At 62.2% G+C, this 52,449-nt stretch carries 66 protein-coding genes and 2 tRNA genes (1 of these 68 only partly in view); 21 read left to right on the top strand and 47 right to left on the bottom strand.

From position 1 onward, the window contains the following. Positions 1–361: the start of a methyltransferase domain-containing protein gene (locus CK224_RS19355; RefSeq protein WP_095782866.1), read on the bottom strand. It extends 557 nt beyond the left edge of the window; the window shows 361 of its 918 coding nt (coding positions 1–361); it begins with the start codon at positions 359–361; its stop codon lies beyond the left edge, outside the window. A gap of 108 nt (positions 362–469) precedes the next feature. Here CK224_RS19355 and CK224_RS19350 point away from each other — a divergent pair, with 108 nt between their 5' ends. Together CK224_RS19350 and CK224_RS19345 are read left to right on the top strand one after the other, a co-directional pair. Continuing rightward, positions 470–1,480, top strand: coding sequence for a ligase-associated DNA damage response exonuclease (locus tag CK224_RS19350; protein WP_095783111.1), 1,011 nt, complete (start codon positions 470–472; stop codon positions 1,478–1,480). Between the two features lie 238 nt (positions 1,481–1,718). Then, the gene (locus CK224_RS19345; protein WP_095782865.1) at positions 1,719–3,320 is read left to right on the top strand and encodes a cisplatin damage response ATP-dependent DNA ligase; all 1,602 of its coding nucleotides are present in this window, start codon (positions 1,719–1,721) and stop codon (positions 3,318–3,320) included. Between the two features lie 104 nt (positions 3,321–3,424). Here CK224_RS19345 and CK224_RS19340 read toward each other — a convergent pair whose 3' ends face one another. Then, entirely contained in the window at positions 3,425–4,627 is a 1,203-nt protein-coding gene (locus CK224_RS19340; RefSeq protein WP_095777610.1) for a hypothetical protein, read from the bottom strand. Between the two features lie 347 nt (positions 4,628–4,974). Here CK224_RS19340 and CK224_RS19335 point away from each other — a divergent pair. Continuing rightward, a tRNA-Thr gene (locus CK224_RS19335) sits at positions 4,975–5,050 on the top strand. Positions 5,051–5,236: 186 nt separating this feature from the next. Here CK224_RS19335 and CK224_RS19330 read toward each other — a convergent pair. Both CK224_RS19330 and CK224_RS19325 read right to left on the bottom strand, forming a co-directional pair. After that, positions 5,237–5,689 carry a hypothetical protein gene (locus CK224_RS19330; RefSeq protein ID WP_095782864.1) on the bottom strand — a complete coding sequence of 151 codons (453 nt, stop codon included), beginning with the start codon at positions 5,687–5,689 and terminating at the stop codon, positions 5,237–5,239. A gap of 1 nt (position 5,690) precedes the next feature. Then, positions 5,691–6,380, bottom strand: coding sequence for a hypothetical protein (locus tag CK224_RS19325; RefSeq protein WP_095782863.1), 690 nt, complete (start codon positions 6,378–6,380; stop codon positions 5,691–5,693). A gap of 121 nt (positions 6,381–6,501) precedes the next feature. Between CK224_RS19325 and CK224_RS19320 the strand changes: the two genes are divergently transcribed. The 7 genes from CK224_RS19320 to CK224_RS31340 all read left to right on the top strand — a co-directional run bounded on the left by CK224_RS19320 (position 6,502) and on the right by CK224_RS31340 (position 10,059). Next, positions 6,502–6,741 carry a helix-turn-helix transcriptional regulator gene (locus CK224_RS19320; protein WP_095782862.1) on the top strand — a complete coding sequence of 80 codons (240 nt, stop codon included), beginning with the start codon at positions 6,502–6,504 and terminating at the stop codon, positions 6,739–6,741. Positions 6,742–7,177: 436 nt separating this feature from the next. After that, a complete protein-coding gene (locus CK224_RS19315) occupies positions 7,178–8,314 on the top strand; it encodes a hypothetical protein (RefSeq protein ID WP_141245830.1) in 1,137 nt (378 codons plus the stop codon). Between the two features lie 129 nt (positions 8,315–8,443). Then, positions 8,444–8,519: transfer RNA gene (locus CK224_RS19310), tRNA-Ile, on the top strand. A gap of 120 nt (positions 8,520–8,639) precedes the next feature. Beyond that, complete coding sequence (locus CK224_RS19305; protein WP_141245829.1) at positions 8,640–8,990, top strand: hypothetical protein; 351 nt, start codon at positions 8,640–8,642, stop codon at positions 8,988–8,990. 20 nt (positions 8,991–9,010) lie between these two features. Continuing rightward, entirely contained in the window at positions 9,011–9,685 is a 675-nt protein-coding gene (locus tag CK224_RS19300) for a hypothetical protein (RefSeq protein WP_095782859.1), read from the top strand. Further along, the gene (locus CK224_RS19295; protein WP_095782858.1) at positions 9,682–9,918 is read left to right on the top strand and encodes a hypothetical protein; all 237 of its coding nucleotides are present in this window, start codon (positions 9,682–9,684) and stop codon (positions 9,916–9,918) included. Before CK224_RS19300 ends, CK224_RS19295 begins: the two co-directional genes overlap by 4 nt. After that, positions 9,919–10,059, top strand: a complete 141-nt coding sequence (locus tag CK224_RS31340) for a hypothetical protein (RefSeq protein WP_176477962.1) — start codon at positions 9,919–9,921, stop codon at positions 10,057–10,059. Here the strand turns inward: CK224_RS31340 and CK224_RS19290 are convergent. The 3 genes from CK224_RS19290 to CK224_RS31335 form a co-directional block, all read right to left on the bottom strand. Beyond that, the gene (locus tag CK224_RS19290; protein WP_095783110.1) at positions 10,041–10,289 is read right to left on the bottom strand and encodes a hypothetical protein; all 249 of its coding nucleotides are present in this window, start codon (positions 10,287–10,289) and stop codon (positions 10,041–10,043) included. The genes CK224_RS31340 and CK224_RS19290 overlap by 19 nt on opposite strands. Positions 10,290–10,579: 290 nt before the next feature. Further along, complete coding sequence (locus CK224_RS19285; protein WP_095782857.1) at positions 10,580–10,762, bottom strand: hypothetical protein; 183 nt, start codon at positions 10,760–10,762, stop codon at positions 10,580–10,582. 183 nt (positions 10,763–10,945) lie between these two features. Continuing rightward, on the bottom strand, positions 10,946–11,122 hold the full coding sequence (locus tag CK224_RS31335) for a hypothetical protein (RefSeq protein WP_176477961.1): 177 nt from the start codon (positions 11,120–11,122) through the stop codon (positions 10,946–10,948). A 179-nt stretch (positions 11,123–11,301) separates the two neighbouring features. Here CK224_RS31335 and CK224_RS30830 point away from each other — a divergent pair, with 179 nt between their 5' ends. Beyond that, positions 11,302–11,547 carry a hypothetical protein gene (locus tag CK224_RS30830; RefSeq protein ID WP_141245828.1) on the top strand — a complete coding sequence of 82 codons (246 nt, stop codon included), beginning with the start codon at positions 11,302–11,304 and terminating at the stop codon, positions 11,545–11,547. Here CK224_RS30830 and CK224_RS19280 read toward each other — a convergent pair. The 26 genes from CK224_RS19280 to CK224_RS31320 form a co-directional block, all read right to left on the bottom strand. Continuing rightward, on the bottom strand, positions 11,482–13,677 hold the full coding sequence (locus CK224_RS19280) for a hypothetical protein (protein ID WP_095782856.1): 2,196 nt from the start codon (positions 13,675–13,677) through the stop codon (positions 11,482–11,484). The two genes, CK224_RS30830 and CK224_RS19280, sit on opposite strands and share 66 nt — an antisense overlap. Next, positions 13,677–15,929, bottom strand: coding sequence for a phage tail tip lysozyme (locus CK224_RS31660; protein WP_095782855.1), 2,253 nt, complete (start codon positions 15,927–15,929; stop codon positions 13,677–13,679). The genes CK224_RS19280 and CK224_RS31660 overlap by 1 nt, the downstream gene beginning before the upstream one ends. Beyond that, positions 15,926–16,918: a tail fiber domain-containing protein gene (locus CK224_RS19270; RefSeq protein WP_095782854.1), complete on the bottom strand. Its 993-nt coding sequence runs from the start codon at positions 16,916–16,918 to the stop codon at positions 15,926–15,928. Before CK224_RS19270 ends, CK224_RS31660 begins: the two co-directional genes overlap by 4 nt. 3 nt (positions 16,919–16,921) lie before the next feature. Beyond that, entirely contained in the window at positions 16,922–17,383 is a 462-nt protein-coding gene (locus CK224_RS19265; RefSeq protein ID WP_095782853.1) for a GNAT family N-acetyltransferase, read from the bottom strand. After that, a complete protein-coding gene (locus CK224_RS19260; RefSeq protein WP_176477960.1) occupies positions 17,380–19,278 on the bottom strand; it encodes a hypothetical protein in 1,899 nt (632 codons plus the stop codon). Before CK224_RS19260 ends, CK224_RS19265 begins: the two co-directional genes overlap by 4 nt. After that, positions 19,227–19,931: a hypothetical protein gene (locus tag CK224_RS19255; protein ID WP_095782851.1), complete on the bottom strand. Its 705-nt coding sequence runs from the start codon at positions 19,929–19,931 to the stop codon at positions 19,227–19,229. Before CK224_RS19255 ends, CK224_RS19260 begins: the two co-directional genes overlap by 52 nt. Continuing rightward, complete coding sequence (locus tag CK224_RS19250) at positions 19,931–20,590, bottom strand: hypothetical protein (protein ID WP_095782850.1); 660 nt, start codon at positions 20,588–20,590, stop codon at positions 19,931–19,933. The genes CK224_RS19255 and CK224_RS19250 overlap by 1 nt, the downstream gene beginning before the upstream one ends. 41 nt (positions 20,591–20,631) lie before the next feature. Next, positions 20,632–20,844: a hypothetical protein gene (locus CK224_RS19245; RefSeq protein ID WP_095782849.1), complete on the bottom strand. Its 213-nt coding sequence runs from the start codon at positions 20,842–20,844 to the stop codon at positions 20,632–20,634. A gap of 64 nt (positions 20,845–20,908) precedes the next feature. Then, positions 20,909–21,400: a hypothetical protein gene (locus CK224_RS19240; RefSeq protein WP_095782848.1), complete on the bottom strand. Its 492-nt coding sequence runs from the start codon at positions 21,398–21,400 to the stop codon at positions 20,909–20,911. Positions 21,401–21,412: 12 nt separating this feature from the next. Continuing rightward, entirely contained in the window at positions 21,413–22,396 is a 984-nt protein-coding gene (locus CK224_RS19235) for a phage major capsid protein (protein WP_095782847.1), read from the bottom strand. A gap of 5 nt (positions 22,397–22,401) precedes the next feature. Beyond that, positions 22,402–23,541 (bottom strand): hypothetical protein, encoded by a 1,140-nt coding sequence (locus tag CK224_RS19230; RefSeq protein ID WP_095782846.1) that lies wholly within the window; start codon positions 23,539–23,541, stop codon positions 22,402–22,404. Further along, positions 23,538–23,828: a hypothetical protein gene (locus CK224_RS19225; RefSeq protein WP_095782845.1), complete on the bottom strand. Its 291-nt coding sequence runs from the start codon at positions 23,826–23,828 to the stop codon at positions 23,538–23,540. Before CK224_RS19225 ends, CK224_RS19230 begins: the two co-directional genes overlap by 4 nt. 107 nt (positions 23,829–23,935) lie before the next feature. Further along, entirely contained in the window at positions 23,936–24,076 is a 141-nt protein-coding gene (locus CK224_RS31325; protein ID WP_176477959.1) for a hypothetical protein, read from the bottom strand. Positions 24,077–24,258: 182 nt separating this feature from the next. Beyond that, positions 24,259–24,621, bottom strand: coding sequence for a hypothetical protein (locus tag CK224_RS19215; RefSeq protein ID WP_095782843.1), 363 nt, complete (start codon positions 24,619–24,621; stop codon positions 24,259–24,261). Continuing rightward, entirely contained in the window at positions 24,621–25,799 is a 1,179-nt protein-coding gene (locus CK224_RS19210) for a hypothetical protein (protein WP_095782842.1), read from the bottom strand. Before CK224_RS19210 ends, CK224_RS19215 begins: the two co-directional genes overlap by 1 nt. 1 nt (position 25,800) lies before the next feature. Next, positions 25,801–26,532: a hypothetical protein gene (locus tag CK224_RS19205; RefSeq protein ID WP_095782841.1), complete on the bottom strand. Its 732-nt coding sequence runs from the start codon at positions 26,530–26,532 to the stop codon at positions 25,801–25,803. Further along, complete coding sequence (locus CK224_RS19200; RefSeq protein WP_095782840.1) at positions 26,532–26,813, bottom strand: hypothetical protein; 282 nt, start codon at positions 26,811–26,813, stop codon at positions 26,532–26,534. The genes CK224_RS19205 and CK224_RS19200 overlap by 1 nt, the downstream gene beginning before the upstream one ends. After that, positions 26,797–29,175, bottom strand: a complete 2,379-nt coding sequence (locus CK224_RS19195; protein WP_176477958.1) for a hypothetical protein — start codon at positions 29,173–29,175, stop codon at positions 26,797–26,799. Before CK224_RS19195 ends, CK224_RS19200 begins: the two co-directional genes overlap by 17 nt. Before the next feature lie 97 nt (positions 29,176–29,272). Further along, positions 29,273–29,719, bottom strand: coding sequence for a hypothetical protein (locus CK224_RS19190; RefSeq protein ID WP_095782839.1), 447 nt, complete (start codon positions 29,717–29,719; stop codon positions 29,273–29,275). Further along, positions 29,709–30,236 carry a hypothetical protein gene (locus tag CK224_RS19185; RefSeq protein WP_095782838.1) on the bottom strand — a complete coding sequence of 176 codons (528 nt, stop codon included), beginning with the start codon at positions 30,234–30,236 and terminating at the stop codon, positions 29,709–29,711. The genes CK224_RS19190 and CK224_RS19185 overlap by 11 nt, the downstream gene beginning before the upstream one ends. A gap of 107 nt (positions 30,237–30,343) precedes the next feature. Then, the gene (locus tag CK224_RS19180; RefSeq protein ID WP_095782837.1) at positions 30,344–30,673 is read right to left on the bottom strand and encodes a hypothetical protein; all 330 of its coding nucleotides are present in this window, start codon (positions 30,671–30,673) and stop codon (positions 30,344–30,346) included. Next, entirely contained in the window at positions 30,673–30,864 is a 192-nt protein-coding gene (locus tag CK224_RS19175; protein ID WP_095782836.1) for a hypothetical protein, read from the bottom strand. The genes CK224_RS19180 and CK224_RS19175 overlap by 1 nt, the downstream gene beginning before the upstream one ends. Next, a complete protein-coding gene (locus CK224_RS19170; protein ID WP_245426009.1) occupies positions 30,849–31,094 on the bottom strand; it encodes an ABC transporter permease in 246 nt (81 codons plus the stop codon). The genes CK224_RS19175 and CK224_RS19170 overlap by 16 nt, the downstream gene beginning before the upstream one ends. Before the next feature lie 4 nt (positions 31,095–31,098). After that, positions 31,099–31,311, bottom strand: coding sequence for a hypothetical protein (locus CK224_RS19165; RefSeq protein WP_095782835.1), 213 nt, complete (start codon positions 31,309–31,311; stop codon positions 31,099–31,101). Between the two features lie 2 nt (positions 31,312–31,313). After that, entirely contained in the window at positions 31,314–31,985 is a 672-nt protein-coding gene (locus CK224_RS19160; RefSeq protein WP_095782834.1) for a glycosyl hydrolase 108 family protein, read from the bottom strand. Between the two features lie 91 nt (positions 31,986–32,076). Beyond that, positions 32,077–33,195, bottom strand: a complete 1,119-nt coding sequence (locus CK224_RS31320; RefSeq protein WP_095782833.1) for a hypothetical protein — start codon at positions 33,193–33,195, stop codon at positions 32,077–32,079. Positions 33,196–33,360: 165 nt separating this feature from the next. Between CK224_RS31320 and CK224_RS19150 the strand changes: the two genes are divergently transcribed. Further along, a complete protein-coding gene (locus CK224_RS19150) occupies positions 33,361–33,702 on the top strand; it encodes a hypothetical protein (protein ID WP_141245827.1) in 342 nt (113 codons plus the stop codon). On the opposite strand, the gene CK224_RS19145 is transcribed toward CK224_RS19150, so the two are convergent. The 14 genes from CK224_RS19145 to CK224_RS19080 form a co-directional block, all read right to left on the bottom strand. Further along, positions 33,699–35,126, bottom strand: a complete 1,428-nt coding sequence (locus CK224_RS19145) for a hypothetical protein (RefSeq protein WP_095782831.1) — start codon at positions 35,124–35,126, stop codon at positions 33,699–33,701. The genes CK224_RS19150 and CK224_RS19145 overlap by 4 nt on opposite strands. Next, a complete protein-coding gene (locus CK224_RS19140) occupies positions 35,101–35,565 on the bottom strand; it encodes a terminase small subunit protein (protein WP_095783108.1) in 465 nt (154 codons plus the stop codon). The genes CK224_RS19145 and CK224_RS19140 overlap by 26 nt, the downstream gene beginning before the upstream one ends. Beyond that, a complete protein-coding gene (locus CK224_RS19135; RefSeq protein ID WP_095782830.1) occupies positions 35,558–35,944 on the bottom strand; it encodes a hypothetical protein in 387 nt (128 codons plus the stop codon). The genes CK224_RS19140 and CK224_RS19135 overlap by 8 nt, the downstream gene beginning before the upstream one ends. Continuing rightward, positions 35,944–36,405, bottom strand: coding sequence for a hypothetical protein (locus tag CK224_RS19130; RefSeq protein ID WP_095782829.1), 462 nt, complete (start codon positions 36,403–36,405; stop codon positions 35,944–35,946). Before CK224_RS19130 ends, CK224_RS19135 begins: the two co-directional genes overlap by 1 nt. Continuing rightward, entirely contained in the window at positions 36,402–36,974 is a 573-nt protein-coding gene (locus CK224_RS19125) for a hypothetical protein (RefSeq protein WP_095782828.1), read from the bottom strand. Before CK224_RS19125 ends, CK224_RS19130 begins: the two co-directional genes overlap by 4 nt. Next, positions 36,971–37,891, bottom strand: a complete 921-nt coding sequence (locus CK224_RS19120; RefSeq protein ID WP_095782827.1) for a hypothetical protein — start codon at positions 37,889–37,891, stop codon at positions 36,971–36,973. The genes CK224_RS19125 and CK224_RS19120 overlap by 4 nt, the downstream gene beginning before the upstream one ends. After that, positions 37,888–39,465, bottom strand: a complete 1,578-nt coding sequence (locus CK224_RS19115; RefSeq protein ID WP_095782826.1) for a DEAD/DEAH box helicase family protein — start codon at positions 39,463–39,465, stop codon at positions 37,888–37,890. Before CK224_RS19115 ends, CK224_RS19120 begins: the two co-directional genes overlap by 4 nt. Before the next feature lies 1 nt (position 39,466). Continuing rightward, entirely contained in the window at positions 39,467–39,820 is a 354-nt protein-coding gene (locus CK224_RS19110; RefSeq protein WP_095782825.1) for a hypothetical protein, read from the bottom strand. Beyond that, positions 39,817–40,593 (bottom strand): hypothetical protein, encoded by a 777-nt coding sequence (locus CK224_RS19105; protein WP_141245826.1) that lies wholly within the window; start codon positions 40,591–40,593, stop codon positions 39,817–39,819. The genes CK224_RS19110 and CK224_RS19105 overlap by 4 nt, the downstream gene beginning before the upstream one ends. 101 nt (positions 40,594–40,694) lie before the next feature. Then, positions 40,695–40,889 (bottom strand): hypothetical protein, encoded by a 195-nt coding sequence (locus tag CK224_RS19100; protein ID WP_095782823.1) that lies wholly within the window; start codon positions 40,887–40,889, stop codon positions 40,695–40,697. After that, positions 40,879–41,088 carry an AlpA family transcriptional regulator gene (locus tag CK224_RS31945; RefSeq protein WP_095782822.1) on the bottom strand — a complete coding sequence of 70 codons (210 nt, stop codon included), beginning with the start codon at positions 41,086–41,088 and terminating at the stop codon, positions 40,879–40,881. Before CK224_RS31945 ends, CK224_RS19100 begins: the two co-directional genes overlap by 11 nt. A 144-nt stretch (positions 41,089–41,232) precedes the next feature. After that, positions 41,233–42,045 (bottom strand): hypothetical protein, encoded by an 813-nt coding sequence (locus tag CK224_RS19090; protein WP_141245825.1) that lies wholly within the window; start codon positions 42,043–42,045, stop codon positions 41,233–41,235. A 54-nt stretch (positions 42,046–42,099) separates the two neighbouring features. After that, positions 42,100–42,993, bottom strand: coding sequence for a hypothetical protein (locus CK224_RS19085; RefSeq protein WP_095782820.1), 894 nt, complete (start codon positions 42,991–42,993; stop codon positions 42,100–42,102). A 20-nt stretch (positions 42,994–43,013) separates the two neighbouring features. Continuing rightward, on the bottom strand, positions 43,014–44,192 hold the full coding sequence (locus CK224_RS19080) for a site-specific integrase (protein WP_095782819.1): 1,179 nt from the start codon (positions 44,190–44,192) through the stop codon (positions 43,014–43,016). A 581-nt stretch (positions 44,193–44,773) separates the two neighbouring features. On the opposite strand from CK224_RS19080, the gene CK224_RS19075 reads away from it, so the two are divergent. The 9 genes from CK224_RS19075 to CK224_RS19035 all read left to right on the top strand — a co-directional run bounded on the left by CK224_RS19075 (position 44,774) and on the right by CK224_RS19035 (position 52,213). Continuing rightward, positions 44,774–46,582, top strand: coding sequence for an adenylate/guanylate cyclase domain-containing protein (locus CK224_RS19075; protein ID WP_245426006.1), 1,809 nt, complete (start codon positions 44,774–44,776; stop codon positions 46,580–46,582). A gap of 128 nt (positions 46,583–46,710) precedes the next feature. Next, positions 46,711–46,899 carry a DUF2158 domain-containing protein gene (locus tag CK224_RS19070; RefSeq protein ID WP_067003764.1) on the top strand — a complete coding sequence of 63 codons (189 nt, stop codon included), beginning with the start codon at positions 46,711–46,713 and terminating at the stop codon, positions 46,897–46,899. Positions 46,900–47,054: 155 nt separating this feature from the next. Then, entirely contained in the window at positions 47,055–47,480 is a 426-nt protein-coding gene (locus CK224_RS19065; protein WP_095782818.1) for an acid-shock protein, read from the top strand. A 45-nt stretch (positions 47,481–47,525) separates the two neighbouring features. Further along, on the top strand, positions 47,526–48,059 hold the full coding sequence (locus tag CK224_RS19060; protein WP_067324453.1) for an RNA polymerase sigma factor: 534 nt from the start codon (positions 47,526–47,528) through the stop codon (positions 48,057–48,059). Between the two features lie 59 nt (positions 48,060–48,118). Next, positions 48,119–48,568, top strand: a complete 450-nt coding sequence (locus CK224_RS19055; RefSeq protein WP_095777536.1) for a hypothetical protein — start codon at positions 48,119–48,121, stop codon at positions 48,566–48,568. Further along, on the top strand, positions 48,565–49,011 hold the full coding sequence (locus CK224_RS19050) for a periplasmic heavy metal sensor (RefSeq protein ID WP_095782817.1): 447 nt from the start codon (positions 48,565–48,567) through the stop codon (positions 49,009–49,011). The genes CK224_RS19055 and CK224_RS19050 overlap by 4 nt, the downstream gene beginning before the upstream one ends. Positions 49,012–49,120: 109 nt before the next feature. Further along, positions 49,121–49,405, top strand: a complete 285-nt coding sequence (locus CK224_RS19045) for a hypothetical protein (RefSeq protein WP_095782816.1) — start codon at positions 49,121–49,123, stop codon at positions 49,403–49,405. A 101-nt stretch (positions 49,406–49,506) separates the two neighbouring features. Next, positions 49,507–50,958: a DUF1800 family protein gene (locus CK224_RS19040; RefSeq protein WP_095782815.1), complete on the top strand. Its 1,452-nt coding sequence runs from the start codon at positions 49,507–49,509 to the stop codon at positions 50,956–50,958. A 16-nt stretch (positions 50,959–50,974) separates the two neighbouring features. After that, a complete protein-coding gene (locus tag CK224_RS19035; RefSeq protein WP_095782814.1) occupies positions 50,975–52,213 on the top strand; it encodes a DUF1501 domain-containing protein in 1,239 nt (412 codons plus the stop codon). The last annotated feature ends 236 nt before the right edge of the window (positions 52,214–52,449 follow it).

The raw sequence follows: 52,449 nt of genomic DNA, 5'->3' as shown, positions 1-52,449 counted from the left end.
CCAGCGATTGCTCGAAACTGTCGGCATAGTGATCGAACAGGGTCTCGACGAAAGCGCTGGGCGGAGCCGCTGCCACCGGCGCATGGCCGATCAGTTGCAGCTTGAGCGCGGAACCCAGCCGGTCCGCGGGATCGAGCTTCATGGCCATCGCCCATGCGTGGGCGGCCTGGTCGGGAAAACGTGCGGCTTCCTGCATCTCGCCGAGCCGGAACCAGCCCGCCGTCCATTGCGGCGCCAGCTCCAGCGCGCCAAGCAAAAGCTCCGCCGCCTGCGCAGGCTCGCCGGAGGCCAGCAGCATCTCGGCAAAGTCGGCGCGACGGTCGGCGTTCAAATCGCCGGAGGAGGCCTTAAGTGGTTTCATGGTTCCGTTGATCCCGCCGGTGTGCGAACCGGCGGCCGGCTGTAGGACGAGTCAGCAGTCTGTTGCAACAGGCTTCCCGCGTCGAATTTAGCCACTATGTTCAAGGCCATGCGCGCCAGCGACCTGCTCAAGCCACGACCCGAAGGGCTCTACTGCCCGCCAGGCGATTTCTTCATCGATCCGGTGCGGCCGGTCGGCCGCGCGCTGATCACGCACGGCCATTCCGATCATGCGCGCTCAGGCCACGGCTCGGTGCTTGCCACCCAGCAAACGCTCGACATCATGGGCCTGCGCTATGGCGAGGATTTCGCCGAAACCACGCAGGCAGCCGTTATCGGCGAGACGATCGATATCAACGGCGTCTCCGTCACTTTCCATCCGGCCGGACATGTGCTGGGTTCGGCGCAGATCGTCGTCGAGCATCAGGGCCTGCGCATCGTCGCCTCCGGCGACTACAAGCGCCAGAAGGACGCTACCTGCCTGCCGTTCGAGCCGGTGCCTTGCGATGTCTTCATCACCGAGGCGACCTTCGGGCTGCCGGTGTTCCGGCACCCGCCGGACCATGAGGAGATCGCGCGCCTCCTCAAATCGGCGACGCAATTTCCCGAGCGTTCGCACCTGATCGGCGCCTATGCGCTGGGCAAGGCGCAGCGCGTCATGCGGCTGCTGCGCGAGGCCGGTTACGACAGGCCGATCTATATCCACGGCGCGCTCGCCAAGCTCAGCGAATATTACCAGCGCCAGGGCATCGATCTGGGGCAACTCGAACCAGCGACGGTGGAAAGCGGCGGCAAGGCCGATTTCGAAGGCGCCATCGTCGTCGGGCCGCCGGCCGCCTTCGCCGACCGCTGGGCGCGGCGCTTCCCCGACCCGATCGCCTGCTTCGCTTCAGGTTGGATGCGCATCCGTCAGCGCGCCAAGCAGGGCGGCGTCGAGCTGCCGCTGATCATTTCCGACCATGCCGACTGGGACGAGCTCATCGCCACGATCAAGGAAACCGGCGCCGAGGAGGTCTGGGTGACGCATGGCCGCGAGGAAGCGCTGGTGCGCTGGTGCGAGCTGGAGGGCATCGCCGCGCGGCCGCTGCATCTTGTTGGGTATGAAGACGAGGGCGATTGATGGAACAGTGTTCGCCAATCGCTGCCGCCGAGTTCTACGGCGCCCCCCTCTGTCCTGCCGGACATCTCCCCCTCAAAGGGGGAGATTGGCAGTTTCAGCGCCGACGCATCTCCCGCGACGCGAGACATTGGCGAAAGCCGGCGCGGCATCTGATCTCCCCCCTTGAGGGGGAGATGGCCGGCAGGACAGAGGGGGGCGCCTCGCGCCTGCTCTCGCGATTGGCATGGCGCTACCAACGATGAACCGCTTCGCCGAGCTCCTCGACCGGCTGGTGCTGACGCCTTCGCGCAACGGCAAGCTGACGCTGCTCACCGACTATTTCCGCAGCGTCGAGGATCCCGACCGCGGGCTGGCGCTGGCGGCGATCACCGGCGATCTGTCGATCGCGGCGGTGAAGCCGGCGATGCTGCGCGCGCTGGTGGTCGAGCGGATGGACCCCGTGCTGTTCGGCTATTCCTACGATTATGTCGGCGATCTCGCCGAGACGGTGTCGCTGGTCTGGCCGCAGCCGGCCGGCCACATACCGAACCACGCGCCGACGCTCGCCGAAGTGGTCGGCAAGCTCCAGGCGGCGAGCCGCTCCGACGGGCCGCAGGTGCTCGCCAGGCTTCTCGACAGCGCCAGCATCTCTGCGCGCTTCGCCATCATCAAGCTGGTTACCGGCGGGTTGCGCATCGGCGTGTCGGCGCGGCTTGCCAAGCAGGCGTTGGCCGATCTCGGCCAAGTCGATGTCGTCGAGATCGAGGAGCTCTGGCACGGGCTGACGCCACCCTACACGGCGCTCTTTGCGTGGCTGGAAGGCCGGGCGGAAAAACCGAGAAGCGCCGCGCTCGCATTGTTCCGGCCGGTGATGCTGTCCAACGCGGTCGACGACGGCGATTTGGAAAAGCTCGAACCGGCCGATTATGCGGCGGAGTGGAAGTGGGACGGCATCCGCGTCCAGGCGGTGTGCGAGGGCGGCATCCGCCGGCTGTATTCGCGCACCGGCGACGATGTTTCCGGCGCCTTCCCGGACCTCGCCGCGACGATGGATTTCGAGGCGGCGCTCGACGGCGAATTGTTGGTCGGCGACCCGCGCGAGGCGACCGGAACCTTCTCCGACCTGCAGCAGCGGCTGAACCGCAAGAGCGTCTCGCCAAAAATCCAGCAGCAATATCCGGCCTTCATGCGCTGCTACGACGCGCTGCAAATCAACGGCGAGGATTTGCGCAGCCTCCCCTTCGCCGAGCGCCGCACCCGGCTCGGAGCCTTCGTCCAGACGCTCGATCCCAGCCGCTTCGACCTTTCGCCGCTGGTCGAATTTTCGGATTGGGAGACGCTGGAGCGGCTGCGCCAGGCGCCGCCGCATCCGATCATCGAAGGGGTGATGCTGAAGCGCTGGGATTCGCCCTATCTTGCCGGCCGGCCGAAAGGCCCCTGGTTCAAGTGGAAGCGCGATCCGCACACGATCGACGCGGTGCTGATGTATGCGCAGCGCGGCCACGGCAAGCGCTCGAGCTTCTATTCCGACTACACCTTCGGGGTCTGGTCCGGCCCGGAGGGATCGGAAGAGCTGGTGCCGGTCGGCAAGGCCTATTTCGGCTTCACCGACGAGGAGCTGCGGCAAATCGACAAATATGTGCGCGACCATACGATCGAGCGGTTCGGGCCGGTGCGCTCGGTGCGCGCCGATCGCAAGAATGGGCTGGTGCTGGAAGTGGCCTTCGAAGGCCTCAACCGCTCGACGCGCCATAAATCGGGCGTCGCGATGCGGTTCCCCCGCATCTCACGGCTGCGCTGGGACAAGCCGGCCGCCGAGGCCGACCGGATCGAGACGCTGCAGGCGCTGCTCGACAGCTAGAAATCTGCCGACGCTTCACCCCACCCGGCGCTTCGCGCCGACCTTCCCATCGAGGGGAGGTCCGTCGCATCCCCGGAGATAGCCCCTCGCTGCCGATGCCGAGGTCACTCCGCGATCGATACGCGGATCTCGTAGATGTCGACGGACTTGCCCTGCTTGTCGAAGTCGGAGTTGACGGCGATGGTGCCGGCCGCACCCGGGTGCTTGTTCGGGAACTGCACGTCGAACAGGTATTCGTTGCGCTCATGGCCGACGGCATAGCGCTTGCGGCCGCAATCGCCGAGCTCGCCGAAATTGCAGTCGACCGAGATCTGCGTCTCCTTGCCTTCTTCCGAGCGGGCGATGATGTCAAACATGGCATGCTTGCCGGCGAGCTTTTCCAGCACGCCCTGGCCGACATCGAAGGCAATGGCCGAGCCGGATGCGCCCGAGCGGACGCGCAGGAACTGCCCGGTGTCGTCCTTCATCACATCTGCGGCGGCGTCGGACGGTGTGCTGACATGGGTCGGATCGCTGGGCGAGAAGACGTTGATCCAGTTCTTCGACTGATCCGCCTCGCCGGGCTTTTGCGGCGAGCCGGTGTCGGCTGGCTGCGAGGAGTCTTCGTCTTCCAGCGTCGGGGTCGGCTCTGGCGGACCGGTGTTGAGTTCAGCCGCCGTCTTGAAGACGCCGGTCTGCTTGGCGAAATAGAGGCCGATGCCGGCAGCCGCCAGCAGAGTCGCCGCGACAAAGATGGCGGTGAGCGGCAGGCGCCGGCCACGGATACGCCGTTCATCGCGATCCGGCGCCACTTCGGCGCCGTTGCCGATGGACGCTCCGGGGGAGTCATCAAGCGTCGGCGCGTTCGGAAGCGCCTCGTCCGGCATGATGTCGGGCACGCGGGGCAGCACGCGCGAGCGCGGCGCATCCGATGTGTCGGGCTGCACCGGACCGTCGACGGTGATCGACGGCGACGGTGCCGCCTGGTCGGGGCCCCGCGGGGCATCCACCGGCGGCGCGGGAGACTGGCTCGGCGTGTCGACCGCCGGCCCCGGCGCGGCGTTGCCGACGAATGGACCGCTGTCCAGCGGAAGCGTCACGTCAGGAACGGCCTGGACAGCCGGCAGGAATTCGGATTCGATCTCGGTGATCTTGGCCTGCACCGCCTTGCGGCGGTTGATGGCGGCTTCCACCGTCACATTCGGGTTGGCCTGCAGCACGCGATCGAGCGCGGCAAAGGCCGAGCGATAGACCTTCTCGCGAAACGCCCGGTCCTCGGGATTGCCTTTCTCGAAGGCGTTGCGGATCGCTTTCTCGATGGCGTCCAAGCGAGCTCCCTCTGCGCGTTCGCTCACAGTTATCGATCGTTAGCCGCAGGCGACCAGTCAATCAACGGGCGGGCGGCTGCCTTGCCGACGCATCCAATGCCCATTTCGGCGTTTTTTGTTGAAGAATCAACATTTTTTGTCGCCGCCGCCGGATCGGCCTGCAACGGAATCGGACGCCTGCCGGCGCCGGCCCGCAAGCCGTGCTGGCGCGGCGCTTAAGACTGTCGCGCAGCGGCAAGCGACGGAATTGCCGCGCATGAGCGCAGGATTTCGCCGCCAGCCATCTTGAATTAGCTGGCGGTTGAGTCTATCAACCGGCGCATCTTGGAAGCCCAGCGGCTTCCCGGGCCGCTTTAGCTCAGTTGGTAGAGCACATCATTCGTAATGATGGGGTCGCGTGTTCGAGTCACGCAAGCGGCACCAGTTTTCCGATGTTTTTCGCAATATTTTCAAGCTCTTAGGCGAAAGCCGACCTTAACCTGTCCATTCTCCTGTCCACCTTTTAGCAAGCTGTGGAAACAGCGGGGTTAAGGCTCCGTCAGCCATCGTCACCGTCGGCTCCGACGATACAGGGAAAGCGTTTCCGCTCCCATTCGTCCGGCGCCGCGTTCATCGCTGCGCCGCTCTGCGGTTTGCTTGGCGCCCTGCCTGCTGGCGTCTGGCGAGGTCTATGCGATCGACCAGTGCCGCCTCATCACGGGCCATCGCCAGCGCCGTCTGCGGCGAGCCCCCGCCATGCCGCTGCAACCAGTCCTGTTTCCAGCGAAGATGACGGACGCACTCTGCCGGAATGAATATCTGTTTCAGGCACTCGACCCGCCAGACGTTGGAGGCTCGTTCCGTCGCGGCCGAGCATGCCAGCGCTTCCTTGCTTTCCCTGCCATGCGCATCGCAGGCCAGGATGCGCCGATAGTCGGCCGTCATGTAGAAATGATAGGCCAAGGCGATCTGCATTTGACCGGTGCGCCAGTTCGACGCCGGCTTGATCCAAGCGATAAGTTCCGCCAGCTCGTCCTTGATGCCCTGCTCGGGCCGAAGGCGGAATTGAATAACCTCGCCCATGTCACGCCTCCTCGCAAAGCGATGTCATGCAGGCGACGAAGGTGTCCCCATCCACTTCCAATTCCAGGCCCAAGCGCTTGTAAACGCGGATTAGGCAGGCGGCCTTGGCGCGGACCTCCTCTATGGTTTCGCACCGGAGAGCCATAACGGCCCGGAAGGTGTCTCTGGCTTCAAAAAAGGCTTTGTCGCACTTGTCGTAGGCGTCGTGGTATCCGCTGGCGTCGATGACCGCTTCCTGCTCTCGGAGAGATGCCAGTCCCTTGCCGCCCTGCTCTTCAAGGTCGCGCTTCCACCGGTCATAGGCCGGCTTGTTCATGCCGCCCTGCGCGAAGCTCGCTTCAATCCCTGCATGTTTACGAGCTATCTCAGCCTCAAGGCTCGCGGAGGTGTGGAAGGCCTTCGGCGCGTGCGACCAGATCGAGGAGGCGCCCCCCGGCGCGGTCCACGTCGGAAAGAAGCTGTTCCCGAGCGCTTCGGCGATCGACGTTTCGCGCGCCTGGCAAACCTCGTAGTGATCCTCTGCCGTCCGGCAGGCCGCCAGAACGTCCTGAAAGGTGGATGCCGGCGGCGGAGAAGCAGCGGCCGGCGTGACCACGGCAGCAGCTATGCCACCGGAGAGAAGGGCAAGCGCCTTACGGCGGTTGACATTGGGCAAGCCTTCGGCGGCTGCCCGAACATGAGTGTTCGACATTCCACTTCTCCGGTTTTGTGTTTCATACACAATAAGCTGTGTACTGTTAACGTAAACGGGAAATGGCGATTGTCAACCTGTTTCTGTGTGTGGTACACATTTTTGAAACAGAGGGATAGCAATGCTGACTACCGGCAACCAACTAAAAGCAGCTCGGGCGCTCGTGGGGATGGAGCAGCAAGAAGCTGCAAAAGCGGCTGGCGTCCATGTGAATACGATACGGAGCATGGAGGCAGCCGGGGCAGATCCCATCGCGGGTCGGGCTCAGAACGTCCAAGCCGTCCAGCGCGCGCTCGAAGGGGCTGGCATCGAGTTCTTGAACCACGGAAGTCCGGGCGTCAGGTTGCGGGCAAACCGATGACGGAGCCTACCGCGTCGTACGTTGTCGGCAAACCGACGGCCCCACATTACGAATGATGTGGATTTCCTGATTTTGCTGGCTTTTCTGCTTGGAAGAAGCCGGAACAGAGCGAAAACATCAGGAGGTTTCTGTACGGTTTCTGTGCGGTCGGCGCCGATCTTCCCTCAACGTAACCAAGCCGGTAGAAAGCGGGGACGCGGGGAGGGCACATTGCCAAACTGGGCGATCGACGCGGTTTGGTTTCTGGCGATGTGGCAACGATCGTGACCGCGATCGCGGCAGTCTGGGTTTGGGTGCGTTACCTCTGGCAAGCCAAGGCTCGCCAATGGAAGCTTGAAACGTACTTGGAAGACCAGCCCTAGCGGCCGATTTGCTTCGTGGCTTAGTCCAGGTAATGATGACACTTGCTCCGGCACTGGACTAGGCTACCTAGCAAATGAGCGAGGCAAACATGGTTCAGTTTACGCGACAAGAACTCTACGAATTGGTTTGGTCCGAACCGATTAACACCGTGGCGGAGAAGCATGGACTGTCAGGGCGAGGCCTAGCAAAAATCTGTGAGCGCCATCAGATCCCGGTCCCGGGGCGCGGGCATTGGGCGCGGATCGAGGCGGGTCAAAAGGTGACAAAGACGCCGCTGTGGAGGATCGACAATCCCGCGCTGGAGCATGTTTCTCTTGGATGGAGGCGAACGCTTCATCCGCAGGCAGCATTTGCGGCTGAAGCGACGCGGAAGGCGAAAGCGGAGTTTCAGCCTCCCAAGGCCACCAAGGTCGAGATTAGAAAGATCGGGTCACGTCTTCACCGATCAGTCATTGCATTTGAGCAAGAGATGCGACGCGCCCCTGTCGACCACGAAGGCGGCATCAAACGGCCGTGGGTTTATATTCACCGCGAAAGTGTTCCTAGGGTTTTGACGCTCCTTCATACCCTCGCGCACGAATTAGAACCTGATGGCATAACATTCCTCAGCACCGACGAAAGCATGTGGTTTATCCGAGGAGCGTCGAAGATTCACTTCGAGATCAGCAGTCCTAAGAAGCGGGTAAAAAGCCCAGCGGGAAGCTGGCGCTCGTTTGAGAATGTTTTCGTGGGCCGACTGGCCCTGCAGATTTTTGGATCATCGGAAGGCATCAAAAAGAACTGGGTCGACAAGGATGGAATCCAAATCGAGAGCGACCTGAGGGGAATAGTCTTCTCTATCAAGATCAATTTAATGGTGCAGGCCGAAATCGACGAGCAGCGCCAAAAGGCCGAGGATCGGCGCGCCTTTTACGCTCACCGTAAGGACTTGGAACAGAAACGTATTGAGAGAGAACGGGCACGGGAAACGTTCCTAGCGACCGTGGCCCAGGACAGAATGGAGATTATTCATCTCAAGGAAACGGTAGCATTGCTACCTGATCCAGCAGCTCTCTCGCCAGCGCTTGCCCGGATGGTTGATTGGGCAGTCAAGCGCGTCGCCGATCTAGAAGAGCGCACCACGCCAATTGCCATCGACCGGGCTCTTGAAAAGCAGATGCTATTTCCCGAACCGGACAATTTGGCGGACCCCGGTGAGTATATGAACTGACTCACCCGAACTGCCTCAATCGAGAGCAGTTCGCTCTATCGCCCGGAACTGGTTCAACGGGCTGATGTGTTCGCTACGCTTTCGAAAGCCTTGTGCGGACGAGCGAAAAACACTAAGCCAGCCCGCGTGGGGCCTGTAGCTCAATGGTTAGAGCCGGCGGCTCATAACCGCTTGGTTGGGGGTTCGAATCCCTCCGGGCCCACCAAAGTCTAACGCCCGCTTGTGGATAGTAACCTCTCATTCACCATCGCCGAGCCTTCCCGTTGCTCATAGCCTCAGCGCGGAATCTCATACCAGTGTTGCCTAGGGTAGCCGGCGGCCGAAAGTGTCACCCCAACCCGCATTAGCGGTCGCCGGCTTTTTTGGGCCAAAAGGGGGAGCTATGAACGCATGCCGCAGTTTCATCGTCGTACCGCCGATCGGCGACAGGTACGACAATCTTTCGTTTCAGATGCGAATGGAGGAAGAGCTGAACGGCGAGTTCCGCGGCTTCAAGTTCGTGGTCACGACTGATGGGTCCCATCGCTTCGACGATTTCATGCTGATTCCCATGGTGGGCAAAGCGGGCGACAATGTAAGCGAGCCGCTGGCGGCCTTTCCCGACTTCGAAACCGTGGAGACGATCGCCCTATTTCTGCACCGCTACCTTGGCGAGGTGCCGACCAGGCTGAACTAGCCACCGCCGCCGAGAGAGCGATGATCATATCCAAAGCCCAAGTCCAGGGCAGCCGCCCGTCGTTTCGGCTTGCTCTCAGTCGGAACGACCTGGCAATCGCGATCGGCGTAAGCAATTCCTCAATTGATGTTATGGTGACCGAAGGCGCGTTGCCGCCTCCCCGCAAATGGCACTCTCGCAAGCTATGGCTGGTAGCTGAAGTCGAGGCTCACTTGAACGAATGGCCTGTCGACGGCGAGGAGAGAACCCCAAACCAGATCTATGCAATTCTGGATCGGCACAAACCGCAAGAGCAACAGACAGGTCCCGGCGGTTACGCCATCCCCTCGGGGCACAAGGACGATTGGCTTCAAAGGTACTATGATCGGCTGGGTTTCGATCCCCATACTATGGGCCACGATGAAATGAGGGAATTGCACAAGGCCGCCGAGCAAAGATGGCTAGCATCCATCCCTGGTTCGCCCCTCCTCAGGCTTGAGAGGCAGGCGCTTACGCAATTGGCGGAGCACGGACCCAATGTTCAGGTGAACACCAGAGACATCAAGAACTGTGGCCCGAACACCCAAGATCGCCTGAGGGCCAGAGGTTACTTGGAAACCGTTCCCCACCACAAATATCCCGAATCCGTCGGAGCGTTGATCCTGACAGATGCGGGCTATGCAGCCTTCCGAGAACTCGACGCAAAACAATCATGAGCAAGCCCCTCTCCATCACTCAGAGACAGATCACCGCCATTTGCAAAGGCGCGAAGGCCGCCGGCTACATTGCCGAGGTGGTCATCGGCGACGTAACGGTCAGGCTTGTCCCCCATAGCAGCATGGCCGCCACGCCGAAGGTGCCAGAAGAGTTTGAAACACTCGCAGACTACTTGGCGTGGCGAGATGGCCTGCAAACTGAAGCCGATGATGACGACGACCTTCGGTTCTGAATGGCCGTTCCGCTTTACATCTCCGCGATCGGCCTCGTGATGCTCGCCAGCGCCGTCTGGCGCTACCGGCGGCGCGATATGGTCGCGATGGCGGCAAGCTTGGTGATGGCTGCGCTGGCCGGCTACGTCCTTTTGCGGTGAAGGTCTTTGGGGCTGGTGTCTGGCGAATAGGTCAGCGTGATGCGCTTGCGGCCGCAGACCGCGCATTTCATCTTCGGCTTCAGATCCCATTCCATAGCCGGAGCATCAGAGCCGAAGCGGTCGCGTAGCGCTGCCAAATCGAGCTTCTGATGCCGATGGCAATCAAGGCATCCGCCCGTGACAGACATGCCCGCGTCGATCAGCTCCTGGAGGGTCCAGCCGTCGCTCATGCCGGCGATATAGGCAGCGAACGGGGACACCGCCAGAAAGGCTTGTGCCCGGGAACATCGGACTTCAGTCGCAAATCTCGTTAGTTGCGACTCCGCTCATTTGGATGCAGGATCAATGCTCCCCACCTTCAGGGGGTGGGGTGGCCCGACCCGTGATAATCCTGTGTCACCTAGATTAAGCGGGCCGGGCCGCAGAAGGTTCCTGGGGGTACCCGATGCGTTAGGCGGCTCTGGTTGCCACGATGGATAGGAAAGCCAAACCGTGAGCTGCGTCTCCCTGCCGGGCGTGCTCAATGTCGGCCCTTGAGGAATTTCGCTTCCCGAACCAGCGAATTCCAATCTGTGCCGATCAACTTGATCAGGTCCCGCGCCTCCTCCTCGGATAGGTTCGTCTCTCTTGCCAACCTCGCGGCCAAAAGGTGGATGTTTTTATCCGTCTGCGAGCCATCCGGCTTGCCGTCGCCGTCCTTCATTGCCCTATCTCCGTCTCATTCCGACAAGCAAGAGCCCGCTCGCCTGAGGGGGTCGAACGGGCTCCGGGGGACATGCCCCACGCGGCGCGGTGAACCTTGGCCGGGGACACACGCCGCGAGACTCAACCGGGACACTGGCAGGAATGTTCCCCGTATTCCTCCGCTGGTTTGGGTTAGGTCGCGCTAAAGCTTTTTTAGCAACCGCGCCTCGCGGATGAGGGAAGCCGGGGCATTGCCGATCATGTCCACGAGGTCGCGCGCTTGGGCTTCGGTTATGCCAGTTTCCCGCGTTAGGAACTGCACGACGAATAGCTTCTGTGCCCGCGCGCGGTCGCTAAGCTCTTGCTCGGTTTCGGCCATAGGAAAAGTCCCCAGTGGTCCGCAACGCGACTGTGGGAGTTTTGTTCCAGCGAAAAGCCCGTCGCAGCTAACAAAGCGAAAGCGACGCGCTTTTTAGGTTGCCACTGAGACCGCTACATTCCTGAAGGAACTCCTGACGCCCTTTTCCTCGGGCTGGTTTCGCATTATGTTCCGCGCCTATGTCGCGCAACACGGTCCTTCAGCTAATCGCAGCGGTGATCACCATCGCAATCCTGATCGTGCTCCACAAAGGGCTGGACTGGTTTTTCAACCTAATGGGCGTTGGGTTCGCGATGGGCTTCATTTCCGGTGGCTTGGCTGTCTTCCTGGTTTGGTATTTGGCGGATCGGGAAGAGAATTCACGGGCGGCTGGCGGCATTCCCTCCGCCGAGGAGCAGCGCACGCGCCACTCGATCGATCTGTGACTGCTGAAGCCGCGAGCCCTGGCCCGCACGCATAAGCGCATCGAGCACGGCACTCTGTTGCGGTCCGCCTGTCAGGCTTCGCGCCATATCCGATATCGCCTTCTCGTTGCCGCCGTTACTCAAGGCGTCGATCACGCGCTCAACAGACCTGGTTGCCGCTGCGCGTGTGGCACCACGGGCGCCACCGGCAATGAAGCCTTCGCGCACGCCGAAACCGCTGCTTCTGCCGCCGTCGATCGCGTCCCTGGCTGCGATGCGCGCTGCCGTCTCGGAATTGCGCGTGACGATGTTCGACGTGTCGTTGAACAGCCGTTCCCGGTCGAGCAGATCGATAATGGCCTTGGCCTTGTCGGAGCCGAACAGCGACGAGAGGCGCGCCCGGTTCCAGTCGCCTTCACCTTTGATGATCTGCTGCAGCGCGACGCGGTCGTTCGCCTTGGTGCCAACGATGCGCTCAATCTCCGCACGGGCGCCTTCACGCAGGCGAAGCGGAACGGCCGAGGGTCCGACCTGCAATCCCTGCGGCAGCGCGCCCTGCCTGACTTCGTCGGCAAGCTCGTCCGGACGCGGCGCTTCCCGGCCGCTGGAAAGCACCGTCTGGCCGCGCTGGACGGCCTCCTTCTGCCTCGCCAGCTCGGCGTACTTCGCATCGACTTCCTTGATGCCGGGAACTGAGGCGGCCAGTTCGTCGTCGACCGCCTGCCTGGCCGTCGTCAAGGCGTTCACGTGATTTGTGCCCTGCGCCGTCTGCAATAGATCGTCGATCGCGTGCCGGGTGTTCAGCAGCGTTTCGGCATCGGTCACCAGGCCGCTGGGAACGGGCTGCCCGGTTGCGCGGGCCTGTTCGATCTCTTGAGGCGTCGGGACATAGTCCAGCATCGAGCGAACGCGCTGGATGCCCTTCTGTGCGTCGCCACGCAGGGTTTGCGCCTCGGCGTCGAGATAACGCGCGATCGGCGCGGCATCGACCGGGGCGGCCTCGCGAAGAGCTTCCCGATATAACGGCGCTAGATACTGCTGGTTCCGGTTCGCTCGATCGATGATGCGCGACGGCGTCGGCGCTTCGCCAAGTGTCTCATTGATGCTGGACCGAATGCGCCAATTGGCATCGGCGTCGCGCGCGCCGATCGCATTGCGCACGATCGCCTTGCCTTCACCAGGTGTTGCGGCAATCGCGCCAGCCGTCTGGCGAAGGTTCGGGCCAAGATCCATCAGCATGCCATTCTCGCCGAGCTGCGATAGTGCGCCGGGCTCTACGGCATCCTGCCGGACCGCGTCCGCCAGCACCTTGGTTGCGCTCTTGTCGAGCCCGAGCGCCTTGGCAATCGAGTTAAGCTGGATCTTGTCGGCAATGGCTTTTACGCCACGTCCCGCCAGTGGGGCGAGGAACGGAGCCGCAAGACCCGTGGCAAATCCGACGCCAGCGCCAAGGCCGGCTTTGTTGAGATCGCCACCTGACCGGACCGCGCTATCTGCCCCATTCATCAAACCGCCGGTGATGGCTGGCACGGCATACTTGCCGAGCTTGGTCGTTGCACCAATACCGAACGCTTCCGGCGCCGCTGCCAGGGCGGGGATTGTGCCTGCGACCGCGCCCGTGACCTGTGCCGCCGTGTCAAGCTTCGGGTTCATCGACTTTTCGGCTTCGGTGCCCGCCTCGATGCGCCTCATGACATCGTCGTACTTCTCGCCGTTCATGGCGGCGATCGTCGCAGCGGCGGCGCGGTCGACTCCACCCCTGATCATCGGGCCGACGATCGGGATACCTTCAAGAATGCCGCCCGAGGCAGTTCGGATTTTGCTGACCGCGTCGTCGCCATCAATTTCACCGGTCAAGCGGTTGTACCCAGGAACGCCCGGAGCGAAGGCCGGGACGCCGGCCGGCTGCCCGGTGTTCGGATCGGCAGGCGGAAGCAGCTTGCGGCGCTCTTCCTCCGACAGCTTCATCAGCTCTTGAGCCTTGGCGATACCAGTCTTCGCCGCGTCAGACACGCCGCCGGCCGATGACGCAGGAGCACCAGGCAGCGACTTGGCGATTTCATCGACCGCCGCGTTCTGCTGTCCCGGGGTCATCGACAGAAAGACGTCGTCGACCTGTACCTTGTGGCCTTGGATGTTGAGCGTAGGCATCAGGGTTCAACGCTCCACTTCAAGCCACTGCTGGTGGTTCCGCCGCCAGTGCCGGCCGGGGTGGCAACCGTCCCGGAACCGCCAGTCTTGATCGCGTCGACCATCTGTCGGATGCGTGCCAACTTATCGTCGAGCGACGCTTTCGCCTCTCCGGGCTTTGGCGTCAGAATCGCCGCTTGGTTCTCGACTTCGGCGGGCGCCGCCGTCGCACCGGAGACGCTATAGAGGTACGACGCGATGATGGTGCGAAGCGAGTTCGACGCCCGCTGATACTCGGGCGATTTCAGATATTCCGTGCCATAGTCCGAACCGTGGGGGATCGCGGACAGGGCCTGGTCCTTCGGATTGGACAGGGCGGCGAAGTTCTGTTCGACAATCTGCATCTCGGGCGCGACGACCGAATACAGCTTGTTGTCGCGCTGCTGCTGCTCGTTTGGGGGCTTCTGCTTCGCACCGGTCAAAGGCAGGATGCCGGCGTTTCCGGTCCGCGCGGGATTGGCAGCGCGCGGGCTGGAGGGCGCCTGCTGCTGAACGTCAGGCGCTGGCGCTTTATTCGGCGCAGGCGTGGCCGACGGCGCCGCGGGAGCGGCCGGTGCGGCAGCCTTGGGCGGTGTGACAGGCATTGCCGGACCGCCAGCTGAGGCCTGTCCAAACACACCCTGCGGCGTCAGGAAGAGCAATTCGCCGTTCGGACCGCTGATCGTTTTGCCGGCGGCGAGTTGCTGCGCCTGCTCGACGGTGAGGCCGCCCTTCTCGGGGCCGGCATCCATCAGGCCGTTGAGCGCCTGAGCCTCGACAGAATTGCCGGTGAAACGGAACTGACCGGCATTCGAGCCACCGATGCTCACGGCTCGCGTCTCGCCCGTACGCTTGTTGTACAGCGTCCGCTCGTCCAGCTTTTCCCAATCGGTCTGCTGGCCGGTGTAAACGGGCTGGTGCGTCTTGGGGTCGACCAGGACGCCGCCCACCTCGATCGGCTTGCTTTGCTCGGCTGCGAACTTCTCCCGGTCGAAGTCGAGGCGCGCCTTATCACCCGGCTCGATTTGCGGGCTTCGTAGCTTCTCGACTTCCAGCCGGTTCTTTTCGAGTTCGAGTTGCGTAGCTGGGTTCGCCTCCTCGAGCTTCTGCTTGAGCATCAGGCTAACGACCCCGCGCTGCTGCTCGGATAGGCGGGGGTCCTGTGACGCTTGCAGAAGCTGTTGCAGGCTCGGGCCACCAGCGACTTGCGTGGGCGCCACCTGTGCCGACTGAGGGATAGCAACGGCTGGCGCGGGCACGGCGGCCCGCGGCGACTGCACCGGCTGAGCGACCGTCGCCGGGCTGTCCGGCGTGTTCATCGCGTCCCATTGGTCTTGCGTTATGCCCTTGCTGGCGTACTCCTGCGGCAGCGGACGCTTTTTCAGCGCTGCCGACACACCCGCGCCCGGTTCAAGGCTCGCGACTTGCACCGGGGCCGCATCCGAGCCGGCGAAACGCGACGCCAAGGAGTTGGCCATCGAAATGCGGCGAGCCGCCTCGCCACCCGGCCGGTTGTAGCCAGCGAACTTCCAGGCGTTGTTCATGAGGCGCTGCGCTTCCTCGGGCGACTTGGCCGCGTTTAGCGCATCGATCAGACCAGGGTCTTCATGGAGGAAGTATTGCGCCTGAAGCTGCGGCGACGGGGCGTTTGCGTCACCGCCGTTACTACCGGCGAATGCCCGCATGGCATCGAAGCGCGGACCGCGCCACGACAGGATACCGCCCGCAGTCCCTGCCTGACCGCTTTCGCTCGGGTCCGACCAAGAGCCGAATGCGTTCTTAGGATTGAAGCGGCTTTCGGCGTTCGCAGTTGCCGCGACAGCAGCGAGACCGTACGGGTTGGTGACCTTGCTTTTCACCGTGTCCATAAAGCCGTTGTAGATGTCGTTGCCAGACAGGTCCGGCGCACTGCCCATCGAGCCGCCGCCAAGGGCCGAAGCGACCGCCTTGCTGGCCGACTCCGAGGTCGCCACCGGCGAGGATGCTCCCCCACTGCCGAACAGCGCTGAGAACACGTCGTTACCGCCCTTGCGCCAGTCGTGCTCGGCCTGCGTCGCCCGACTATCCGCCATGCGGTAGCCGATCGCCTCGCCAAGCGCGTTCAGGCCCTGGCCGATCGTGCGCGGAGCGGCCGGCCGGGCAAGCGCGTCGGCGATAGCCCTCAGGCGTGCCAGGTCTTCTGGCGTCTGCACGCCGGTATCGCCGCCGAAGATGAACGAGGGCTGGACGCTCATGCCAAGGCCTCCCCGTAGTTGACCGCGTCAACGCCGCCGATATTGACGACCGCGTGCGGCCGGAAGGCGCGCACCTCATCGGCCATGACGCCGATCTGCTCGCCACCGCCCCACACGTATTCGAAGGCATACTTTGCGAGGCCGTTGGCGAACTCGCCGACGCGGCGAATGTTCGTCTTCACGCGGCGGTCGGAATACTTGATCAGGTTCGCGCCGAGGCCGAACAGACCGCCGAAAAGGTCGCTGCTGCTCTGCGCTTGCTGCTGCCAGTTTTGGAGCTTCTGGTTGTAGTTGGTGTTGATCAGGCCGGCCACGTCGGTCGTCGGGATCGTCGGCATGTTGGCGTTGACGAAATTCGGCTGGCTCACCTGCGAACCGGACAAGAGCGCGGTCAGGTTGTTGATCGGTGCCGAATTCTGTGCGAGCGCTTCCTGCACCGCCTGGCCACGACCCTGAAGCAGGAGCTGGTTGTAGGCGTCGTTTTCGCCCTGGTTTTCGAGGTTTTGCGCCTGTGCGTATGCGTCTGATCCGGGACGGATGCCGCGGTTGATCAGGTCCGCCTCGTTCGACGCCCGGCGAGCGTCCAGCGCCGGCTGCAGCCGCTTCATGCCGAGGTCCATCAACCGGGCCTCTGTTGCATCGTTCGACAAGTCGACCGGCTTCGACAGGAAGTCGTTCAGGAATGCCGACTGGCTGTTGGCAAGCTTGCCGAGATTGAGCTGTGCCTGGTCAGTCTGATCCTTGATCGCCTGACCGGCCTGCGACAGGGTCTGGGTCGCCGTGTAAGTCGGGATGTCGTAGGACTTGCCCGTATAGGGGTCGTTCCATTTGTAGGTGCCGGTCTGGCTGTAGGTCAGATTGCCGTCGGGCGTGACCTGGTTGACGTTGCCAAGGTTCGCGTTCGCGATTGCCGTGCCGACATTGGTCGCGGTCGACGCAGCAGAGGTCTCTTTTGGATCCGGCGGGGCGGGCGGGTCGGGCGCGCACATTGGTCAGGCCTCCTGAAGGAAATACGTCATTGCGATTGCCGACCGCTTGAAGCCCACGCGCTCGCACATCTTAGCAACGCGTAGATCGGTGGCGATGGTCACGTGCGCCCTGATGCAGCCGCGCGCTTTGAGTTCAGCCAAGATGTGCTTCGTGAAACGGCGACCGATGCCGTTCCGATGATCCGGCCGCATGTAGATGGTGTCCTCCATGGCGATGGGTTCGCTGTTGTGCATGTCCTGCGTGAGCCAGATGAAGGCATAGCCGACGGCCTCGCCCTCGATCCTGACTACGAAGCACAGCAGATGACTGGCCGAGCCATAGACGTTCAGGCGCGGCTTGAAGCCGCCGATCTGCATCCCCTCGGCCGCCATGCGCGCCTGCATCTCGCCATAGTGGCGACGGCAGAGCGGTTCGAGGTCGGACCAGGCACGGTTGAAATCCTCGATGGCGATGGCGTAGCTCATACGACCACCCCGCCGTTTTCAAACGTTACGTCGAGCTGCACGAACTCGACATCCGGGCGCCGATTCAAAAAGCCGGTGACCTGCAACTGCGGCTGCAGCACGTAGCCGGTCTTGCCGATCGAAATCCACTGGCCACCGCTCACGGTCGCCTCAGGCGCGGCCTGGTCCCAAAGCGCTGCGTCCCACTGGCCCGAATCCCACAGGTCCGCCGTGCCACCGTCTGCAGCGTCCGGGGCTGTCGGCAGCGTGACCGTGTAGTTGACCGAAAACGAGATCTTAGGGTTGAAGGGCGTCGAGCTGAGAAACGTTGGCCGCGCCTGGTGAACCGTCTTCAGACGCCCAAGCGTCTTCATGTGATCGGGATTGCCGACGTAGGTGTAATAGATCGCTCCGCCGTCATCGTTGCCGTTGATCTCACCCTCAAACACCTCGCCGTCATTGGTGCCGAAATACAGGCGGCTGTCGTGCAATTCGATGCAGCGGGTTGCCCATCCGACAAACTTGCACCAGGCACCAGTTTCGAGGTTGACGACGAACGACCACGCCTCTTGGCCCTCGGCCGCGATCGGCAGCGAGACGATGGCATAGTTCAGGTCAGGCCACTTGATCACTTCCCAGGGCAGCGACAGCCGGCGGGCAGCTTCGCGCTTCCAGTCGGGCTCGATGTTGCGCGAGATGGCAGCGAGCGACAGCGCGGCGGCATCCTTATTGATCGCAGCAGAAATAGGAACCATGCCTTCCTTCGTCGCAACGATCAGGTCGCCACCGGCGCGCATCGTTGCGCGCTTTCCCATCGGCTCCGTCAGGTCGTAGCGGCCGACAAGGTTCCACTCGGCAGCGGTCGAGCCTGCCGGGTTGCTGCCCTCATAAATCGCGGCCTCGCCCTCGGTGGTCACGAACACGCATTTGTCATCAATGCCGTCGCCGGCATCGAGCGACCAGGTTGCGCCGAAGAGCAGCGAGCCGCCGCGCTGGAAGACGCCGGACAGGTTGATTGTCCCTAGCGCGCCCGTGACGGAATCGACCGGGAGATAGCTGGCTTTCATCGTGCCGCCCTGGATGAAGAACAGGCGGTTTCTATAAAGCCAGACGTGAGACAGCGCCGAAGTCGCGACGCCGGTAATGGCGGCCGACACCTGCACCACGCCGCCAGGGATGTTCGCCTTGGCCGAGCCGCCAGCGCCGCCCGTGATGATTTCGTTGTCGACGAAGGTGCCGGTAATCGACTGGATCATCAGGGAGCCGGTCGCGCCGTTGTCGACGTTCTTGACGATAGTCGCGACCGCGCCGCTGGTGCCGCCAGTCACGGTCCCGCCGCTGGTGAAGTTCACCGTTTGGGCGTCGAAGTTCAGTCGATAGGTGGCAAGGCTGTTGACCGCTGTCCAATCGAACGTCGTGCTGTAGAGCTGAAGGAAGTCGGTGCCGTTGACAGCGACCACGAACGGGCCGCCCGAGGTCGTGAAATTCACGTAGGAGTAATAGCCCGACGTCTGGCCGGTGACGGATGCGGCCGGCGGAGTGTCGGCGTCGGCCGGCGCGGTGACGTCACGAATTGTCGTTTCGTCACAGGCCCAGATCTTCTTTGTGCCGCCCGCATTGTAGGTGATGAAGCTTTCGACCGGGTCGCTGCCGATCGTGGCGCGCTTCACCGATCCGCCACGCATGACAATGCCGGTCGAGGTCGGAAGCCAGTTTTCCAGCCTCTGCGCGGAGAAGGGTTTTGACTTGACCAGGCTCTGGTTGGTCACCCATCCGGCCACGGGCGCGCCGAAGGTATACGGCTGCGCAATGGCGCGCGCGGGAGCCGGAACAGCTTTCCGGCGGCCGGGGAAACGTTCGTACCTCACGCCGCACCTGTGACCGTGCCCGGCCAGACGACACGCCGGCCGCGCCAACTAATAGGGGGCTGGCCCGAAACGACAGGCTTCGAACCGCTGTCGGTGTCGATCCGGCGCAAAAGGGTGTCCTGGTAGTCGTCGAAGTCCTGTTCGTAGGCCTGCCCCTTGTTCTGCTTCCAGCGATAGATGATCGCCTTTTTCAGCAGTTCCTCGGAAAGCCTGAAGCTGTCCGCGTCTTCGGTGAACATGGTCTTTATCGACGCATCGCTGGCGACGACTAGCTGGTTCGACACGTAGAAGAATTTGACGGTTTCGGTGTCAGCCATCACTGGCCATTGATGAAACTGGTCGCCATAGATGATCCAGTAGCCGTTCACCGTGGCGATCGGCGTCACCTGAAGCTCAAGCCATTGATCCGGGCTGGTCAGGTGTTCAGTTGCCCACTGCCAGCGCGACGACCACAGGGACGACGTTTTCTGCATCCGCAGGAAGTTCGACGGCATGTCGAACTCATCCGATACGCCGTCGCCCGTGAATGTGTGCTGGATCAGCAGCTTCTGCCAGTCGTGGGCATCCGCGATTTCGGCTGCCATGACGTTGGCCAGCTCCTGCATCTCGACCATTTCTCGACCGGTCGCGCCATAGACCAGGCTCGGCACGTCCATGCCGAGCACTGTTGCGGCGCCTTTGACCACGTCGAGGATAGACATCAGGCTGCGTCCTTGGCCTTGCCCTTCGGCTTGGTCAGTTCCTCGATCATCGCTTCCATCGCGGCCTGACGCTCGACCAGCTCGGCAATCTGCGCATCCTTCGCGGCTTCACGCTCGGCGGCCTTTGCAGCGTCCGAATTGGCCAGGAACAAGCCGGCCTGCTTGCGCAGATCCCGCATGTTCGGCAGGCGCACACGGTCAAGCTGACCGTCGGGCAGATCGCGGACTTCCTCCACCGTGCGGATGCCGGCGGTACGCAGCACCTCCGCCTGCTCCGGTGTGACGCCCGACCAGGCTGCAAGCGCTGTGCCGTTGAGCGGGATTTCACGACCTGCCTTGAAGGCCTCGTAAGCCGGCTCGATCTGGCTCCAGCGAGCGGTCATGAAGCGCAGCTTCTCGCCGTCCTGATCCTCGCCCATCAGCGACGGATCGGGCAGCAGGTGGCGTACGCGTTCCGTCGTGCGCGTGTTGAGCGGCGAATGCGACGGCGAGTACGTCACCCAATCCTCGGGCTGAAGCTCAAGGATGCGCCGATTGCTGGCGTCGAGCTTGTAGCCCTTGGTGTCGCACTTCTCCTTCACCGGGTCGCCCTTGACCGGCAGTTTCTCGTAGCTCGTCTTGAACCCGATCACGCGGATAAGGGGCTGCGCTTCGCTCATAGGTTTCGGCTCCTGAAAACGTTGTGGGCGCCAGCGGCGCCCTACTGGTTGATCACATCGACGATGATGTCGGGAAACTCGGCGAGCAGCGCTGCCCACTCGGCTTCCGACAGGTTTTCAGCCTTGGCCAGGTTGACGGCGTTGCGGTGCTCGCCGCCATTCCAAAGCTGGCGGAATTTCGGGAAGATGCCGGCCTGGGTATCGACTGCGACGGGCTCGGCGGGTGCTTCGTTCTTGTCGGACTTATCGGCCATCTCAGGCACTCCTTCGATGTTGAGGAAAAAGGCGGGCCACGCTTCCGCAGCCCGCCCCCACTGATCAGTACGGGAACGCGCACATGATGATCTTCGCCGAGGCGTCGATCGCGTAGGCGCAAACCGTGTCGGTCACGGCGGCGGCCACCTTCAGGGTGCCGTCGGTGGTGGCCGAGAGGATCAGCGCGTTGCCATCCGCACCCGAGACGAGCGCAGTGGTGACGGTGGCCGGGCCTTTGACCTGGATCCAGCCGTACTCGCCATGGCCGGGCGTGCCGGCCAGAACGCCCGCACCGTTGGCGGCGGTGTCAGACACGTCGGAGGTGACTTCGTTGTACTGGCCGGCCGAGACACCGCCGGCAGCGTAGAAGCCGACGACGTTGCCGACGACGGCTGCAATCGCGCCGGCGCCCTGGTTGTACTTCACGAAGCGGTAGACCTTGCCGTCATACGCTTCGTAGGTGTCGCCGATCTTCGGAGCCTTGCCGGATTCGGTGCCGGTGAGCTGCGCGGCGGTGAACGTCTTGGTGACGTCGATACCAACAAAAGAGGTCATCGTTCTTGCTCCTTATGCCGCGTCGAAGATCACGCCCTGAAGCGAGCGGTTCGAGCAGACGAGGTTGCCCATCCAGTAGAACGGGATGACAACCGCATCCTGGTTGACGGGCTTCTTCTCGTCGTCCTGCGTCCACTGCGCCTCCTTGTGCTGGTCGACGTAGAGGTAGTCGGAGTTGAGGAAGTAGCCCTTCTCGGCCGTGGTCGTGAAATTCGTGTTGTCATCGAAAATCACGTCGGCGGTCTTGTACTTCAGCCCGATGAAACCGGACTGAGCCATGTCCGCGTCCATGTAGCGCTGAAGCTGCTGCTCGCCGGTTTCGTACAGCGAGTAGAAGTCGTGGCTGAACGTGATCAGGTCCGGCTTGTCGGCGCCGCGATTGAGCGTGAGCCACATCGCGTTCATGTCGGCCTTGAAGGTCGCAGCGTTGGCCGCAGAAGGCGACGCGGCAAGGTTGGTGCCGGTGGCCTCACGGAACTTATTGCGCCAGAAGGTCCATGTGGCGGAATCGATGCCGCCGACGATGCCCTGACCGTTGGTCTGCAGGATGTTGGCCAGGCCGCCGATCTGGTTCGACAGCGAGCCGTCGGAATAGAGGTCGACGGAGAAATTGTTGGCCGCCGTCTTGAGCGCATTGTTCTTCTTGGTCTTCACCAGGTTGATCATCGCGAACTTGCCGGAATTCTGGCGGAGCTCCTTGCCGCTCGACACGACGTGCAGCGCAACCTGCGCCCAATCGTATTTTGCGGAGGTGACGACGTCAGAGCCGTTGGTGTTCAGCGTGTCGAGGCCGGCGTAACGCTGATAGGTGCTGTTTTCCGCGTATTCGAGCTGCACCTGGATTTCGGTGCCGCCGTCAAGATTGCGGATCTTGTTCTTCTTCTTCAGCCGGTTGAGGAAGGCGTTGTTCTTCGAAACGTTGTCCGCCACTTCCGTCGCGCTGTTGCGAAGGGTGGTGGACACCATTTCCGTGAAGGTAGTCGACGGACCAGCCATCGCTATTATCCTTTATGGTTCCGGTCGTAGACAGCGGCCAGTTCTTCATCTTCGGTGAGAACCCGAGCCTTGCCCGACGCTGTTGAGGGGATGTTGACGGAGTTGGCGCGCTTGGCCGCGTCGACCTTTCCGGTGTCCTTGGGAGCGGCCGGTTTCGCGGCGGCTGCCTTGGCCCTAAGATCGGGATCGGCGTTGACTGCCATGTCATAGGCCAGATTGAACACGGCCTCTTTCGAGGCGGTGGCTCCAAGCCGGTCCCATGCATCGTTGATGAAAGCCACCATGCGCTTTTCAGGGATTTCCGAGTAAAGCGGCTTGTCGGCTGACAAGCGGCTCAACTCCTCGTTGGCGGCGGTGGTGGCGTCGCGCTCCTGAAGGCGCTGGTTTATGCGGTGGTCGATGTTCGCGGAGTTGTGGACAGACGCGAGCATCTGCTTCAACCCGGCGATTTCCTGCCGCAATTCGTTCTCGCCCTGCTGGACGGTCTGGCCGAAGACAGCCGCGACCTTATCGCGGATGCCATAGCGGTCGATGATGTTCATCACCGTTTCGACCGGGGCCTGATCCATGCTCTGCTGGACGTTGAAAAGATAGTCGATCGCCTGTGCCGGCGTGATCACTCGACCATCCGCGCCCTTCTTGCCGGTGTTCGGGTCAAAGTATTTTCCGTTGCGCTCGATGACTTCCTGAATCGGCTTGTAGGCAGAGGCCTGCCGGCCGTGATCGGAAAGCCGCTGCTGAAGCTCCTGCTCGCGATCGGCGACGAACTTGCGCAGATCGGCCGGCGCCTTCTCCCAGGCTTGCTTGACATTATCAGCGACGCCGCCCTTGATGCCTTGCCAGTTGGCCGGGAGAGGAACCTGCTCGGCGCCAGGCGTCAGACTATCGCCGGCCTGTCCCTCTCCACCATCGCCGCCAGCAGCCGCCGGTTCAGCGGCCTCGGCAGCAGATTTCTTGGCCGGATCAGGGCTGGCAAACTTGCCCTGATCCCGCTCAGCGCCGTTATCGCGCTCGTGCTTGTTCCAGATTGCTTCCAGCGCAGCGTCATCCGCGACGGTCGCCGCGGCATTGCTGTTCGCGGCCTCGGCGAGGGTGCCGGCTGGCGGGGCGTTGTTGGCTAGGCTTTCTGCTACAGCAGCGCTCATCGAAATTCCTCTGACACCTGAAGGCCCCGCTTCTTGCAGAAGTCGGGATTGCGAAATTTGCCCTTGGTCGGTGACAGGCTCGGCTCGTATTCGACGCAGTTGTTGCGCTTCAGATCATCGCGGCGCTCAGAGCGCGAAGTGACCATTCGGCCATCGATCGGCGAGGCGTAATCCGGGATGTCGGAAATCACGTTCGGCATGACAATCTGGCCGGCGAACGGCTTTTCCATCGGAACGCCGGTCTGCCGGTCGACGAAGATGCCATCGCGGAAAACGTACCTTGCCAATTTCCTGTCCTGCATTTCGGGCCAATGCAGGGTGCAAGGGGTCAGTGCGAAATTCTAAGCCGCTTGGGTAAACGTGTGGGTACGTCAGCTGATGTCTCAGCTTGCAATTAGCGCAGGCGCTTCAAGAGCACCGCTAACTTCTTCGGCAGACCGGTCGGCACGCGGAAAAATGGATGCGAGCGGAAATACTTCGCAACTTGCACGCGGACTTTCCGACTACCGACGACCACCGGTGGATCGCGCTTCACGGTCACTCTCCCAAAAAAAGGGAAAGCCGAAGAAGCGCCCTCCCGGGGCTCCCTCAGCTCTCGACCGTCCCGATGGGGCTACAACTGACAACCATCGGGATCAGTATGAAAACACTCATATACAGCTATCGTTCCGGCTTTTAGCAGAGCCGCGCCCTTTTAGGGCTCGCGATTGCCCGAGTTTATGCGAGCAGCAGCAGCAACACGGCATCGTCGTCGTCGCGGATGGCCGCCATTTCCTTGTCAATGACCATCCGGCCAAGACGCCGCTCCAATGCTGCCGCGTCGGGAAGCTCGATCGGCGGGGCTTGGAAACCGGCGAGCAGCGCGTTGATGATTTCCGGCGATAGCGCTGGCCACTCGATCGCCTCAAGGATCTTCGCTGGCGGCTCATCGAGGTCGACAACCTTACCGTCACGAACGTATTTGACCGGCTTGCGGTAGTAGCCGCCGCCTGGCTTGAAGAGCGCATCGAGGTCTGCGCCTTTAGGGCCGAAATAGCGGTTGCCGTAGTAGCGCTTGCCGAACCAGCGATCAGCAAACATCAGTTAGCGTCCAGAATGACCGCAAGTCGGTTGCCGTCCTGGTCGACGGAAGCGTTGATGCGATCCTTCGTATCGTTCGTATCGCGGAAGATGGCCGTTCCGGTGCCGAGGCCATTCGCCTTGCCGAGCAGAGCAGCAGACCATAGCCGCCAGCCCTGCCGGGGCGTCAGACCGGGCTCGATGCCGGATGCGCGGTCAAGCAATGCGTCGGCGTTCTGGTTCGCGGTCGGGATATCGCCAACGGCAGCTGGGGCGGCCGGCAAATTGTCGGTCTTGCCTTTGATCGCGGCAGTGTCGCTCTTGACGGCGGCAATGTCGGCCGAGACAGAGGCGCCGGCAGGAGCGCCGAGCTTGCTGCTGATGGCGGCGTCGTTGGTCGCTAGCGTCGAAAGCTGCGTGTCGAGATTGGCCGAGGCCATGCCGACAGCACTGCGCACGCCAGGCGCGTCCAGATCGTTTAAGCCGGTAATGCCGGTTCCCTTGGCAAGCACGATGTTGGTGCCGGCGGTCAGCACGCGCGTCGCGGTCGACCATACGGCATCGAGGGCATTGGCCGCGAACTTCGCAGCGGTGATCGCGCCGGCCGCAAAGGTGTTGGCCGTGATCGCGCCTGAGTTCCATGCGGTGCCCCCCGCATTCACGACGTTGACGCCGAGCTGAGCGCTGGCCGTGTTCACCGCCGCGCCTGCGATCTGCGTGGTGTTCGCCGACACAACGCCGGCCGTGAGGCTTACTTGGCCTGTGCCGGTCCCCGACGACAGCAGCACGCTCGCGCCGATGTCTCGGGCCGTCTGGCTGGTGCCTTGAATAGCAGAAACGTCAACGCGCCCATTCGCGTCGACAGTTGCCGTACGCCCTGTCGTGGTGTCGCGGCGGAACAGCGCAATAACGCGGGTGACCGGGGCCATGCTCGCCTGTGTGATGTGCAGCACCTGCTCTTCGGCATCGGACGTTGACGCAATGGTCGTGTCTTCGTCGATCAGCAGCGAATAGACGCCCGGCATGTTGGCTGCCGACAGTTCGGTGACCGTTGGCGTGGTGTAAACAGTCGCTGTGCCACCGTTGCGGCTGCGGTAGACCGTGAACGAAGTCAGGCCGGTCTTGCGCGTCTTCAAATCGACCGAATCGACCGCAACGAAATAGATGTTCTGATCGACCTTGCCGCTTGGAATTCTCATGTCATGGCCCCAAAGCTGTGTCGCCGTTCAAGCCAATGCTGAAAAAGTCGATCTCAACGTTCGGATTGGCAGAAATTTGTGTAACGCCGACGAACCCCGCAGATGCAATAGAGCTATCCGTGACAGTCTCGTCCCAAGTGCCCGGCTCTGCCACGCCATCGTGCCACATCCTGCGGCTCAACGACGTTCCGTTGATCCGCCCCCTCATCCAAATCCAACTGTTGGCGGCCAGATTTGGCGAGGGGCCATTGGTGTTGGTGCCAAGCGCGGTAAATGTTCCGCTGACATATTTGCCCAGGGCACCGCTGTAGAGTGTGCCAGTCGATTCGCCACCCATTTCGAACCGGTATCCGCCTTCCGATCCCGCCGACCCCGAGCCTCGCATCCAAGGCCCAATCAGGTTTTCAGAAGCGGACCACGCCTCAATTGGGCGCATGCGGAGCAACACGTCGACGTTTGCAGTCGAAGGCACCCGATCCCACGAAAGAGCCTGCCTGTTAGCCGCCGTCTTGGTAATGCGCAGCGCCTTGCCGGCGAGCGATCCCGCCACGGTCTGCACGACAGCCGTAAACCCGCCCGCATTCCACCGGCTCGTCCAGTCAGACGGTTGAGCGCCGACGGTGTATTCGGAAAAGAACGTGACGTATTGGGTCAGGCCGATATGAGGCATCAGCAGCCCTTCCATGAACTGGAAGGGCTGAAACGGGTAGAACTGGCCACTATCGCCGAACATCAGCCGAGATTGGCACCGGCGACCGCATCGGCGACGGTTTTCAAGGCGTTGAATTCCGTCGTCAGCTTGGCGAGCTTTGCCTTGACCGCAGCCTCGTATGGGTCGGTCGTGCCGAAGGCCTGAACGGCTGAAACGACAGCTGCAAAGTCGGTCGGGATGGCGGCAAGAGAGGCAGAGGCGCCCGTCGCGTTCTGCTTAACCTTGAGCATCACCTGCCGCTGATCGTACAGGCGCTGCGCGATGGCATTCATTCCAACGTCGATTTCACTGGTTGTAGCCATTTGCCGGGGCTCCTGGGTTCTGTTGCGGGGTCTGCATCGGAACAGCCGTCACCGCGCGACCTTGCGCGTCCCTGACGATCTGCTTGGGCTTCGAAAGCTCATGGATGAGCGCCGCCAAGAGCTGGCCGAACTGGTCGCGCTGCGCTGCCATCTCTTTCAACACCGCCTGGCCGTCGATCTGCTCGGGATCGGGCGGCGGCAATATACCGTTGGCGAGCATGATCTGGTTCTGATCGGCACGCGCGGCCTGCCGCTTCGCCTGAAGGTCCAGGCGCTTCTCTGCCATCGTCATTTCGTGGCTTTCGCGCTTGAACTGCATGTCCTGCGCTGCGGCGTCCTGCTTGATCTTCGCATTAGCAGCTTTTGCCGCCTGGTCCGCTTCTCGCGCCTTCGCGTCCGCCTGAGCTTTTTGTTGTTCGGCGCTCGGGGGCGGAGGCTGATCGGCTTTCGCCTTGGCATCGGTCACCATCTTTTCCAGAACGTCCTCGACCGACTTGCCGAGATTGAACAGCCGGGCGTTCGCGGCGAAGATTTCGATCGCCACTTCCTTTGACATCTCGCCCTGCTGGATGAGCGGGCCGACAGCCGCCCAATAGGCGCCGGCCGCCTGCATGAACTCGGCCGTCTCGGCCTTCTGCCTGGTCAGGTCCGCCTTGACCGTCGAATCGCTTTCGACATCGATGCGGTACATCATGGCCAGGCGCTGCGTCAGAAGCTGCTGGATCGACTGAAGCTTGGCCAGCTTCGCCTGCCGCTGCTGTTCGGCCTCCTGCGCCGCCTGAACCGCGGCCTGATACTGCTGTTGCGCCTGCGGCGGCAGTTGCGCGCCGAGAGGCGGTGGCGGTGGAGGCTGGACAGGCGTCAGGTCTTGCTGCGTCGGGAGTATCTGAACGCCGGTCATCTGCTGCAAAGTCTCATGGGAGAATTTGGCCGGGATGATCTCCGCCATCATCACGAAGATGTCGCGCGCGCACCTCTCCATCATGCGCTGCATCTTCTGGATGCGCAGCGAGCCCCATTGCGTCTTGATGTTCTGAGCCGTCGCCGTCTCGCTTGCCTGCGAGGCGCCGCGCACGATGTCCGAGATGCCGGTGATCTCGTAAATGGCCTGCTTCGTCTGTTCACGAGCGCCGTAGAGTTCCCGCAGAACAGCGATGAACTTTTCCACCGGCCAGAACGCAACCGCGCCAGACAGCCCGCCATTGGCCGCCCATATTTCAGCGTTGCCGATCGGCACGAACTCGGCATCCTCGGCCGCCAGCATGTTGGCGATGTCCCCGGCATCACCTGGATACCAGCCCTTCACCTTCATGTGGTTGGTGATGATCCGGATGCGCTTCGTGGTCAGGTCCAGTTCGTCGGCGAGCTTGCTGTAGATCGAAAACGGATTGACCGGCATCAAACGGCCGGTGAGTTCGATCGGCTGCACGGGCGCCGGGATGCAGAAGAAATCCGTCAGACCAAGCGGGTCGTCGACCTTCTTCAGCACCACGCCATTGTCATCGATGAAAATGACCTTGCGGCTGCCCTTGTCCCAGATTTCCCATCCGGTCAGGTCGCTGTCGCTTTCGCCGCGCGCTTTCTTCTCGGTGTCGTTCGTCTGAATGCTGATCAGCCCGGCGTCGAACACCGCATCTTCATCTTCGCGCTGCACGACGAAGCGGAATGCATCCCATGGCCGATCCTTCCAGCGCTTCGCCGGACCGTGCCGATAGTCGCGCCAGCTTACCGCCTCGAACTCGATGCATTCGTTCGCGAGGCGTTCGGCTGGCCCCGCGCCTGGCTGACTGGCTGCACCATACTCGTCGCCAGCAGTCCCATCGCTGCCGGGCTCTTCCGCAGGCGCACCGTCGGCTGCGGCGTCGCTCGCGCGTTCAAGCTCCTCGCTGGTCGTCTCGTCCTTTACGATATCGCTCTTGAAGCGAAGCCGGATGATGCCACGACCCGCCAAAAACCCGTCTTGCGCCTCGCCTTCCAGTTCGACCTGAAGCTTGGAGTCATCAACCTGTGTTCGAATGGCGCGCTCGATCAGCTCGGCAATGTCCTTGGCGGCCGGGTCCTCGTCGGCGAAGCGGCGACGAATATCGGGAGCGGGCGGACTGTTGATGATCGCCGGAACGATCGTCTCGACGTTGGCGAACAAAATGTTGAAGTCGTAAGTGTTGCCGAGCGTGCCAGACGTGCTCAGGTCATCAGATTTGGTTTCGCCAGTGTAGGCCTTCACCGCCTTTTCGGCGTCGTCCATCCACTGCTTTTCAAGCTTGCCGGCCGCCTCGACGCGGGCAAGCCACTTCGACCCCTCCTTACGAAGGGCCTCGCCCTGCTTCTGCTGGTCCGGGGTGAGCTTGTCCGCCTTTGCCATGGCGGCAGGATGGCGGGCCGAATGCGAAACTCTAAGCCGCTTGAAAACGGGGCTCGACTAATCAGATGGCGCCGTTCTCCGAAAGCCTACAGCTTGGTCAGGAAAATAGTATTCCCCAAACTGCGCAAAGAAATCGGATTCCCGACAAAAGACATAGGAAAAGCGAAGCTGAGCAAAGTACCGCGATGCCCCGAAGTCTCACGAAATTCGTCTTTGGCGCATGAGCTGGAAGAATGCCCATCGTGTAGACAGCTAGCGCCAGTGCACCGACCGCCCAGCAGGCCGCATAGAACACGTGGTATTTTGCGGCTTCGGCAATGGGCGTCTTCGCCAATGCCACAAACGCGCCCACCCCGGCGAGAATAACGCAAGAGCCCGTGATGATCGAGCTGAGCTGGCCCATGATCACATCGGCTCCGAGAGCCCGTTCCTCTGTCTCCTCTCGCGCTTCGTTGATCCTATAGCCAATCCAATGCCAGTTCAGAATGAGCAACCAAATTGCCAAAAATCCGATATCTGGCACCGGCAGGTGATCATTTAACATCACTCAAACTTCCCAAGTCGAGGACGTCGCTGAAGTACGCTTTCGGGTCTTGGGGCCATTTCTTTTCCACTACTTCCCGAGCTTCATCTTTGTCAATGTACGAGGGAAGCTGCACAGCCAAGGGCCTTACCGCATTCCGGATTTCGGATCTCACCTTCGCGCTACCAAAGGCGCCGTATGCCCGTGGCCAGAACGGTTCTGCAATTGGCGGCTTATTTGGAAACAGGCACCATGCGGCGAAACCAGCCATGTAATCGCTGTCCGAAGGGGCATCTCGACCATTCTTTAAAGCAATGGCTATTGACGCCTGGTTTATCGCCGCCAAAAGCCCCATATACTCACCGATCTCGGTTGGCGACGCCGACTCCCAGTTTACATGCAGACGATCCGCTAAGGGTGTTTTCAGGGCAATCTGCTGCAGACGTTCCGGGATTATAGAAGGGCCTTCTTCCTGAGCCTGGGCGGCCGCCCCCAGAAGCATCGAGACTATGACTAACATTCCGGTAACGCGAAGCATTTTATCCCCTCCAAAAGAAACCGTATCCTGCGTTTATCTCAACTGCAGAGTCAACGACGCCCAGGGATCTATGCTGTCTAAACGTTCGACCCTAACCCCCTCACATTTTATTCCTCGCCTCGACTGCTCGGCCTAACGCTCCTCATGATTGCTTCGAACACGATGTCCGAAATCCACATCGCCGATACGCCGATCAGGAACGCAGCCGCGAGGGTTGTTGTATCGTCCGCAGTTTCGGGCAGCGGCAGGCCACTGGTCTTAAACCAGGCGACTGCTGGCAAGGTCAGATAGGCCGCCGCCAGCGCTCCGCAAATAGGCGAGGCGAACATCTCACGCAGCTTGTAGCGATGGCGCGACAGCGCCCGCAGAATGCCACCGGAAAGGCCGGCAATAAGAACTGGCGCCTTGATGCCGAGAAAGTCGAGAAAGTCGTGCATCACGGCCTCCAGCCGCACAGGGCGGCACCTTTACGATTGTGGGCGAGAATTGCCCTGACCTCGGCGTCGGACAGCGCAGCGACAGCTGCCGCCGAAAGGCGGATTGGCGAGGAAACCGCGCAGAAGCCACCCTTGTCCGTGGTGCAGCCAGCAAGCGCAATGAGCAGTGCGAGCGTCAGCCCTTTGACCATGTGCCAAGCTCCTTTCTGGCAGCATCGGCAGGCAGTGCACCGACGTCGTTCTGCACCTTGTCGGCGATGTCGCGGGCCTTGGCCTCTTCGGCCTCCTGCTTGGCGCGTTCCGCCTTTGCACCAGCCATGCGCTGGTGAAAGCCCCATGCGACGGCAGCAACGAGAGCCCCGCCGGCGGCCAGGGCGTACGGGGCGATCTGCGATAGAAGCGCGGCAAAGACCTCGACCATGTCGTCACAGATCCTTTGCACGAAGGCGCCGCAGCACTTCCGTCAAAACGCCGGAGCCGACGATGTAGAGCGGCAGCCAGCGGTCAGGGATGTACTGGTTGAATAGGCTCGGGTCGGTCGCGCTGAGCACTGTCAGTATGGCGCCGCCGAGCATCTGAAGCCGAGCCCAGGCGATGGTCTCGGAATCCTTGAACCAGGCGCGGATTTTGCTCCACATGGTCATGTCCTTCCGAAGATCCGTCTTAGGATGGCGAAGAGCGCGGCCCAGAATGGATTGCGCTCCTTGGCATTGGCAGCGGGTGTAGGAAGCTGCGGCGCGGCCGGCGGCGGTGTGGGCGCAACGGGACTCGGGGCGGGCGCTGGCGGGGCTGCGGGCGCGGTCATCAGCATCGCTTGGATGCGCACGGCCACGACGCGCCGCTGCCACCCCTTCCCGAAGATCGGCCAGGTCGGCAGGCGCTCGAGGAACTTGAGCCGGGCATTGCAGATCGTGTCGATCAAGACGCCTGCCGGCTTGGCACGTACTGCCGCGAGCGTAGCAGGCCCAATGCGTCCATCCTGGACGACACCGACGCCGCACGCCGCCTGAAGATACTTCGCCGCCCTGCTCGGCCCGCTGTTCACGGCGAAGTCGAAAACCGCGTAGTCGACGCCATCGGGCAACTCGGCGCCAGCGACAGCATCCCAATAGAATCGGCGATAAACCGTCGCCACCTGCTCATCGCTGATCTTCTTCAGATCGGCCTTGGTGGCATTGGCTTTGACGAACCGACGGAAGTTGGCAAGCGTCACGCCCTTCATCGTCGCACCGCCCGGATCGGCAGCGTTGTCCGACCATCCGCCTTCCGACTTCAGGACGAGAGCAAGCGAACGCGCAAAGTTCCGGTCCATCGACGGCTCCGTTGACGATGGGCGCCATCCTGTATGCGCGAGCAGCGAAACTCTAAGCCGCTTGATGGCCTGGCGTGTTTGGTGAGCCGTGTTAGGCCCAAGCCCTCACAACCATGTTCCAGTTCGCCTCCGACAGATTGCTGTCGGCGGCAGAGGTGAAATTGACGATGGCCGGGAGCACGTTGCTACCGTATTTCACGCTAATGTTAGTGGTGTCCACTTTCATGGTCCAACCAACCGAGGAACCGCTGCCGTCGTTTCCGTCGTAGCGAGAGGGAGAGCCTATATAAAGCTCCTCACCAGCGGTGAAGCCACCTTGGGCAGTAACGCAGATAAGCGACACTTCGACTAGCTTCGGCTTTACCCCGAAGCCGTGGGCTACCGCGAAAGAGCCGCTCGATGTAATAGCCTGCGCCGGGCTTTCGTAGGACTTGCTCAAGGCAGGCGTCACCCACTGGGGCGCCGTGACCCCCGCATTCATTTGCAGAACCTGGCCAGCGGTGCCTTTCGGAAGTCGGGCGAGCGCCCTCGCGCCAGTGGCGTAGAACACATCGCCGGCAGCGACGGAGGCAGGCAGCGGAGCGAATATTTGCTGCGCAGCGCCGTCACCAATGACAAGCACGTTTTCGTCAGTGTCCCACTGGATATCACCCTCTGCCGTCGGCGTGGGCGCTGCGCTTTGCTTGAGCGTCAGCGTCGGGGTAACGATGGTCGTGTTTGGCGCGATAGCAATGGCCGCTCCGTTCGCTCGCTGATAGGACAAGCAGCGCCAATTGCCACCGCCAAGCGACCGCATGCGCGCCACATCGCCGGCCGCAGTGGTGATGTTCGCGCCACCGGGGAGGATGAGGCTGGTGGCGTTGTGCGTGAGCGTCAGCGCGCCAGCAAACACCAGGTCGCGCTCAGCGCCGGCCGCCACGGTTCCAAGCGCCGTGATCGTGACCGTGCCTGTGATGTTGACCAGCGTACCTGTGCTGTTTGACAGGTTGACAGTCGCGGCCGATGCCATGTCCGCGCCGGCTGCGCTGAGATTATCTGCGCCACCGACCGCCGTGCTCGACCCCGAGCCGCCAGCGGTCACCGGCCGAGCAGCGTTCGCATCCGCCACCAGGTCATCGACCAGCGCGTTGTACTTCGCGCTCTCGATCGTCGTGTTCGGGCTGCCCTTGGTCCCCGGAGGGGCTGAATAGACACCACCAGCGCGCGGCATAGCTGCTCCAATCTACCGTTGGCCGGATGATCGGGGCGACGCCTGCGAAACTCTAAGCCGCTTGGAAAGCCTGCACATGTGCGGTTTTTCATGAATTGCTGTTCTTTCAGAAAATTGCTCAATTCGACGCAGGCGGAATATCTTGCGCTCAGGGGATGCATCATCATGGACCAAAATGGCGGCTGCCTGCCGATGCTGTTCTTACTCGGGATCGGTGCATGGTTCTTGTTCGGGGATCCGGGCAAGACGGTCGCGAACTGGTGGTGGCCGAATGACGCGGCGCCGTGGGAAACGGTGGACGCGTTCTACTATCCTAATGTCGGTGACCTGAGCATTGTTCAACAGAAGCATGGCCTGAAGGACGTGCAGGCCTGTCGTGATTGGGTGAGCGCTGCCGCATACATCGCCCGCGATCCGATGATGACGCACTCTGACTACGAATGCGGACTTGGTAAACCCAAGGATTATCAGGGGATGATGAATGTCTATCGCGCGACCGTAGACTAGCCCCTCGCTCGACGACGTCTCACCATCGCGTCGACAGCCTCTTTGACGGTCTGCTGGCTGCGTATCGTGCCGTCTGCCTGACCGACATAGGCGCCCTTGTCGCCCTCGGGCTTCTTCACCTCGGCAACCGCCTGCCGCCATGCGAGGCCGAGATAGCGGAACGCTGATGCGTAGTGCTCGGCCCAATTCTTGACCGGGATGTCGCGGAACGTCTTCTTCTCGTCGTCATACTCGCGCCGGTAGGTCTTCAGGCCCTCGATGCCGTCGGCCACGCGTTCGGTCGTCCTGAAGCGCGCCACCTTGATCGTTTGCAGGCCGGCGTTGTTGCCCTCGGCCAGGCTTACCATGCCGACCATCTTCGGCTTGCGCCCGTGATCCTTCAGTGTGTCGAGACGTGTGCGCTTCGTTCCCCACTGCGGATGCAGGATGTCGTGCGGCACGTAGTCGTTGCCGTGGTATCCCTGCTCGTCCAGCCACTTGCACCAATCCGACAGGTCTTCGCTGTCTGGCACATAGAAGTCGACGATCAAAGGAACGCCGTCGATGACCTGAAAGCACCAGATCGGGTTGTTTGACGCCTTGCCCAGATCCCATGCCGTGTGCACCGGATGCCGACGGTCGATGTCGAATGGCGTGCCGATGCGCAACGCCCGCTCTGCCCGAGATATTTCGGCGCCCCAATAGGAGCCGATCAGCGCGCCCGAGAACGAGCAGAAATATTCCTGCTCAATCAGCATGTCGGCCATTTCCTTGCCGAACAGGCCTTCGTAGACGTCGCGCTGCTCTTCGATCGTCGCCTTGTCGATGGCGACAGTGTCGTCGGCTGACAGCACCTCGCTGAACCAGCCGCGCGGGTTTGTCACCGGGTCGAAGACATTGCTCTTGACCTTGTCGAGCATGCCCTTGGCGTGATTGTTGCCGCGCGGCGTGGTGATGAACGATGCCCATCCGCCATTTTCAGCCAGGATCGGCGAGAGGTAGGCCCATGCGGCAGGATTGGCCAGCGCCCATTCCGAAAACGTGATGCCGACCGGCGGCGAGCCGACCAGGCTGTTGAAGTTGTCCGACCCGACCACCTGAAAGGTCGAACCGACATCCTTGAAACGGATGAACATCTCATGATCGTTCATGTTTTCGATCAGAGCTTCAGGAAACGCTTCGAACAGCCGTCTCTTGCCCGTGTGCGGGTTGACCGCGGTCCAGATCGCTTTGCGCGCCTGTGCTGCCTCGGGCAGCATGTGCCAATAGGTTCCTGGCCGCTCGTAGGCGGACACGGCATGCATGTTCAGGTTCAGCTCGTCCTTACCGGCCCGGCGGTGCCAGAATAGGAGCTGGCGCTTGCAGCCTTGCTCCCAGGAATCCCAGGCCGGCCGCTGATACCATCGAGGCTGCCAGTCGTTAGCGGGGATCGTTACGTGGGGCATCCTTGAACTTCACAATTTGGACCGTGAGCGGACCGCCTTCCCCATCGGTAAGCGCGACCTTGCTGCCGTACTTCTTCGGCCGCAGCTTTTCCGCAATCCACTGGCGCGCGCTGATGCGCAGAGCCGAGCGGCGCAAAGCCTCGCCATTCTCTTTCCAGCCGGTCACCTCGCCGTCGCTGTTCTTCTGTTCCATCCAGTCGTTGCTGCCGTCGTCGGCGATATCGGTCATCTCGTCGACCAGCACGTCAGCCTGAGCCTCGCGCGCATGCACGTACTTGGTCCGGAAATCGTCGCGGCCGGGATCAGCAAGCCATGCAAACACAGTCGACTTGGCTGGCATAGCCGCATCGAGGCAGATCGACCGCAGGCTTTTTCCCTCGGCGATCTGTTCGCAGATGGTGTTGGCGATCTCGTCGCTGTAGATCGTGGGTCTAGCCATTGGTGCCTTCCTTCAGCCTGATCTGCACCAGCCGCTTCGAAACTGTAAGCCGCTTGGCGATCTCGCTGGCCATGTAGCCGTCCGCTGCAAGCTGCCTGATCTGCCGGCGGCGAAGCTCGGCGCGCTGGATCTTCTTGTTCTTGAATGGCCGGGTGACGCGTGGGTCGTCGTTCTCTCTCGCCCTGGCTATGCAATCGACCACAGTGCTGATTGCCACGTCGACCTTTTCGGCAATCACGTCATAGCTCGCCATCTCCGCATACATGTCGAGGATGCGGTTGCGCGTCTTGATGACTTCCTGAGGAAGCTTCCCGCCTCTCTTGTTGAAGGGCGAATATTCGTAAAAAGGGCGGCGAGTCCGCGACCGCTGGTCTACCATCAGAACGGGCTCGGCTCGGTTGGGTGAGCAAGGCCGCGAAGCTGGCCTTCCCGCTGGTAGACTTCGGCCAATGCGTCGAGCGCCGTCTTGCCATCCGCCGACACCGCCAGCATCCGGCAAAGCGCTTGGTGCTCTGCCGAGAATTCCCGATCCTTCAACGTCCGCATGTGGTCGGCGAAGCCGATCAGAACGGCCTGAAGCTGCGCGAATTGAATGTCCGCGACGTTCGTCCTTGGCTCGCGCTCATAAGCCACCTGGTCGACCACGCGGCGCAGAGCAGGACCAAGGGTGCTGCCGCCCCTGATCCAGCTTTCGGCTCTCGCCTTTGTCTTCTCCCAATCGCTGTCAGTCAGCTTGAGCCAATCTGCAATGAGTTTGTCGCGAGCATGATCCAGCGCCACGCTGTAATCCTGCAATGCCAGCTCTGCGGTTCGGGGTACTCTCTCGGCAATGTCCATCATGACGCCTTTCGTGTGTTGAATCGGATGACGTTGGAGCCGTGGTTTTCATCACCGGCTTCTTCTTCTCTTGGGGTAATCTCTAAGGGGGTATTGCCTGCAAATTCTGGAGGGACCGAACTCCAGTTTTTGGAGGGACCATCCTGGTTTTGGCCCTCCATTTTTTGGAGGGACGCAGCCGCCTGTTTTTTCAGTTTCTTTTGGCGATCGACTTCTCGGTGGTAAGCCGTCATCGCCTTGACGCGCTCTCTGGCTTCATCTCGCCATGGGTTCACCAAATGGTAGGCCGCAATCTTCTGAGGGCGGCCTCGCGCCTCGACCAGATAGGCGCGCTTCTCGTCATTCTCCCCTAGAAGCCGCGCGCGGCTCTTCCAGAATTGGCCGTGGCTAAGCCCTGTCATCGCCATCCCCAAGGGAGCTGCCAGCCACGTCTTGCATGACGGCCAGGCCATCACCGCGACGTAGGCGGCGAGCACCTTGAAGTCGGCCGGTGTCAGCATTGGATCGATGTTCGCCGTCTCGATCAGGTCGAGCTTGAACGAGGCCTTGGAGCGGTCGAGTTCCGCCTTCATGCGGCACCTCGCAGGGTGCCTGCCATGATGCAAGTCAGGCTTCGCTGGACAGCGAAGATTCCGGATTGCTGGTAGAGGTCGTTGAAGTCGGAACCGGTTTCCGGTTTGCCGAAAGGCAGTGCCGTCTTGCGTGCGTAGTACTCGCTGGCACCGATCCCGCCGAACTGCGGCAGGGGCCTGTCGTTCTCGCCAGCGATGAAGCCGCGGCCTTGTAGGCGCTCGGCTATGGCGGCGATGTTCGACGCCGAGAAGCAGCAGAGGACGGTCGGCTTGACCTTCATGCCGTGCAAGGCGGTCCGCACGGTGATCGCCGTCGCGTACCCTTCGCAAAGCCAAGTGTCGATACCGCTGGAAACGCGATGCGAGGCGCCTGAAGTGGAGCCCCCGAACAGAAATTTCTTCGTGCCGTCTTCCCAAATCAATTGCGCGGATGTCACCCGGTCGCCGATGCGCACAGGGACCAGGACGGCGGAATAAGAGTCGCTGCTGGGGGCGAGATAATCGCCGCCGATCCGGCGCACGTCGGCGACGGTGACAACCATGGCCTTCTCGTCTCGAAAGCCCTTGGTGATCAGGTATGGATGGCCCGTTACGCGCGAGGCCGCGACCAGACTTGTGGCGATCTGCGCGGCACGGGCTGCATCAGCTTCCTGCTTGCGCTTCGCTGCCTGGATCTGTTGGGCGATCTTCTGCCGGTCGCGCTTCTCGACGTCTCCGCCGATCCCGACCGTGACGTTCTCGCCGGTCTGCCAGTTGTGTGCGGTCACATGCGTTTCGTTGATGATGACCCGCCCGTCACCCTTGCCGTTCTTCCCCGACAGCGTGTCTGTCTGAAGCCACCGGCCATAGTCACGCCTTTTGGGCGGATTGATCCCCACGGCCGAACAGGCCTTGTCGATAGCGTCTTCGATGCTCATGCCGCTCTCCGCTGAGAATCCTTGCGGAAGCGCCGCACCTCACGCTCGACCAGTTGCCACTCGTCGACCTGTACTCGGGATGGTTCGCAGGTTATCTCGTACAGCCCGTAAGGAAGCTTGCTGCTCGGGTAGATGCCGCGCCAAACGCCATAGGCCCACTTGCGAGACGCGTCTTCGCCCTTCCTGCCGTTGGACAGACAGTAGGCTAAGGCGGCGTTCCAGACCGACCGGGGATCATCCAGACACTTGGCGCGAAGACCCTTGCGCGGCTCGAACGCTGCTTTTGTTGTGATGTCGAGGTCGATCAGCTCACCCTGCACGATCTCGATTTCGCCGCGCTTCCGGCGTGTCTCGCCGCAACCGATGCAGGTGTCTATGCCGGGCTCCAGCTTCATGCCGCAGTTGTGGCAGAAGTGCTCGCGTCGAACCTTCTCTGTCGGCTCCCGAACGGTGCTGTCGCGCTTCTCTGCGTCCGACAGGCTGGCCACGCCGTATTCGTATAGCCAGGCCGTGTCGTCGGCGAAGGCGATGCTGTTGCCCGAGTGATCCAGCCACAGGCCGAACTCTTTATCTGGCGCGACGCGCATCACGCGGCCCATTTCCTGAATGTGCGACGAGAAGGACTTGCGATAGGGCCGGCATGAAATGCCGCACATCACGTCCGGCACGTCGAAGCCCTTGGTCAGCACCGCGCAAGAGACCAGCCCGTGAATGGCGCTGTCCGGCTTGCTGAACTCGTCGATCTTGTCTTGCCGCTCATTGTCGGAGCCATCGAGATAGGAGATTTGCTGGAAATTGTAGCCGGCTTCGGCGAACTGGCGGCAAAGCTCTTCGCCATGCTTGACCGATGGCGAAAATACGATGGTCTTGACTGCCTTGCCGAAATGGATTCGCGTCTGCTCCACCCAGGTCTGCACCACGTCGCCGATGATGGTGATGCCGCGCTGGCCTGTTTCCTCTTCCTCGTACTCGCCGGTGAACTTTTTCCTGACGCCCTGCATATCGGGCGTGACACAGGCCTTGATCCGGAGCGGCGTGAGCCACTTTTTCGCGAGCAGCTGGTTGACTGTGGCCCCGTTGACAAGCGCGTCCCAATGGCTGGCCATGCCGGAAGTGAACGGCGTCGCAGTCAACCCGATGACGCGAGCGCGGGCAGCCTTTTCGATGAGATCGATCACCGCCTGATATTCGCAGTGCGCCTCGTCGACAACGATCAGATCCGGCAAATAGTCAAAGCTGCGGCGCGCGATGGTCTGTGCCGAGGCAATCTGGATTTGCTTGCTCGGATCGGTCAGCGGATGGTCGGCCTGAATGATGCCATGGTCGATGCCGTAGCTGTAGAAGCGCTTGCTCGTCTGGTTGATGAGCGTTACGCGGTCGACGATGAACCAGGCACGCGCGCCCTTATCGAGGCTTTGCTGGATGATCCAAGCGGCGCATTCAGTCTTGCCGAAGGCCGTAGGCGCGACCAGGATCACGCGGCGCTGCTTTTCCCGCATCTTCTGCCGGACGGTCTCAACCGACGTTTCCTGGTGCGGACGAAGGACGATGTTGGAGTGAGCCGGCGCCAGCATCCTATGCGGCCCTCGCTGGTGCTTCGTCGATGATCTGGCCGCAGCGGGTCAGGAACCACGACCAGTCAAGATCGGACACGCCGGCCGGCCGGCGCTTGGCGAGGATATCGGCGAACTGCTCGGCCCATTCGCGCGGCGCATTACCGTCATATTCGATGATGGCGGCACGCTCTTCGCGGTCCGCATGCTCGTCGGACATCAGGAAGGCGGCTATGGCTGCCTTGTGCTTCGTGATGTAGGCGTGCGCCTCTTTCGGCAGCTTGGAGCCGTTTATAACGCGAAGGCCCTTGTCTTCGGCGATCAGATTGGCGCCGAGCCTGCGCACTCGCAGCAGCAGTTCTTGAACGTCGCTCAAGCAACGCCCCCGAAGTAAGCGCCGTCGAGCGGGATTACGATATCATCCTGGCTGGTGTAGCCGAGCTTTTCGGCTTGAGCTTTCCAATATCCGGCTGACTTCGCCCAACTGGCTTTGTCCGCGCTCTCAGACGACACCCGCGTATTGAGCACGCGAATCTGCTCGTCCTTCGCTGCGATGACAGCTTCAAAACCGCCTTGGTCGAAAAGCACCTTCATGTCGCCGAACTTGGCGTTCTCGGCTTTCAGCTTTTCGATATCCCCTTCAAGGATGCGTACCGTTTCCTCGAGTTCTTGAACCCGCTCGGCATCGGTCAAACCCGACACCTGTGTCGCCTTTGCGGCCGCAATCGCCGCGTCCTTCGCGGCATCGCTCTGCTTGACAGCGTCGGGAAGCTTGGCGCGGTTCTCGTCACGCTGGCGGTCGAACTCGGCTTGCTGCGCCTTCTTGTCGGCCTTGGCCTGATCCTTCTTGGCGGTCATCTGCGCGACGACAGCGGCGGTTGCCTCCGTTGGTGCGGCGCCCTTCTTGATCTTGTCCTTGATTTGCTTGGCGGCGGCGGGAAGGTCCTTTTTGAGCTCCCGAACGTCACGTTTCGAAATGTCCGCCACGGCGGACAAATTCACGCCGGCATCGGTGATCGCCTTCACGACCGTGGCCTGGTCGATCAGTTCGTAAGCCCTCGACCGGCCGATGTCCCAACGCGCCTTGGAGTAGTCTTCGAAGGTGTCGTGGCTGGCGCGGTACAGCTTGGCGTCGCGGATTTCGGCCAAGGCCTGGCCGACTTCGAAGAACACGGCGAACCCGCGCTCAATGATTTGCTCGCATCGAACAAGGCGGGCGTTCTCTTCCGCCGGAAGCGTAGTTGACTTGATCACTGCGCACCCCTCGATCGGATAGCCGAGATATCCGGCCGCACCTCACGTTCAACAAAGAGGTAGTGAAATCTGGCAAACGCCTTACCAGAGGCGATGGCGTCAGAGAGATCCTTGGTTTCAGCTGCGCGGGCTGCCAAGGTCCGCCACTCGTTGAAGGCGGCTTCCTGGTCGGCCGTGATGTCATTGCCCATTCGAGACACCCATATCCCGAGAGGCCTTCGCCTTTTCGATTACGGCTGAGATCTCCGACTGCGGCCACCGGCTTAGGGCGCCAATTTTCACTGGCGGCGGTACGGTGCGATCGGCGACGCGTCGCCAGAACGTCGGGATGCTGACCTGCAGGAAAGCGGCGCTCTCCTTTGCGGTCAGCAGTGGGTCGCTGATATTCATTAGATAGCCCTACGCGATTGCGATATGGGCTGAGCATGAGTGATCCGGCGGGCTAGGGGAACGTACGCAGAACGGGCAAACCAGCAAAGCCAATTTGCCTGGAGTTTTGCGACCCATTCTGCAGCAAATTAATGGGGATTTTGCTTAGGAGGATGCGCGAATAGCACGCTTGAGGGTATCGACCGATGCGGAATAACCGGTACGTTGATTGACGAGGCGCAGAACCGCCAGCCAGGGTTTACCTTTGTGCCCTTGAGGGAACAGCGCTTCATACGCCTCCTTGGTCTTGCGTCGGATGATGGCAGGACGTCCCGCGCTGGGTTCCGTCGAAGCGTGGCCACGCCTTGCGAAGGCTTTGCGATAATCGGCCAGCCATTGTTCCTTGGCGTAATCCTCTTTCACGCAAATGGACCAGCCGCAAAAAGGGAAAAGTACTTGCTTTAGAGGCAGAAATTCCGCATCGCCAATAAAGTTGTGGGCGCGCCGAATGAAGTCGAATGCGTCAAAAGAGATCGTGTACCCAACCCGGTCGTAAAAAAGCGCAAACTTTGAATTCTGAAATTCCAGCCCGCTCGTTTCGAGAAAATGCAAAGGCCCTTGCTTGTCTTCATTCATATCCCGGGTCAAATCGTCGAATGGATATCGAATAAGGTTATATTTTAGATAGAAGTGCTCCGGCATCGCTTCACAGTTCGAATGCTCGTCCTCCGTCCTCATGACGTCGAAAACTGTAAAATCCCAAAAGTCGGCATACTCCAGCGCGGACCGCAGATCGAATTTGAGAACTGCACCGGTCGGCGAACAAAGGTATGCGTCTCGCGCGATCGAATCTAAGAGCGAGCCCTCAACCAAATCTGCAGGAGAGGCCTCACGTAGAAGCCTCGGCACGTTTTCTTGAGGTATAGACCTGAAGATGTCAGTGGAACCATGGGACACCTTGGTGTTCAGGTCGGTCATTTGAAATTTGTGAAACAAATCGCGGAAAGGAATATAACCTAAAGCTGAAAACACCTAGTCGGTCCTTTTCCCATTTCCCTTAAGCGTCACTGCGCGCTTAAGCGTGTCTACCGAGACTGATCTGCCCGTTTTTTCATTGACCCTGCGGAGCACCTTCAACCAGGCTTCCTCGCCATGGCCAGCCGGGTACAATTCGGCATAGGCTTTGGCCGTATCCATCACCTTGTCTGCCGGCCGGCCTACCTTCCTATTCTCCTCGCCGATCTCGATACCAGCGACGGCGCTCTTTAGCCTTTCGGGCCATTCTTCTTTGACGAACACATCGGTAGTGCAGAGCGACCACCCCTCAAAAGGCCGCAGCATCTTTACCAGGCCGGCCACACCCACGGAACTGGGGAGATCTAGGGACCGGCCGTAATCATATGCGTCGAAGCAAATTGTCATGCCTCCTCGTTCGAAAAAGACGGGCATGTTCAGAAAGGTGGTGCAAAGTCTGAATTGGCTGAAAATGTCCGCAAACACCCCTTTGCTGGTGGGGTGGTTTATGCCGGTGCGGGAGCTACGGAATACCTCGTCGATCTCCTTGAAGGTCGCTCCGCACAACCGATAGGACTTTTTCAGATCCTCGGGGACGTCGCCACTTCTCTTCGATACGTCGTGTGCCAGCACCCCTCCGAGTCTAAAAGTCTCGACTATCGACCGCATGTCGATAGACATTACCTCCCCCCGTGGCGAAACAGCATACGCGTTGTCGTAGAAGGTCTTGAGAAATGCATTCTCATGGACTGACGCTGGCGACAAACGCAACAGGAGATCGAAGTTCCGAGCCCGGCCCCATGCGGCGAAAAATAGAAGGTCGATCGTGTCCCGCAACAATGCTTCAGAGACGCGCGGCGGGATTCTACCCCTTAAGATGGACAGCGGTGTAAAGCCTTCCTTGGCAAACATCGGTCTACCCCTGCACCACTTTAAAGATCGTCGCTTCCCCGGCCAAGAACATGGTTTGCCCATTTCTCCATGAGCACCCGGCGCTGCTCCAGGAAGTCTGTTCTTCGATAAGCTCGTTCCACGGCACCGCCGACGATGTGGCCGAGCACGGTTTCAGCGATGTCGTGAGGTGTCTCTGTCGCTTCCGCGATCCAGTCTCGCAAACTCGACCTGAAGCCGTGGGGACGTGCCATCATTTCGGCCCGCTCCATCAGTCGGCTCATGGTCATGTCGGAGATCACGCCCTTTTTGACACTCGGGAAAAAGTAGCCGCCACGAGCATGGCGTTTCGCGTCAGCGATGACGTTCAGGGCCTCGGTAGATAGTGGAACACGGAAGTCGGTTGTCTTGTCGACCCGGCCCTTCATCAGTTCTGCAGGGATCGTCCAGACATCGCCGTCGATCTGGCCTTCTTGCAGGAGCCGAACCGGTGCCGAGCGAGCGCCAGTCAGGATCAGAAAACGCAACGCAAGGTGTGTGACCGACCCGTCATTTATCGAAGCATAGAAAGCCGGCACTTCCTGCCAAGGCAAAGCTGGGATGTTCTGGGCCTTGTGGCGCTGCTTGCCAAGCAAGGCGCGCGCCTTTTCGGTCGCCTGCAGGTCTACCTCCAACCCGAGTGCTGCTGCATGCCTCAAGCAGATGGCCAGGCGGTTAATTGCCTTGCGAGCGGTCTCGGCTTTCTTGTGCCAGATCGGACTGAGAACATCGCGGATGTCTTGCTGGTTCAAATCCGAAACCGGCACCTTACCGAGCTTCGGCAAAATGTGCTGCTCAAGCGGGGTAAACCACCTCCCCGCCTTACCGTCTCCCTTCAGTTCTGCCTTGCGCGTTTCGAAGGCATCGTCGGCGATGTCCTTCAGCAGGTGCATGTTCCGCGCGGCTTCCCGCTTCAGGCGTTCCCGCTCTTTGATTGGATCGACACCAGTCCGCAGGACCCCGCGCCAGCGTTCGGCACCTTCCCGGGCTTCTCTCAGTGAGACATCGGTCGACGAGCCCAAACCCATTTCCCGGCGCCGGCCGTGGATGGTGTACCTAAGCACCCATTGGCCGCCACCATCCTCGCGCTTATGTAGCCAGAGGCCGCCGCCGTCGGCGTGCTTGCCGACCTTGGCAGATTTCACAGCTACAGCGCTAAGCCGGTTGAGACCACGGCCCATTTCAATCCACCCGCCTATCCACCTTTTCACCCGAGATGGGATGATCTGTGATGATAGAGTGCGATTTTGAACGAAACAAGAACCCCTGGCAAAATCAACAGGGTTACTAGGGGGTGAGACGACCTGAAACGCGGTGATATCGGATTGATAGGCCCGCAAGCGGCACCAGTTCTCTAAAAGCGTGTAATTCCAATACAATACCTGTCGGGTGGATTTGGGTTCGCCCATAAACCCACCCAAGATCGCCCTAAGCCGAAACGCTGCGGCGTCGTACGGCAGCATTTCGCCGCTTGCCGACCTCAGCACCTCCAAGCGTGAGTGTTCGGTGTGATGCCGATACAAAAGCGCCGCCACGGTGGCGTCAACCGGTTACACAAGCCAGGCAACATCCCCGGCCTTCTGGAAGTGGCGTCAGCGTCCCCAGAGGCTGCGTGGGCGGGTCGTTGGTTGACTGTAGCGCGACTGAACGCTCCACGTTTCGCAAGCTGGATAGCGGAATCTCGTGAGGGCAAGGTCAAATTGCTCTCCGTTCCAGCGACGGGCGGAGATTGGGAAAGGTGGATACCGTGCAGGTGAGGCGCATGGAAGCCGGCAGGACATGGACGGGGGACGGCGCGCGTGCAGGCGCCTGGCTGAGCCGTGCCATGACCACGCAGCGCCACCTCGCAGCGATCCTGGCTTGCGACGTGGTTGGCTATTCGCGCCTGACGGAGCGCGACGAACGCGGCACGCTCGAGCGGCTGAAGGCCTACCGCAAGGACCTCCTCGAACCGCTGGTTTCCGAGAACCAGGGGCGCATCGTCAAGCTCACCGGCGACGGCATGCTCTGCGAATTCGCGAGCGTCGTCAATGCGGTGACATCGGCGGTGGCGATCCAGCAGGCTGTGGCGGAACACGAGGCGGAAACGCCGGAGGAAGAGCGGATTCGCTTGCGCATCGGCGTCAATCTCGGCGACGTGGTCTGCGAGGAGGACGGCGACCTCTACGGCGACGGGGTCAACATCGCCGCCCGCCTCGAAAGCGCCGCCGATCCCGGGACCGTGGTCGTCTCGGGCACCGCCTACGACCACCTCCAGGGCAAGCTCGACTGCGGCTTCACGCCGCTCGGCAACCTGCGCCTCAAAAACATCGAGCGGCCCGTGCGCGCCTACCGCGTCGAGACCGACGCCAGCGCCTCGGTGGCTGCACCGCCTCCCCTGCCCGAGAAGCCCTCGATCGCGGTTCTGCCTTTCACCAACATGAGCGGCGACCCTGACCAGGAATACTTCGCCGACGGGCTGGTCGAGGACATCATCACGGGATTGAGCCGGGTGAACTCCTTCTTCGTGATCGCCCGCAACTCGTCCTTCACCTACAAGGGCCGGGCGGTCGACCTGCGCCAGGTCGGGCGCGAGCTGGGCGTCCGCTACGTGCTCGAAGGCAGCATCCGCAGAGCCGGATCTCGCGTGCGCATCAGCGGGCAGTTGGTAGACGCGATCAGCGGTCACCATGTCTGGACCGGCCGCTTCGAAGGCGACGTGAGCGACATCTTCGACCTGCAGGACAAGGTGACCGAGAGCGTCGTCGGTGCTGTCGAGCCGAGCATCCGGCTGGAGGAGATCAAGCAGGCGCGCATGAAGCCGACCGACTACATCAGCGCCTACGACCTCTACCTTCGCGCACTGCCGCGCTTCTACAGCATGACGCGCGAAGGCTTTGCCGATGTACGCCGACTCACCAACGAGGCGCTCAGCATCGACCCGGGCTTCACCTTGGCGAAGGCACTCGGCGCCTATATCCGCAGCCTATCCGTGAGCCAGTGCTGGCACGAGCCCGACGATGTGCGAGTCGCCGCGCGTATGGCGCGCGAGGTGCTGGCGGAAGCGCGCGACGACCCCACGAGCCTGCGCTTCGCGGCGCAGGTGATCGCCTACAGCGCGAAGGAATACGAGATGGCGCTGGGCACGATCGAACGGTCCCTGCTGCTCAACCCCAATTCGGCGCAGGGCCATACCGGCAGCGGCTGGGTGAACGCGCATTCCAGCCGCCCGCTCGTGGCGATCGAGCACTTTCACAGGGCGATGCGGCTGAGTCCGGTCGACCCCGAGAAAGGCATCGCGCTCTCCGGCATCGGGATGAGCTATCTGATGCTCGAGCGCTACGAGGAAGCGCTGGCATGGGGAGAACGCGCGCTGCACGAGATGCCGAACTACGGCTCCTCGCACCGCGTGGTGATCATGGCGCTGGTCAAGCTCAACCGGCTGGACGAGGCGCAGGCCGCGGCGCGCCGCCTGATGGAGGCGTTCCCGACCTTCACGCTCACCCTGCAGAGACGGATCAACCCGTGGCTGGACAAGGTGTTCGCCGAGCGCTACGTCGAGGCGCTGGGCATCGCCGGCGTGCCGGAGTGATCGTCGCGGCTGCAACGATGCTCTCTCCTGCGCGCCGAGTGCGGCCAGGCGGCTTTTGCCGCGCATCTCGGGCATTGTCGAGAATCGCTGTTGGTGGGAAACTCCCGGTCTCTAGCAAGGAGGCCAAAATGCCCAACACTTTCAAGACCGGTGACGTCGTCAGGCTAAAATCCGGAGGCCCGGAGATGACGGTGAGTGATGGCGCTGCCTCAGGCACGTATCTGTGCCACTGGTTCAATCGTGACGGCGACGTGTGGACCCCGCAACATGCCGGCTTCAAGCCGGATCAGCTGATGGTGGTCGACGAACGGAAATAGTTTCGCTTAGCCTCGTTCCCGATCGGCTCCGGCCCGGCTTCTTGCCGGACTCTTGCTGATTGTCTCGTCAGAAACGACCGACGGATTTTCCCCGTTGCCGCGTTTAACGGCTGAAGCGTGGCCGCCAATGGCCATGCGCAACCGGAGACAAGAGCATGATCCGCCGTTCGATATTTGTCGTTGCCCTTGGCCTGCAGGCCGCCGCCGCGGCCGCCCAGACAGCGACGCCTGCCACCGCGCCGGCGCAACCAGCGCCAAGCATGTCCGCCTCCGCTAGGCCCGGCATCACCCTGGAAAAGTTCGAGGCGCGCCGGGAAAAGGCTTTCATGCGGGCGGACACCGACGGCGACGGCAAGGTCAGCCTCGCCGAGTGGACGGCGTTCCAGACTCAGCGCAAGGCCAAGGGCGATCCTGCCAAATCCTTCGCGCGGATGGACGCCAACAAGGACGGCTTCGTCGACAAATCCGAGCTCGACGCCTTCTTGGCCAAGCGCTTCGCCAGGCTCGACAAGAACGGCGACGGCGTGATGAGCGCCGAGGAACGGCCGGGCCACAAAACCGCTCCCAATCAGGAGCAATGACCGAGAGGTTATGCAGCACGATGATCATTGGGAGCGCCCCGATTGATGGGCGCCGATCCGGACGAGGAACTGGTACGGCGCATCGGTGCCGGCGATCAAGCCGCCGTGCAGGCGATGGTGGCGCGCAAGCTGCCGCGCCTGCTTTCGCTCGCCACCCGCATGCTCGGCGATGCCGCCGAGGCCGAGGACGTCGCCCAGGAGACCTTCGTGCGCATCTGGCGTCATGCCTCGGGCTGGCGCCAGGGTCATGCGCGTTTCGACACCTGGGTCCACCGGGTGGCGCTCAATCTCTGCTACGACCGGCTGCGGCGGCGCCGCGAATGGGTGACGGACGAACTGCCGGAGGCGGCGGATGAGGCACCGCTTCCCGACGCCGGAGACGAAGGCCGGCGCGTCCAGCAGGCGCTGCTGCGCATCGCGCCGCGCCAGCGCGAGGCGATCGTGCTCGTCTATTATCAGGAGATGTCCAACATCGAGGCCGCCGGCGCCATGCAGGTCAGCGTCGATGCGCTGGAAAGCCTGCTCGCGCGGGGCCGGCGCTCGTTGCAGGCCATGCTCATCGGAGATGGCGATGACTGAGCAGCTGGCGGCGGTTGGGACTTGGGTGGCCACGTCAAACCCGTGGAAGGGGAAACCAGATGGCTGACGAAAGAAAGGCCGCTGACGGGGCGATGAGTGCCCAACGCTTCGCCGCACTTGCGGAGGCCTATGGCAGCGCCCTGCATCGCTGGCCTCGGGCCGAGCAGGCTGCCGCCACGCTGTTTGCGGAGAGTGAAGAGGGTCGCGCCATCTTGGCGACCGCCGGCAGGCTCGATGTCATCCTCGACCGCCATCACGTCGAAGCCCCAAGCCGGACGCTGCATGGCGAGATTGTCGCAAGGGCCACCACGCAGCTCAGCCAGGGGCGCCGCCGCCGGTTTTGGTGGCTGGGCTTTGGGCTTGCCGGCGTCGGCCTTGCCGGCGCCGTGGTCGGGCTGGCGCTGGTCACCGTCGTCACGCCAGATGCCACGTCCGACCATTATGTGATGGATGCCAACGCAACGTCGTTCGGCGATGCCGGTCCCGACGCCGACACGGAGGACCTATGAGCGCTCGTCTTTTCGCGGCATCGCTGGTGCTGAACGTCTTCCTGATCGGTGCCATCGCCGGCGGTGCAGGCTGGCTGATCGGCCGTTCCGGAGGCGGCTATTCGCTGGAATCGGCCGGCGGTCAGCTTCCCGCCAGCGACCGCAAGGTATTCCGCCAGGCGTTGCGCGAGGTTCGGCGCGAGTCGCGCGCAGTCATCCTCGACGGACAGCAGGCGCGGCGTGAGGCGGCCAACCTCTTGCAGCAGCCGACGCTCGACGCCAACGCTCTGGCCGCGGCCCTGGAGCGGGCGCGCAATGCCGACGCCACCATCCGCAGCCGGCTGGAACAGCGCATCGTCGAATTCGCCGCGTCGAGCCCGCTAGATGACCGTAAGCTGCTGGCCGACGCCCTGCTGCGCCATGTCGGCAGGCAGCGGCCCATCCCGGCAAAAAATACGCCATAAGAGCGACGGAAAGCGCCGGCCGTCTCCGTTCAAAGAAAAAGAGGGACACGCCTGCCGCCACGCGAACGCGACGTGGCCGGTTCAACCTCGAGAAACTTCGGAGTATCCCATGAATGGTCTGACGAAATATTCTGTTGCGGCTGCGCTTGCCATCGGCGGGACTGCCGCGGCAAGTGCAGCCTCGGCAATGCCGCTTGCGGCGCCTGCGGCGCCTGCGATTGTCGAGCATGTGGCCTGGGGCTGCGGCCCCGGCTGGCACCCCAACCGGTGGGGTCGCTGCGTGCCCAACCGTCACGTGATCTATCCGGGCTATTACTACTGGGGTGGCCCAAGCGTCTATATCGGCCCGGCCTGGCGTCCGTGGCACGGCGATCGTTACTGGCGCCGCTGGTAAGCCCCTGCCGGCCTCGTCATGCCGACTCCGGCGTCATAAGGCCTTTCGACCGTGGATATTGCCGCCGACGCGACCTGCGTCGGTCCGCGACGGAGGCTCTGTTGGCTCTATCCGTTCCAAATGCCGTTCCGCCCGATCCAGCCTTGGTCGCGCTCAACCGCTTCGGGCTTGGCGCGAAACCCGGTGACGATCTCGGCAAGATTGCGGCCGATGCGCGCGGTTATCTGAAGGCCGAGCTCGAGCTGTTGGATGTCGCGCTTGTCTCGGCCGACGATTCAAAAAATGCCGGCTTGTTGGACAGCACCGCCGCGACCCAGGCCAGCATGGCCGCCGCCGCGGAGCGCAAGGCAGCGCGGGAGAAGCCAGCGCCCGCCATGCAGCCTACGGCAGACACTTCGGACGGCTCAGCCGAGGCAAAACGCAAGTCAGGCGTGCCGCCGGTCGAGGCCGACATCTATCGGGATGAAGCGCAAGCCCGTTTCGACAAGGCGCTCGGTGCCGCACCCGGCTTTGTCGAAAGACTGGTCGGTTTCTGGTCGAACCATTTCTGCGTCTCGACCGCCAAGGGCCAGCTCGTGCGGGCCTGCGCCGGCGCTTTCGAGCGCGAGGCCGTCCGCCCCTTCGTGCTCGGCCGCTTCGCCGACATGCTGCTGGCCGTCGAGCATCACCCGGCGATGCTGTTCTACCTCGACAACCGACAATCGACCGGACCGGATTCGCGCGCCGGAAAAAGACGCGGCCGCGGCCTCAACGAGAACCTCGCCCGCGAGATCCTGGAATTGCACACACTGGGCGTCGACGGCGGCTATAGCCAGGCGGATGTCACGAGTTTCGCGGGAGCGCTCACCGGCTGGACGATGGCCGGACGGAAGGGCCGCCTGGGCGAGCCCGGCACATTTGTGTTCGACGCCAATGCGCATCAGCCTGGCGAGACGGTGCTGCTCGGCAAGACCTACCCGGCCGGCGGCATGGGCCAGGCCGAGGCCGCGCTCAACGACATCGCCCGCCAGCCGGCGACCGCGCGCCACATCGCTACCAAGCTCGCCCGCCATTTCATTGCCGACGATCCGCCGGCGGCTGTAGTCGACCGCCTTGCCGAGATCTTCACCAAGACGGACGGCGACCTGCGCGCGCTGGCACTGGCCCTGATCGATCTGCCTGGAGCCTGGTCGCTGCCGCTGACAAAATTGCGCTCGCCGTTCGACTATGCCGTAGCGGTCCGGCGGGCGATCGGCTCCACCACCGGGAAAGAGCCGCAACGAACGCTGCGCTGGCTAAGGGCGCTGGGCGAGCCGCTCTGGCAACCGCCCGGGCCGAACGGCTTTTCCGACCGGACGGATAGCTGGGCGTCCGCCGAAGGCCTCAAGACGCGCCTCGACATCGCCTGGCAAGCGGCTCGTCAGGCGAGCGACATCGGCAATCCCGATGACATGCTTTCCACCGTGATCGGCGCCTCCGCCTCGGCCGAGACGCGCCAAGCGATCGCGCGCGCCGAATCCAAGCAGCAAGGCCTGGCGCTGCTGCTGATGGCGCCGGAATTTCAACGCCGGTGAACAATGGAGAAGCGGCATGAGTCTTCTTAGTGAAACGCCGAATCCATCTCGGCGCGCCTTGCTTATGACAGGCGGCGCGCTGTTTGCCTGGGCCTATCTGCCACGCTTCGCCCGCGCCGCCGACCATCTCGATCCGCGCCTGATCGTCATCATATTGCGCGGCGCGCTGGATGGGCTGTCGACGATCGGCCCGCTCGGTGACCCCGACTATGCCGGCCTGCATGGCGACATCGCGCTGTCGCTCTCCGGCGCCAATGCGGCGCTGCCGCTCGACAGCTTCTTCGCGATCAATCCCGCGATGCCGGTGTTCGCGCGGCTGTTCAAGGCAGGTCAGGCGGCTGCGGTGCACGCGGCCGCGACCGGCTACCGCGAGCGCTCGCATTTCGACGGCCAGGATGTGCTGGAGAGCGGCCTGCCGGGCCCTGGCAACGCCACAACCGGTTGGCTGAACCGCGCGATAGCCAGCCTCCCGGCAGGTGAAAGAGTGGCCAAGCTCGGCGGGCTGGCGGTAGGCCCATCGACGCCGCTGGTGATCCGTGGCGCAGCACCCGTGCTCGGCTGGGCGCCGCAGGCGCTGCCGACGCCCAGCGATGCGCTGGCGGAGCGTGTGCTCGACCTCTACAACCATCGCGACCCGGTGCTGGCAGCGGCGCTGCAGAAGGGCCTCGACGCCGACCGCATGGCGATGAGCGACCAGCTCGATGGCAGCACGATGAAACCCCGCGGCGGCCTCGCCAACGCCGCCGGCATGCGCCAGTCCGCGCAAGGCGCGGCGAAACTGATGGCGGCCGACGACGGGCCGCGCATTGCGGCGCTGGCCTTCGACGGCTGGGACACGCATGTCAACGAGGGCGGCGCCACGGGGCGGCTCGCCAACCTGCTCGGCGGCCTCGATGGCGCCTTCGAGGAATTCGAGAAAGGGCTCGGCGAGCGCTGGAAGGACACGGCGATCGTCGCCATCACCGAATTCGGGCGCACCGCCCGCGTCAACGGCACCGTCGGCACGGACCACGGCACCGGCACGGTAGTGCTGCTCGCCGGCGGCGCGATCAAAGGTGGCCGCGTCATTGCCGACTGGCCGGGGCTGAAGCCGGCTCAGCTCTACCAAGGCCGCGATCTCGCGCCGACCAGCGATGTGCGCGCGGTGCTGAAGGGGTTGCTTGCCGAGCAGTTCGGGCTCTCCGCCGCGGTGCTCGGCGACAAGGTGTTTCCGGAGTCGGGAGGGGTGAAGCCGATGCGGGATTTGATTGTGTGAGAGCTTCGACTTTGTCCATCAACCGCGAGGCAGGAACGCGGCGGCACAAGGTGAGATCGGTCGAGATCCTTCGCGCCCCCCTCTGTCCTGCCGGACATCTCCCCCACTTGGGGCAGGGGAATCGCAGATAAGTTGATTGGCTATTGCCAAGCCGCAAAAGAAGGATTCTTGAGAGGCTTTCTCGTAGCAGAGGAGGCCCGAGTGCGGCTTGTTTTGTCGATCCTGCAAGCAGTTCG

Source organism: Mesorhizobium sp. WSM3862 (genome assembly GCF_002294985.1).
Taxonomy (GTDB): Bacteria; Pseudomonadota; Alphaproteobacteria; order Rhizobiales; family Rhizobiaceae; genus Mesorhizobium.
Note: the sequence above shows the minus strand (reverse complement) of the source record. Positions and strands in the feature narration are given on the sequence as shown.

What these genes read in the sequence shown, in the direction of transcription:
- CK224_RS19135 (WP_095782830.1), bottom strand. Translation starts at nt 35,944, where the DNA reads ATGGTAGACCAGCGGTCGCGGACTCGCCGCCCTTTTTACGAATATTCG.
- CK224_RS19045 (WP_095782816.1), top strand. Translation starts at nt 49,121, where the DNA reads ATGAATGGTCTGACGAAATATTCTGTTGCGGCTGCGCTTGCCATCGGC.
- CK224_RS19270 (WP_095782854.1), bottom strand. Translation starts at nt 16,918, where the DNA reads ATGTGCGCGCCCGACCCGCCCGCCCCGCCGGATCCAAAAGAGACCTCT.
- CK224_RS31340 (WP_176477962.1), top strand. Translation starts at nt 9,919, where the DNA reads ATGGCCGTTCCGCTTTACATCTCCGCGATCGGCCTCGTGATGCTCGCC.
- CK224_RS31945 (WP_095782822.1), bottom strand. Translation starts at nt 41,088, where the DNA reads ATGAATATCAGCGACCCACTGCTGACCGCAAAGGAGAGCGCCGCTTTC.
- CK224_RS19290 (WP_095783110.1), bottom strand. Translation starts at nt 10,289, where the DNA reads ATGAGCGACGGCTGGACCCTCCAGGAGCTGATCGACGCGGGCATGTCT.
- CK224_RS19180 (WP_095782837.1), bottom strand. Translation starts at nt 30,673, where the DNA reads ATGCACGACTTTCTCGACTTTCTCGGCATCAAGGCGCCAGTTCTTATT.
- CK224_RS19280 (WP_095782856.1), bottom strand. Translation starts at nt 13,677, where the DNA reads ATGCCTACGCTCAACATCCAAGGCCACAAGGTACAGGTCGACGACGTC.
- CK224_RS19145 (WP_095782831.1), bottom strand. Translation starts at nt 35,126, where the DNA reads ATGCCCCACGTAACGATCCCCGCTAACGACTGGCAGCCTCGATGGTAT.
- CK224_RS19035 (WP_095782814.1), top strand. Translation starts at nt 50,975, where the DNA reads ATGAGTCTTCTTAGTGAAACGCCGAATCCATCTCGGCGCGCCTTGCTT.
- CK224_RS19170 (WP_245426009.1), bottom strand. Translation starts at nt 31,094, where the DNA reads ATGGTCGAGGTCTTTGCCGCGCTTCTATCGCAGATCGCCCCGTACGCC.
- CK224_RS19050 (WP_095782817.1), top strand. Translation starts at nt 48,565, where the DNA reads ATGAGCGCTCGTCTTTTCGCGGCATCGCTGGTGCTGAACGTCTTCCTG.
- CK224_RS19165 (WP_095782835.1), bottom strand. Translation starts at nt 31,311, where the DNA reads ATGTGGAGCAAAATCCGCGCCTGGTTCAAGGATTCCGAGACCATCGCC.
- CK224_RS19055 (WP_095777536.1), top strand. Translation starts at nt 48,119, where the DNA reads ATGGCTGACGAAAGAAAGGCCGCTGACGGGGCGATGAGTGCCCAACGC.
- CK224_RS19175 (WP_095782836.1), bottom strand. Translation starts at nt 30,864, where the DNA reads ATGGTCAAAGGGCTGACGCTCGCACTGCTCATTGCGCTTGCTGGCTGC.
- CK224_RS19065 (WP_095782818.1), top strand. Translation starts at nt 47,055, where the DNA reads ATGATCCGCCGTTCGATATTTGTCGTTGCCCTTGGCCTGCAGGCCGCC.
- CK224_RS31320 (WP_095782833.1), bottom strand. Translation starts at nt 33,195, where the DNA reads ATGCCGCGCGCTGGTGGTGTCTATTCAGCCCCTCCGGGGACCAAGGGC.
- CK224_RS19235 (WP_095782847.1), bottom strand. Translation starts at nt 22,396, where the DNA reads ATGGCTGGTCCGTCGACTACCTTCACGGAAATGGTGTCCACCACCCTT.
- CK224_RS19085 (WP_095782820.1), bottom strand. Translation starts at nt 42,993, where the DNA reads ATGTTTGCCAAGGAAGGCTTTACACCGCTGTCCATCTTAAGGGGTAGA.
- CK224_RS19320 (WP_095782862.1), top strand. Translation starts at nt 6,502, where the DNA reads ATGCTGACTACCGGCAACCAACTAAAAGCAGCTCGGGCGCTCGTGGGG.
- CK224_RS19185 (WP_095782838.1), bottom strand. Translation starts at nt 30,236, where the DNA reads ATGCTTCGCGTTACCGGAATGTTAGTCATAGTCTCGATGCTTCTGGGG.
- CK224_RS19160 (WP_095782834.1), bottom strand. Translation starts at nt 31,985, where the DNA reads ATGGACCGGAACTTTGCGCGTTCGCTTGCTCTCGTCCTGAAGTCGGAA.
- CK224_RS19125 (WP_095782828.1), bottom strand. Translation starts at nt 36,974, where the DNA reads ATGAAGGCGGAACTCGACCGCTCCAAGGCCTCGTTCAAGCTCGACCTG.
- CK224_RS19325 (WP_095782863.1), bottom strand. Translation starts at nt 6,380, where the DNA reads ATGTCGAACACTCATGTTCGGGCAGCCGCCGAAGGCTTGCCCAATGTC.
- CK224_RS19130 (WP_095782829.1), bottom strand. Translation starts at nt 36,405, where the DNA reads ATGATGGACATTGCCGAGAGAGTACCCCGAACCGCAGAGCTGGCATTG.
- CK224_RS19230 (WP_095782846.1), bottom strand. Translation starts at nt 23,541, where the DNA reads ATGAGCGCTGCTGTAGCAGAAAGCCTAGCCAACAACGCCCCGCCAGCC.
- CK224_RS19120 (WP_095782827.1), bottom strand. Translation starts at nt 37,891, where the DNA reads ATGAGCATCGAAGACGCTATCGACAAGGCCTGTTCGGCCGTGGGGATC.
- CK224_RS19265 (WP_095782853.1), bottom strand. Translation starts at nt 17,383, where the DNA reads ATGAGCTACGCCATCGCCATCGAGGATTTCAACCGTGCCTGGTCCGAC.
- CK224_RS19190 (WP_095782839.1), bottom strand. Translation starts at nt 29,719, where the DNA reads ATGTTAAATGATCACCTGCCGGTGCCAGATATCGGATTTTTGGCAATT.
- CK224_RS19205 (WP_095782841.1), bottom strand. Translation starts at nt 26,532, where the DNA reads ATGTTCGGCGATAGTGGCCAGTTCTACCCGTTTCAGCCCTTCCAGTTC.
- CK224_RS19330 (WP_095782864.1), bottom strand. Translation starts at nt 5,689, where the DNA reads ATGGGCGAGGTTATTCAATTCCGCCTTCGGCCCGAGCAGGGCATCAAG.
- CK224_RS19255 (WP_095782851.1), bottom strand. Translation starts at nt 19,931, where the DNA reads ATGTCTATCCTCGACGTGGTCAAAGGCGCCGCAACAGTGCTCGGCATG.
- CK224_RS19250 (WP_095782850.1), bottom strand. Translation starts at nt 20,590, where the DNA reads ATGAGCGAAGCGCAGCCCCTTATCCGCGTGATCGGGTTCAAGACGAGC.
- CK224_RS19070 (WP_067003764.1), top strand. Translation starts at nt 46,711, where the DNA reads ATGCCCAACACTTTCAAGACCGGTGACGTCGTCAGGCTAAAATCCGGA.
- CK224_RS19115 (WP_095782826.1), bottom strand. Translation starts at nt 39,465, where the DNA reads ATGCTGGCGCCGGCTCACTCCAACATCGTCCTTCGTCCGCACCAGGAA.
- CK224_RS19195 (WP_176477958.1), bottom strand. Translation starts at nt 29,175, where the DNA reads ATGGCAAAGGCGGACAAGCTCACCCCGGACCAGCAGAAGCAGGGCGAG.
- CK224_RS30830 (WP_141245828.1), top strand. Translation starts at nt 11,302, where the DNA reads ATGTCGCGCAACACGGTCCTTCAGCTAATCGCAGCGGTGATCACCATC.
- CK224_RS19285 (WP_095782857.1), bottom strand. Translation starts at nt 10,762, where the DNA reads ATGAAGGACGGCGACGGCAAGCCGGATGGCTCGCAGACGGATAAAAAC.
- CK224_RS19075 (WP_245426006.1), top strand. Translation starts at nt 44,774, where the DNA reads ATGGAAGCCGGCAGGACATGGACGGGGGACGGCGCGCGTGCAGGCGCC.
- CK224_RS19210 (WP_095782842.1), bottom strand. Translation starts at nt 25,799, where the DNA reads ATGAGAATTCCAAGCGGCAAGGTCGATCAGAACATCTATTTCGTTGCG.
- CK224_RS19295 (WP_095782858.1), top strand. Translation starts at nt 9,682, where the DNA reads ATGAGCAAGCCCCTCTCCATCACTCAGAGACAGATCACCGCCATTTGC.
- CK224_RS19150 (WP_141245827.1), top strand. Translation starts at nt 33,361, where the DNA reads ATGGACCAAAATGGCGGCTGCCTGCCGATGCTGTTCTTACTCGGGATC.
- CK224_RS19350 (WP_095783111.1), top strand. Translation starts at nt 470, where the DNA reads ATGCGCGCCAGCGACCTGCTCAAGCCACGACCCGAAGGGCTCTACTGC.
- CK224_RS19300 (WP_095782859.1), top strand. Translation starts at nt 9,011, where the DNA reads ATGATCATATCCAAAGCCCAAGTCCAGGGCAGCCGCCCGTCGTTTCGG.
- CK224_RS19090 (WP_141245825.1), bottom strand. Translation starts at nt 42,045, where the DNA reads ATGACCGACCTGAACACCAAGGTGTCCCATGGTTCCACTGACATCTTC.
- CK224_RS19060 (WP_067324453.1), top strand. Translation starts at nt 47,526, where the DNA reads ATGGGCGCCGATCCGGACGAGGAACTGGTACGGCGCATCGGTGCCGGC.
- CK224_RS31335 (WP_176477961.1), bottom strand. Translation starts at nt 11,122, where the DNA reads ATGGCCGAAACCGAGCAAGAGCTTAGCGACCGCGCGCGGGCACAGAAG.
- CK224_RS19215 (WP_095782843.1), bottom strand. Translation starts at nt 24,621, where the DNA reads ATGTTTGCTGATCGCTGGTTCGGCAAGCGCTACTACGGCAACCGCTAT.
- CK224_RS19240 (WP_095782848.1), bottom strand. Translation starts at nt 21,400, where the DNA reads ATGACCTCTTTTGTTGGTATCGACGTCACCAAGACGTTCACCGCCGCG.
- CK224_RS19315 (WP_141245830.1), top strand. Translation starts at nt 7,178, where the DNA reads ATGAGCGAGGCAAACATGGTTCAGTTTACGCGACAAGAACTCTACGAA.
- CK224_RS19140 (WP_095783108.1), bottom strand. Translation starts at nt 35,565, where the DNA reads ATGGCTAGACCCACGATCTACAGCGACGAGATCGCCAACACCATCTGC.
- CK224_RS31660 (WP_095782855.1), bottom strand. Translation starts at nt 15,929, where the DNA reads ATGAGCGTCCAGCCCTCGTTCATCTTCGGCGGCGATACCGGCGTGCAG.
- CK224_RS19080 (WP_095782819.1), bottom strand. Translation starts at nt 44,192, where the DNA reads ATGGGCCGTGGTCTCAACCGGCTTAGCGCTGTAGCTGTGAAATCTGCC.
- CK224_RS19100 (WP_095782823.1), bottom strand. Translation starts at nt 40,889, where the DNA reads ATGGGCAATGACATCACGGCCGACCAGGAAGCCGCCTTCAACGAGTGG.
- CK224_RS19345 (WP_095782865.1), top strand. Translation starts at nt 1,719, where the DNA reads ATGAACCGCTTCGCCGAGCTCCTCGACCGGCTGGTGCTGACGCCTTCG.
- CK224_RS19200 (WP_095782840.1), bottom strand. Translation starts at nt 26,813, where the DNA reads ATGGCTACAACCAGTGAAATCGACGTTGGAATGAATGCCATCGCGCAG.
- CK224_RS19245 (WP_095782849.1), bottom strand. Translation starts at nt 20,844, where the DNA reads ATGGCCGATAAGTCCGACAAGAACGAAGCACCCGCCGAGCCCGTCGCA.